This window comes from Nesterenkonia sp. CL21 (genome assembly GCF_031705515.1).
In the GTDB taxonomy this organism is placed as follows: Bacteria; Actinomycetota; Actinomycetes; order Actinomycetales; family Micrococcaceae; genus Nesterenkonia; species Nesterenkonia aethiopica.
In genome coordinates, this window is the sequence record NZ_JAUTWR010000002.1 from 282,338 (window position 1) to 337,705 (window position 55,368).

The window sequence follows — 55,368 nt, forward strand, 5'->3', positions numbered from 1 at the left end:
TCTGCCCGCGTGGGCACCAGGACGAACAGGTTCTCGTGGCCGGGCGGAGCGACGTCGTCGGTGGCGCTGGGGCGGCACACGTAGAGCGAACGCGGCGGCCCTCCCGCCGGTCGTGCACCGGAGATCTCGTCGAACCCCTTCTGCCAGTCCCGGGTGAAGAACAACGAGTGATGGGCCAGCTCGGGCAGGGCGCCCCGCACACCGAGCAGGGCCAGCACCGCTCCCGGCCCCGGATCCCGGTGTCGCCAGGACCTGGCCGACCGGGTGCGGTGCTCCGGAGACAGCAGGGCGGTCTCGGTGTGGTGCATGTCGGCCGTGGAGACCACGACGTCCGCGGGGAGGAATTCATGCCGCCCGTCGGATCGGCCGATGTGGACTCCCGTGACATGCCCCCGGGAGGCCGTGATGCTCCGCGCCCGGCAACCGGTCCGCAGCCGGGCCCCCTCGCCCTCGGCGAGACTCGCCACCGCTCGCACCACCGCGCTGAACCCGCCACGGGGGTGCAGCACCTGCTGGTTGATGTCGAGATGGCTCATCAGGTGGTACAGGCTCGGTGCGGAGCGCGGCGAGGTTCCGAGGAACACAGCCGGGTAGCCCAGGATCTGTCGCACCCGGGGGTCATCGGTATGACGGGCGATGAACGACTCGAGCGGCTCGGTGAGCATCCGCAGCAGAGTCGGCAGCCGGCCGAGCAGCGCCGGGTCCAGGAAGTCTGAGGGACGCTGGTAGCTGGAGTAGAGCAGGCGCTCCGTGGCCAGGCGACTGGTCCGCGCGGCCGAGCTCAGGTACTCGGGCAGACGTCCAGGAGTCGTTTCCAAGGCCTGCAGCGCCTGCAGCGAGTCATCGGCCGGCAGGTCGAAGGGATTCGGGTCCTCCTCGAAGAAGACCCTGTACGCGGGGTCCAACGGGAGCAGTTCGAGCTGCTCCGCGGTGGAGGTCCCCAGCTGCGCGAAGAATCTGTCGAAGATCTCGGGCATCAGAAACCACGAGGGTCCGGTCTCGAAGCGGAAGCCCTCGTGATGCCATTGTCCAGCTCGTCCTCCGAGCTCGGCATGCGCCTCGACCAGCGTCACGTCCAGACCGTCGCGCGCCAACAGGGCTGCGGTGGCCAGACCGGCGAATCCTCCGCCGATGACGACGGCGGTGCGCGTCCGCGAACCGCGCTGGCCGCGGGCCGGCCTCACCTGCGTCCTCCCCGCACCACCGGGAGCAGAACCTGCAGGAGCAGCTGCAGCCTGACCCGTCGGGGCACGGAGACCCGGCGCCGCTTCAGCTCAGCCACGGATGTGTGCCGCAGCCGGGCGGAGACCTCTTCGAAGAGCCGCGTGGCAAGATCGGTGGCACGACGCGCCCCTGGGGGCAGCAGGGGGATCGCGCGACGGGCCGCCCCGAGGTCGGCCTCGATGTCTGCCAGGATCTCGATCTTTCGGGCCTCGCTGAGCTCACCCGGCACGGCGCCGGGGAAGTAGGCCCTGCCGAGCTGTTCGGCGTCCTCGTGCAGATCTCGGAGGAAGTTGATCTTCTGGAAGGCGGCACCCAGCCGGGCCGCACCTGTCTCAAGCTGGGCCATCTGATCCGTGGTCGGGGCGGTGTCCTGCAGGAAGACCCGCAGGCACATGAGGCCGACCGCTTCCGCCGAGCCGTGGACATAGCGCCGGTACTGCTCCTCGCTGAGCGAGTGGACCGGCTCCAGGTCCCGGCGCATGGACCGGAAGAAGGCCTGCACCAGGGCCTTCTCGACGTCGGCGGCACGGGCCGCGGAGGCGAAGGCATGCACGATGAGGTTGCTGCTGAAGCCGGTGCCCATGGCGGAGATCGTCTCGGTTTCCAGGGTGTCGAGCACCTCGCGTCTGCTGTCGGCGTCGAGCCCGGCCTCTTCGGCGGTGCCGTCGACGATCTCATCAGCCACGCGGACCAGCGAGTAGATGCTGCGGATGGCGGCACGGGTGCCGGGCGGCAACAGGCGTGTCGCAGTGCCGAAAGACGTGGAGTACTCGTCGATGACACGCGAGGCCGCGCTCTGCGCCGCCTGCGTGTACAGGGTCAGTCCGCTCAGCCCGGAGTCTGCGCTCATGGAGAGCCCTCTGGGGTGTGCGGGGACTCGCCGGCACTCCCATAGAGCGCCATCGCAGGCACCTGCAGGACCAACCACGGGCTGAAGGCCCATGGCGCGGCGTCGACGGCGGCGCGCAGCCGATCGGTGGAGGTCCATCTCCAGTCGAGGACCTCGTCCGGATTCGGCACCGGGTCTCCGTCGAGGGCAGCTGTGACGACGGGGCAGATCTCGTGCTCCACCACACCGGAGGCGTCCACGGCACGATAGGAGAAGTCGGGCAGCACCGGCGTCACGTCCGTCACCTCGATGTTCAGCTCGTGACGGGCGTGGCGCATCACGGCCTCCTCCAGGCTCTCCCCCGGGGCGGGGTGGCCGCAGAAGGAGTTGGTCCACACTCCGGGCCAGGTACGTTTGGTCAGCGACCGTCGTGTGACCAGCACCTGACCGAGAGGATTCGTGAGATGGCAGGAGAACCCCCTGTGCAGCGGCGTGTGCGCCGTATGCACTGCGCTCTTCAGAGCCGTGCCCAGGGGCATCCCGTCAGGCGCGACAAGCACGACGTGATCCGATCGACGGTCATCCATACGTCACCCCAGTCATCTAGCCTGTCTAGTATCTAACTTGGCTAATAATAACCGAGGTATCTCCATGATGCACACCGCCGACCCCGCCGACCGCCCCAAGGACTCCTCCATGATCGACCCCCGCGTGATGGACCCCGCGGGTGAGATCGTTCCCCACGCGCACGTCGACGAGGAGGAGTTGGATCAGATCGTCGCGGTGCTGGACGCGATGCGCCGCTGGCGCACCGTGGAACGCAGGATGAGCGAAGCCTCGCGGAAGTACATGAAGCTCGGGGAGACCGACATGCGGGCACTGCGCTACCTCATCGCCGCCCAACGGCACGACCGGCTCGCCACGCCGAGCGACCTCGCCCGCCACCTGGGCGTCTCCACGGCGTCGGTGACGAAGATGCTGGACCGCCTGGCCGCCCACGATCACATCCGCCGCCTGCCCCACCCGGAGGATCGGCGCAGCACCGCCATCGAGGTCACCGAGCAGACGCAGCGCGTCGCCCGCGAATCTGTCGGACGCAGCCATGCCGGGCGGTTCCACGCTGCGGCGGCGCTCTCCCCTGACGAGCGAGAGGTCGTGATCAGGTTTCTCGACGCTCTGTGCGCGACCGAGCCTCCGCCTCAGCAGTGAGCCGCGCCGCCATGTTCCGGAAGATCACCGCATGGAACGGGGTCAGCGCCAACCAGTAGAGTCGTCCGGCCAACCCGGACGGGAAGAAGATCGCGCGCTGCGTGTACCGGGATCCGCCGTCGGCCTCCGGCTCGACCGTGAACTCCAGCCACGCCTGGCCGGGAACCTTCATCTCCGCACGCAGGCGCAGCAGACGCCCGGGGTCCAGCCGCTCCACTCGCCACCAGTCGACCACGTCGCCCAGCTGCAGAGTCTCTCTGCTGCGGCGCCCTCGACCCAGCCCCACGCCCCCGATGATCTTGTCGGCGTAGCCGCGCAGCCGCCAGGCCTTCGACAGCGAGAAGTACCCCTTCTCGCCGCCGATCCCCTGCACCACGGCGAAGACCGCCTGTGGTGGGGCTGTGGTCCGGACCGCCCGTTCATCACTGAGCACGGTGCGCCCGGACCACTCGGGATCGGACGGCAGCGGCTCGGAGGGCGCCTCCAACGGATGTGCGGCCGCCCACGTGGTCTCCACCCGGTCGGCGGTCATCTTCTCCAACGCGAGGTCCACAGCGACCCGGTAGCGGGTCAGCCCAGCCTCCGGGGGCGCGATGAGCTCGTCGATCCCCCGCTCCTGGACCACGCAGTCGTGTTGGAGCGACTGGACCAGCGGGACCGCCAGGGAGCGCGGGATAGGCGTGACGAGGTTGACCCACTGCGCCGCCAGCCAGGGGGTCAGCACCGGCAGGGGCAGCACGGTGGGCTCGCGGAGCCCGGCGGCGCGAGCATAGGTCTTCATCAGGTCGGCATAGGTGTGCACATCGGGACCTCCGATGTCGCACCGTCGGCTGGCCGACAGGTCGACGTCGGCGGCAAGGGTCAGATAGTGGAGCGCGTCACGGACTGCGATGGGTTGGATCCGGTTCATCACCCAGCGAGGCGAAGGCATGACGGGCAGCACGTCGGTCAGGTGCCGGATCATCTCGAAGCTGGCCGAGCCCGAACCGATGACCAGCCCCGCCTGCAGCGTGAGGGTCGGAACTCCGCTGGCTTCCAGGATCTCGCCGACCTCGACACGCGACCGCAGGTGGGGGCTGAGCTCACCGTCCGGGTGCAGCCCCGAGAGATAGACCACCAGGCGGACGCCCGCCTGGGCCGCGGCCTCCCCCACAGTGTCGGCGCACTGCTTGTCGGTGGCGGCGAAATCTCGCCCTCCTGTCATGGAATGGACCAGGAAGTAGACCACCTCGACATCGGCGCACAGTCTCCGGGCCGGCTCGGCGTCAGAGAGATCGCCCTGCACGACCTCCACCTCGTCACGCCAGGGCACGTCGCGCAATGATTCCGCTCGGCGGGTGAGCACCCGCACCGTATGGCCGGCCGCGAGCAGCTGGGGCACGAGTCGGCCACCGATGTATCCGGTCGCTCCGGTGACGGCGATCAGCGCCATGGACGTCCTCCTCCGGTCTCTGATCAGGTGATGGCTCACGGTAGCACCGGCCTCGGCCGCAGCTCACCGGCTCCGCCGTTGCCGGCTCGACGTCGGCGGTCTATCGTCGTCACGTGACGAATGCTGCCGCGCACCCCACACTGCGCTTCCGCGAGGCCACCCGGGAGGACCTGCCCCGGATCGTCGAGCTGATCCGGGACGACGCCGTGGCCGCCGACCGCACCGGCACATACTCTGGGGCGCATGAGCGAGGGTTCGACGCCGTTGTCGCCAGCCCGAACGACGAGCTGATCGTCGCCGAACTCGACGGAGAGGTCATCGGCGTCATGCAGCTGACGTTCATTCCGGGCATCGCCCGCCGAGGCGTCACCCGACTGCATGTGGAGGCCGTCCGAGTGGACCGGCGCCTCCGTGGCCGGGGATTCGGGGAGAGCATGATGCGCCATGCGGAGGAGCGCGGCAATGCCCGTGGCTGCGGGCTGGCCCAGCTGACCTCCGACGTCGTGCGTGAGGACGCCCATCGCTTCTATGAGCGCCTGGGGTACGCGCCCTCCCATGTGGGGTTCAAGAAGCAGCTCTCCCCGGTGGAGCTGCACGAGGTCGCCGTGGACGATCCGCTGGCGCGGCAGGCCCAACAGGCCTATGTGACCGAGCTGCACGAGCAGTTCGGCTTCGCCCCGGGCCCGCTGGACGTCCCGGAGCCCGGTTCCCGCTATCTGGTGGCGGTGTGTGAGGACCGACCGGTGGCCTACGGCGGGATCCGACCCGCCGTCGGCCGCGCCGGGGCGATCATCGACGGCGCCGCGGAGATCAAGCGCATGTGGGTCCACCCCGAGCGACGAGGCACCGGACTCGCCTCCCGGCTGGTCCGTCGACTTGAGGAGCTGGCTGGCGCCGCCGGGAACGCCAGAGTGTTGCTGGACACCCACAGCGCGCTCAGGGAGGCGATCGCCTTCTATGAGCGAGCCGGATACCGACGCGTCGACCGCTACAACGACAGCCCCGACGCCGAGCTGTTCTTCGCCAAGGACCTCAGCTGAGCCCCGACGGCGCCTGCTGCTGAGAGCACCTGCTCCAGAATTCTGCGAGCTCGGAGGCCAGCCGCTCCGGTCGCTCCTCCGGGATGAAGTGCCCGCAGTCCTCCACCGGCCTGGCCTCGAGCAGGTCCTCGCCCTGAGGACCTGTCCCGACGTAGGGGCGCCACAGCTCATCGACCGCCACCTGCGACGCAAGCCCCTGGGCACCCCACAGCGCCAGAGTCGGCACCTCGACCACGTGGCCGGCCTGCAGGTCCTGCTCGTCGTGTGCGACGTCCTCCCAGGTCGCGCGGTAGTCGTCGAAACCGGCACGCATGGCACCCGGCTGCCGGAAGGCCCGCACGTACTCCGGAATCTTGGGCTCGAGCAGGTCCCGCCGGAAGGTCCACCGCTGGAAGAAGTATCGGAGGTACTGCTCCTCCCGTCCGGAGGTCAGCAGCTCGGGGAGGTCGTCCTGCATGTGGAACAGCCAGTGGAAGTAGCCGGCTGCCGTCCGCGTGGTCCCACCGAACATGGCGTGGGTCGGTGCGATGTCCAGCACCGTCAGAGTGTGCAACCGCTCCGGGTGGTCCAGGGCGAACCGGTGCCCCACCCGCGCGCCGCGGTCGTGCCCCACCAGGTGCACCCGCTCCAGGCCGAGGTGGTCGAGCAGTTCGACGACGTCGGCGGCCATGCGCCGTTTGGTGTATCCCTCGGTGGGTTTGTCGGTGAGGTCGTAGCCACGCAGGTCCGGTGCGATGAGGCGCCTGCCGTCGGCCAGCAGCGGGGCCAGCTCATCCCAGCAGGCAGAGGTCTGCGGCCAGCCGTGGAGGAGGAGCGCCGCCGGCTCGTCGGACTGCCGACCATGCTCCCGCCAGTGCATCCGCAGCGAGGGAAGATCCATGAGGTGCGTCACACCATGATACTAACCTGTTGAACAGGTTAGTCAATAGGATGGCTCCATGACTCCTGATGCCGAGGCTCGCGACTGGCTGTTCTATGGCGGCTCGCCCGCCCTGAACTTCGTCAACACCCTGCGCGATCGGGCCACGGCCCCTCGCGAGACTGTTCCTGATGCGGCGAGCCTCGCCCGGTGGTTCACCGCGGCGGGCATCGAGGGTTGGTCGCGCACGACGGCGCAGGAGCCGACACCGGCCGAACACGTGGCGGCCCTGTCCCTGCGGGACGCGATCGACGCCGTGCTCGCCCCCGAGCGCACGCCCACGACCGAGCATGCGTCCCTGGTCAATGATCATGCGCGCCACGCCCCGATGCGCGAGCTGGACCTCGATGATCCGACCGCCGTGGTGGTGGAGGAGTCAGGGACGACGGCGGCACTGGGCACGCTGGCGCACGAAGCCATCGCGATCATCGCTGCAGGCGAGGGCCCTCTGGTCAAGGTCTGTGCCCACAGCCGCTGCGGCCTGCGCTACCTCGATCGCTCACGAGGGGGACGGCGACAGTGGTGCTCCATGGAACGCTGCGGCAACCGCGCGAAGGCCGCTCGGCACGTCCGCCGAGGCGTGAGCGCGGGCACCTGAGTTCGCCGACGCACGCCCCTTCTGCTGAAGCCCCCCTGCGGACCCAGCTCACCGCGGGCTCAGCCCACCACCACCTCGGCGGTGACCTCACCCGGAGCGTCGACATCGAGGAGCGCAGTCGCCCCTCCGACCGTGAGCTCATGCCGGCCGAGGAAGCCCTCAAACTGCAGGCGGCCGTCGTCGTCGGTGCGGAGCGTCGCCTCCGGCGTGCGCCAGTCCTCCGTGACGAGCCGCTTCAGCCGGTGGTAGGCGGGCTTGGGTGAGCCGTCGGGGCGCAGGAGTCCGCCCGGCGCGCCGAGCCACATGCCGCGGTCCGGCAGCCCCCAGTAGGTGATGGACTCCACCGAGGGGTGGGAGTAGAGGGTCCGGTAGTGCTGCTCCAGCTCCTCGGCCTGGCGCGCCTCGCCCTCCTCGGAGGTGGGCCAGTGGTCCACCTGCCAGTCGTTGAGGTCGCGGATGTGGCTCGGCATGAGGTCCCCGGAGAGGATCGTGTTCTCGGTGAAGTGGATCGGAATCCCGAAGCGGGAGAACCGATCCAGCACCTCGAGAGTCCTGTCCTCGCCCCAGGCCCCCTGGTGCATATGGGACTGCAGGCCCAGTCTGTCGATGCGGATGCCGGCCTCCAACGCGCCCTCGATGAGGCACTCGTAGGCGGTGGACATGTCGAAGTCGTTGAGCAGCAGGGTGGCGTCAGGATTGGCGGCCCGGGCCTCATCGAAGGCCAGGCGCATCATCTCGATCCGGCCCCTCTCATGCGCCAGGCGGGTGATGCCGTTGTCCTCCGCGGTGAACACCGGCATGATCACCACTTCGTTGATGGCGTCCCAGGTGTCGATGAGCCCGGCGAACTCGGAGACGTCACGGCGGATGCGGTCCCGCTGGACGCGCTCGATCTCGTCGACCTCCAGGTCCAGCAGCCACGGCGCGGTCACCGTGTGCCAGACCAGCGGATGCCCCTTGACCTCGATGCCGCGCTCGACGAACCACCGGGCCCCGGCCAGCAGCCGCTCGGTGCGGGGCCTGCCCCGCTCGGGCTCGAACATGCCCCAGTAGAAGGGCAGGGTGGCGCGGTTGAACACCCCCAGCCAGTGCTCGGCCAGGCCGGCGTCATAGTCAGGGTCCTGCGACTCGCCCGTGATGTGGTCCAGGAGCTCGAAGCCGATGCAGCCGAAGCCGAAGGACTGAGAGGTCTGACGGGCGGTGACGTCGCGGCCGGCCAGTGGGGCGCCGTCGTCGCGGGTCAGGGTGACTGTGACCTGGGCGCGGCGGTGGGCGAGGTTCGGGTCAGGGGTGCGCCCGGGCGCGGGCGGGGTGAACAGCGAGGTCATGCCGCCAGTCTTGCAGAAAACTGTGTGATCGGTCACACAAGTGACGGCGGGCGCCGTCGCCCATCACCCCGCCTGGCCGATCGGTCCCAGACCCTCGCCTCGGCCGGTCAGTCCACGGGGCGAACCGGCTGCTGCAGCTCGACGACGAACTCGTCACTCCGCCCCGACTCGTCGGCCCGCAGGTACAGCTCCCGGCACGGACCAGAAGGCGCGGCCCCACGGGCCACGGTCTCGGCATGCAGCGCCTGCCAACTGGACGCGATCCCGGAGATCTCCCCCAGATGCGTGCTGCAGAACGCCTTCTCCACCGCCGGCAGCGAGACGATCTCCACACCGTCCCGCGGCTCGCCGTCATAGGCGTAGCCGACGATGACGTGCAGCCCGCGCTCGTCCAGGCTGTAGCTGGCCACAGGGGTCTCCAGGGCTCCCGGGATGTGACCGATGACCGCGGCCACGGCGTCGAAGGCAGGGCCGACGAGGCCTGCCACCTCCGGCTGGTCCCGCACGGTGGCGGTGCGGGCGGCCAGCCTCAGGGCCGGCAGGGACTTGGTGACGATCTCCACAGCAGGCATGGCATTCTCCTCTTCGATCAGATGGAGCCGTCGCTCGACGTCGGCGAGCCGTTCAGACGCGATCCGGTGCTCCCGCTCCAGCTCGTGACGACGGCGGCCCAGCATCCGGGCCAGGTCTCCGGCATCCAGGCCGTCCTCCAACAGAGTGGAGATCTCCTCGATGCCGAAGCCGAGCTGGCGCAGCGCCACGATGCGATGGAGCCGGTCCAGCTGCTCCGGGTCATAGGACCGGTAGCCGGTGCCGGGATCCACATGGGCAGGCACCAGCAGGCCCACCTGATCCCAGTGCCGCAGCATGCGATGGGTGACCTGGCCGACCTGTGCGAAGGCTCCGATGGACAACATGGCTCCATCACAGCCCATGACACAGTGTCAGGGTCAACCTCGGCATAGACCGCCAGGGAGAGTTCGGCAGAGTTCGGCTCACCGGGCGGCTCAGTCCGCGGGCCTCACCGGCTGCTGCAGCTCCGTCACCCAGTCATGCTGGTCCTCGGACCCGGCGCGCAGGTAGAGCTCCCGGCTGGGGCCGCCGGGACGCAGCCCCCGGGCCTCCAGCTCGGCGTGCAGGGCCTGCCAGCTCTCCCCGATGCCGCTGACCGGGCCGTAGTGAGCGGTGCACAGCGCGTGGCTCTCCTCAGGAAGCTCCGCGATCTCCACACCGCCGCGCGCCTCCCCCTCGTAGACGTAGCCGACCACGATGCGCAGCCCGTCCGGCGTCCAGGAGTAGCTGGCCACCGGGGCGTGCAGAGTTCCGGGGGTGTCGCCGATGATGCCGGCGACATGGCCGAATGCGGCGCCGACCGCCTCCCCCACCTCCGACCAGTCGCGCACGGTGACGGTCCGGGCCGCCAGGCGCAGCGCCGGCAGAGGCTTCTGGAGGAACTCGGTGATCGGCATGACTCCATCACACCGCTGAGCAGGGTGTCCCCGTCAACAGCTGACCGCCCCGGCGCCAGGCACGAGCTGGTGGTTGCTGGCCGGAATACGGCCGACACGGCCCACCCTCCGGCGAAGACGCACCGGCTCAGCGGGCCCGACGCGAGGCGGGTCAGCCCTGCCAGACGGGGTAGTCGGTGTATCCGCGGGCGCCGCCGACGTAGAAGCTCTCCGGGCGAATCTCGTTCTCCCCGAGGTCCTCCTCCCAGCGGCGGAACAGGTCCGGGTTCGCGATGGCCGCGCGCCCGACGGCGACGGCGTCGGCGGTCCCCTCCGCGGCCAGCCGCAGCGCCTCCTCACGGGTGGTGACCACCCCGAATCCGCTGTTGCCGACCAGCGGGGCACCTGCGACGCGTCGGAGGGTCTGCACGAGGGCGCCCGCAAGATCGGCGCTGAGGACGTCGACGAAGGCCAGGCCCAGCGGCGCCAGCCCCTCGGCGAGCGCGGTGTAGGTGGTCAGCGCGTCGGCGTCGTCGGTCTCCAGCGCCCCCTGGATGTCATGCTGCGGGGACAGGCGGATGCTGGTGCGGTCCGCACCGATCGCCTCCGCGACGGCTCGGGTGACCTCCACAGAGAGCCGGGCGCGATTCTGCGGGCTGCCGCCGTAGTCGTCCTCGCGATGGTTGGAGGCCGGGGAGGTGAACTGGTGCAGCAGGTAGCCGTTGGCCCCGTGGATCTGGACGCCGTCGAATCCGGCGGCCATCGCGTGCTGCGCGCCCTGGACGAAGGCCTGCACGAGGACGGGGATCTCCTGCTCCTCCAGCGCGTGCGGCACCGGGTGCTCCCTCTTGCCCTCCGGGGTGCGGATCTCGCCTGGCGCGGCGATCGCACTGGGAGCGACGATCCGTCCGGTGCCGCTGAGCAGCGGGTGGGAGATGCGCCCGCCGTGCATGATCTGCAGCACGATGGTCCCGCCCGCCTCATGGACGGCGTCGGTGACCTTCCGCCAGCCGTCGATGTGCGCCTGGGTCTCGATGCCGGGCTGCCCCACCCAGGTGCGCCCCTCCCGCACTGGCCAGGTGCCCTCGGTGATGATCATCCCCAGGGAGGCGCGCTGTGCGTAGTACTCCACCTGCAGGTCGGTGGGGACGCCGTCCTCATCGGCCCGCAGGCGGGTCAGCGGCGCCATGACGAGGCGGTGGCGTAGCTCCAGGGCGCCGAGCGTGAGGGGCGAGAAGAGCTTCTCCTGGACTGCCGTGGTCATCTGCACGGTCCTTTCACGGGTGTGGGACGTTCCACCGGCGGACAACCACGACGACGGCGGGCTGATTCCTCCCCGTGCCGGGGCTCACAGCGGATCCTTCACCGGTGAGCTGGTGCGTTTCAGCCCGACAGCGTCCGCGGGTCCGCGCCTTTCGGCGGAGACGCACCAGCTCAACGAGAGTCTGACGCGGGGATCCAGACCCGCATGGCACCGTCGCCGCGGTTGCCCCACAGGCCGAAGGGCACCAATGCAGCAGTGAACCTCTCCCCCGGCTGACCCGCGTCGCCGTGAGGGGGATAGAGCGCGTCCTGCGCGTCGTCGTCCCGCGCCTCGCGGCGGACCCGAAGCGGCACGACGACGGCGGGCGCACCCAGGACCTCGCCATGCACCTCGGGGCCACCGGACGTCTCCAGCTCGACGTCCTCCAGCTCAGCTCCCTGCGCCAGGACCCGCTCCGGAAGATCGCCGGACTCCAGCGCGTAGACCACCGGTCCGCGCGTGATCACCCGCTGTCCGCGCAGTGCGTCGGCCCGGTGGTGCGCGCGCCGGACCACCACCGGCAGCTCGAACTCCACCTCCAGCGCCGTCAGACCCACCGGGAGGTGCAGCCAGCCGTCCCGCACCGCCGCCCCGTCCGGCAGCCCAGCACGGTCGGCCGGCCCCGTTCCGTCAGCTACCCGGGCGCCGTCGGGGATCCGGACCTGCACCGGCACCGGGCATCCGGCGTCGGCGTTCCTCTCCTCGCCCGCGCCCGAGTCCGCGTCAGTCTCCGCGGTGAAGCGCAATCGCAGCGTCCCGGACCAGGGCAGTCCAGCTTCCACGGTCAGCACCCCGGAGGAGCCGCCGGCGGACACGGGGATCTCGGCGGAGACCGGCATGAGCACCGCGAGGGCTCCGTCGTCGGTGCGGGCCGCGGCGGCATGACGCAGCGAGGCCAGCAGCCGGGCCAGGTTCGGCGGGCAGCACGCGCAGTCGTACCAGGCCGCACGCCCGCTGGGAGCCTGCTCGTGCACCCCGGTCCGATGCGTGCGCATCTGCAGCGGACAGGAGTAGAAGAACCGCGTGCCGTCCTCGTCCACGGCCGCGCGGATCGCGTTGTACAGGGCCCGGTCCATCGCCCGGCCGTACCGGGCCTCGCCGGTGGCCAGCAGCAGCCGCCAGCTGAGCATCCAGTCGGCGATCGCGGCGCAGGTCTCCGCATAGCCACGGTCCGGCGGGACCTCGTAGGGATCGCCGAAGGACTCGTCCCGGTGCCGGGACCCCATCCCGCCGGTCACATGCGCCTTGGCTCGATGGGCGGACTCCCAGAGCCGCACCACCGCGGCCAGCAGCTGGTCGTCCTGGGTCTCGACGGCGACGTCGGCCGCGCCTGCCAGCAGGTAGAGCTGGCGCACGGCGTGCCCCGCGGCCTCCGGCGCCTGACGGACCGGAACATGGTCCTGGAAGTAGGCGGCGCCGAACCCGTCGGGGCCGAGCGTGTCATGGCCTCGGGCCTCCACCATGGCTGCGGCGAGCTCCAGATGCTCGGGGCTCCCGAGGACACGGTGCAGATCCACCAGGGCTGACTCCACCTCGGCGTGCCCACAGACGATGGGTTCGCCCGCGCGCCAGCGCCGCACCACCAGGTCCACGAACCGCCTGGTCAGCGCGATCAGCTCGGTGCGGGCGGCGAGCAGCTCGGCATCGGCGGCGATCTCCGTGGCCTCCGGGTCCACCTGTGACCAGGCCACCGCCGCCTGGGCCAGATGACCCAGGCAGTAGAGCTCATGGTGCCAGCGCATGTTCTCCCACGGGACGCGCCCGTCGGTCTGGCAGAAGGAGTTCAGATAGCCGTCCTCCCGCTGCGCCCGGGACAGCAGGGCGACGGCCTCCACGGTGAAGGTCCGCAGCTCCGTGTCCAGCGGCCGGCCTCGCTCCGCCGCCCGCTGCGCCTCCCAGCCGACCGCCTCCAGCATCTTGTACACGTCCGAGTCGGAGAACAGGAAGCCGACCCGAGGCCCGTCATGCTCGCCGGTGACCCGGCGCAGATTGTTCAGCGCCCCGTGGACCTCCAGCTGATCGATGCAGTGCGGCATCGTCGCGGTCCGGTTGGTGCGCTCCCACCGGCCCAGCCAGCTCTCCGGCGTCAGGTGCACCCCGGGAGCCGGGCGTGCCCACGCCGTCGTCGTGCTGTCCATCTCGAATCTCCTCCATCCCTTCCGTTGAGCTGGTGCGTTTCCGCCGGAAAGAGGCCTCAGAAGGGCCCATTCCGGCCGAAACGCACCAGCTCAACGGAGTCAGTCCCAGCTCACTGCAGGCCGACCGCCGTCCAGGAGACCGGCTCCAGGCGGATGGTCAGCGCACCGTCGGCCAGCGAGGCCTGGGCGTCGCGCAGACCCACCCGGTCCGGCTGCTCCAACGTGTTCTTGGCATAGACGTCCTCGTCCCAGAGGGTGACGGCCTCCGCGATGGTGCCGCGCTCCAGGGCGGAGACGTCCACGGTGACCTCCACGGCCTCCCGGCTGCGGTTGAGCAGGAAGATCGCTGAGCCATCCTCGCCGTCGGTGGCCACGCAGTCCACCGCCGAGTTCTCCCCGTAGACCGTGGACTCCACCGACTGGGCGTGGACCTCGGGGCGCAGCACCCGGCCCTGCGCCAGGCGGGAGGTCACGGAGAAGGGGAAGAACGTGGTCTGCTTCCAGGCGGGGCCGCCCGGCTCGGTCATGATGGGGGCGATCACGTTGACCAGCTGCGCCAGCGAGGCGGAGCGGACGCGGTCATGGCGCTCCAGCAGGGTCATCAGCAGGGAGCCGAAGACGACGGCGTCGGCCACCGAGTAGACGTCCTCCAGCTGACGCGGGGCGATCCGCCACTCGTCGTTGACCTCGTCGGAGGCCTGGTGCTCGTCCAGGTACCAGATGTTCCACTCGTCGAAGGAGATCATGATGGTCTTGTCCGACTTGCGGCGGTGCTTCACATGGTCGGCGGTGGCCACCACGGTGTCGATGAAGTACCGCATGTCGGCCGCCGAGGCCAGGTAGGAGTCCAGGTCCCCGCCACGCTCCTGGTAGTAGGCGTGGGCAGAGATGAAGTCCACATGGTCGTAGGCGTGCTCCAGCACGGTGCGCTCCCACTCGCCGAAGGTCGGCATGGAGGAGCCGGAGGAGCCGCAGGCCACCAGCTGCAGGTCGCGCTGGGCGGCCTTCATGGCCTGACCCGTCCGGGCGGCGAGCTTGCCGTAGTCCTCGGCGGTCATGAACCCGGTCTGCCAGGGACCGTCCATCTCATTGCCCAGGCACCACATGGTCACGTTCCACGGGTCCGGATAGCCGTGCTCGGCGCGCAGGTCGCTCAGCGCAGTGCCGGAGGGGTGATTGGTGTACTCCAGCAGGTCCAGAGCCTCCTGGATGCCGCGGGTGCCGAGGTTGACCGCGAGCATGAGCTCGCTGTCCAGCTGCTGCAGCCACGTGGCGAACTCGTTGAGGCCCACCTGGTTGGTCTCCAGCGCGTGCCAGGCCAGGTCACGGCGGACCGGGCGCTGCTCACGGGGCCCGACGCCGTCCTCCCAGCGGTAGCCGGACACGAAGTTGCCGCCGGGATACCGGATGGTGCTGACCCCCAGCTCCTTGACCAGGGCGGTGACGTCCCTGCGGAAGCCGAGCTCGTCGGCCTCGGCGTGGCCCGGCTCGTAGATGCCGTCGTAGACGTGGCGTCCCAGGTGCTCCACGAATCCGCCGAAGATGCGGCGGTCCAAGGGGGCGACGACGGCGTCGGGGTCGATGCGGATGCTGGCGTGTGCCATGGTGTCCTCTCTGCAGGAGTCTCAGGTGGACGGGAGACCCCGTCATGGATTACATCGATGAAATAGTGACTCATGCCACCTTCTGATGTTTGCTGAATCGTGTCAAGGCCTACGCTCAGATAATCTGAGAAGCATCAGGACGCGACCACCTTCGTCCGCGGGACGCACTCGGAGATTCGGTCAGGCATGGGCTCGGCGAGCGCCGCGGACGTCACCGCCCTCAGCGGCGACCACCGCCAACGCTCAGACGGCGGTGGACTCCCGCGGGACGACGCGATAACTGGTGGTGTACTGACGCCTCGGTGCCGGCGCCTCCCCGGCCAGCCGCTCGTCGATCCGCTCCACCAGCACCCGCACCGCCGTGCGGGCGATCTCCATGCGCCCCGGGTCCACGGAGGACAGCGTGGGCGAGGTGTACCGGGTCTCCTCGAGGTCGTCGAATCCGATGACCTTCACCTCCTCCGGCACGGCGAGGCCCGCATCCTGCAGGGCACGCAGAGCCCCCAGCGCCAGCGTGTCGTTCATCCCGAAGACGCCGTCGACCTCGACTCCGGAGGCGAGCAGCTCACGCATGGCCTCCGCGCCGTCCTGCCGATGCCACAGGCCCACATAGCCCACCAGCCGATCATCGCGCGGCACACCGGCGGCGTCGAGCGCTTCCTGGTGGCCCCTCAGCCGCAGGGCGGCCGAACCCTGGCCCTCCCCCTCATGGGCGCCGATGACGGCGATCCGCCGACACCCGGCGTCGAGGAGATGCTCCGTGGCGGCGCGGGCGGCTGCGACGTTGTCCATCACCACGTGGTCGCACGGGCCGTCGAAGATCCGCTCCCCCAGCGTGACCAACGGGTAGTCCACCTGCAGCAGGCCCACGTCGGACTGGGAGAGGGCCAAGGGCGAGAAGATCAGGCCATCGGTCAGCTGCAGTCGCGGACTGCGCAGCAGCTCGCGCTCCGCCGCCGGCTCAGCTCCGGTCTGCTCGATCAGCACGGTGTGGCCGCGCTCCTTGGCCTCGGTGATCACCGAGTCCGCCAGCTCGGCGAAATAGGGCAGCCGCACCTCCGGCAGCGCCAGGCCGATGACTCCCGACCGGCCGCTGCGCAGGCTCCGCGCCGAGAGATTGGGCCGATACCCGAGCTCGTCGATGGCCGACTGGACGATCTCCCGAGTGGAGTCCTTCACGTACTCGCGCTTGTGCACCACGTTGGAGACCGTCTTGATCGAGACTCCGGCACGCTGGGCGACGTCGCGCAGTGTGACCGCCATGGGCTCCCTCCTCAGGCCGCTGTGAGACCACCGTACATCGCGGCGAGGACGCGTCAGACAGGGAGCCCCGGTGCCAGACGTCATGCGATCTGGAACTCGATGCGGTGATGCCCCGTCGCTGCGTTCGGTATCGGGTCACGCCGCACCCCGGTCTGGACCGTCCCGGATGCCGTGACCGCCCTGACGGTCACGGCATGCCGACCAGGTTCCAGCCCGTCGAGGGACAGCCGCCACTGCCTCCAGGTGTCCGCGGTGACTTCGGCGGCCAGCTGGGCCTCCTGCCAGTCCCCGTCATCGACCATGACCTCGACGGCGGCGATCCCGTCATGCTGGGCCCAGGCCGTGCCGGCGACGACGGCCCCGTCCCGGGGCACCGTCGCCAGGGGGCGCGGCACGTCGATGCGCGAGGCGACCAGGACCGGTCCCCTCTCGTCCCACCCACGGTCGGTCCAGTAGGCCGTGTCCTGGTCGAAGCGTGTCACGTGAAGCTCCACGACCCACTTGGTCGCCGAGACGTACCCATAGAGGCCCGGGACGACCAGCCGGGCCGGATACCCATGCTGTCGGGGCAGAGGCTCACCGTTCATGCCCACGGCCAGCAGCGAGGCACGCGCGTCCGTGAGCACCTCCAGCGGAGTCGAGGCGGTGAAGCCGTCCACAGACCGGGAGAGCACCATGTCCGCGTGGGGCAGGGGCCGCGCCCGAGCCAACAGCTCCCGCACCGGATATCCCAGCCACGTGGCCGTGCCGAGCAGATCTCCGCCGACAGGATTGGAGACACAGGTCAAGGTCACATGATGCTCCTCGAGCGGGAGTCCCAGCAGCTCGCTCATGTCGATGCTGGCCTCTTCCTCCACCATGCCGGTGATCCGCAGAGTCCATTCACCCGGCTCCAGCTCCGGAACCACCAAGGCGGTGTCGATGCGGTAGAAGTCCTCATTCGGTGTGATGAACGGAGGGACCCCCGCCACGTCGACCGAGGCCGCCGCAGGCACCGGTGACGCGCCACGAGCCGGTCGCGGCAGCACCAGTTCGACAAGCCGCTCCCCCGCCTGCCGGCCGAAGGCCCCGATCGAACGCCCGACGGTGAAGCAGGCGACCGCCAGAGCAGCGGTCCCGGAGGCCGCTGCCAGGAAGGCGCGTCGCGAAGCAGGGCGCCGGACGGGATCGCGCTCCGCCTCCCCCTCCCACTGTGCCTCGCTCTCAGCCCTCCGGTGCGCCGGCCCCTCCCCAGATCCTGCAGCGACCCCCACCCCCGCGAGCCGCCAGAGCCCGAACAGGACCGCCAGACCCGCGACGATCGCCAGGGCGGAGGGGATGAGATCCGCGGCGGCGGTCTCGGGCCGACGTGCCACCGCGGCAGACAGGAGCGCCGCCACCGCCAGGAAGATCGCGGAGGCGACTCTCGGGCGGCGCCGCCCGAGGGCACCGATGCCTGCGGCCATCACCACGCCGCCCAGCCCCATGGCCAGGAACAGCACAGGCTTGTTCCACGGCCCCAGCACCGTGATCGCCGTCTCCTGGAGCGCTGGGGGTGCGAACTCGATGACAGTGGATCCGAGGGCGACGAGTGGCGAGGCGGCCGGGCGAAAAGCTCGGGCGATCACGTCGGCGACGCCCAGGAGGACGGCGGCGGCGAGCACGCCTGCGGCCGCATGCCGCCTGTACGCGGCGATCCTTCTCCACTGGTGCGATGTCATGACCTGCGTTCGGAGCCGATCGCGGACCGGATGGGACACGCCGTCCTTCGACGACTCAGGCGGTCAGGCTGTCAGAGCTCCGCGACGACCAGCGGCTCTGAGGTCGGCTCCTCCGATCCTCCTTCGGGCTCGACGGTGATCCCGACGGCAGCGTCGGCGGAGAAGGACGGCCCCGTCACGACGGCAGGCCCTTCGGCGGTCATCAGCCCGGCATCGTGTGCTCCGTCCTGGTCGATGATCCACATCTGCAGATCCTGGCCTTCTTCGGGGCCCTCCATGTCGTGCGGGGTGACCAGTATCAGCTGCTCAGTGACGGAGTAGGACACGGTCACGCTGGAGCCGTCGCCCACCTCGACGTGCTGGGCCGCCAGGTCCGGAGCTCCCAGGAGTCGCTGGACCTCCTCCTGCTCCGCATCGAGGCCCGCGACGGTCTCGCGCAGCTGCTCGTTCTCCGCCTGGGCGCGCAGTGCCACCCCTCCCAGGACCGCACAGAGAAGCAGGAGGAACGAGGCCGCCAGGGCGAAATACAGCGCCGGACGGTTTCGCCGGACTTGGCGGCCGGGGCCTGTCACGGGCCCCCTCTCCGGCGCAGAGCCGCGGACGGGCTCGCCGGAGGCGGCGAGGATGTTCTGCCGGGGGATGGACAGGATGGCCTGGGCCGTCTCCTCGGAGGGCGCCATCGGCTCGTCATCGGCGGCGACCAACGCCATAGTCTCCTCGAAATCCGCCACCTCACGGGCGAACTCAGAGTCCTCGTGGAGGAGCCGCTCAGCCTCAGCCGCCTCGTCGGCACTCAGGCCGCCGATCACATATCCTGCGGCGAGATGCTCTCGATCAGTGCGCATCGGTCACCCCCAGTGAAGTCCTCAGCCGTCGCATGCCGTCTCTGATCCTCGTCTTCACCGTTCCCAGAGGGACACCGAGATGATCGGCGATCTCGACATGCGTCATGCCGTGATAGTAGGCGAGGGTGATCGCACGCGCCTGGTCCTCCGGCAGTCCCTGCACAGCCCGGGCCGCACGGGCCGACTCGATGTTCTCCAGCGCCTCGTACTGCACGTCCGGGGATTCCTGCCGCAGCTGCCGTTCCCCATGCGCGGTGTCACGCTCCCGCTGTGCGCTGACCGAGCGCACTCTGTCGATGGCCCGGCGGCGACTGACGGTGATGAGCCAGGCGCGGCCGCTGCCCCGGCCAGGGTCGAAGCGGGAGCAGTCCTCCCACACTTCGGCGAAGACGTCCTGAAGGATCTCCTCGGCCAGAGCTCGACTGCGCACGATCCGCAGGATGACGGCCAGGAGCACGGAGCCTTGGCCCCGGAAGAGCTCTTCGAACGCCTGAGCGTCTCCGCTCGCCGTGCGGACCAGCAGCTCCCCGCACGGGTCAGGACCGATCAGGGAAGCAGGCGGGTTCACGCCTTCTCCCCCGCGGGTCCGTTCAGGATCGGTCATGCCACCATCATGCCAGGTCACAGGAGGGACAGGAACTGCCGCACCGAACCCGGAGCGAGCGCCACCAGGATCCGGCCACCACGAGCCCCTGACGACGACGGCGCTCGGGCAGGCACCCCGCGGAGCCACCTGCCCGAGCGCCGCAACGACGTCGGAGCTGAGAAACCTCAGAGGATCTCTTGGTGATTCGCCCTCACTGCTCCGCCATCTCAGGCATGAGCACCCCGTCGATCATGTAGACCGTGGCGTTGGCAGTCTGCACTCCGCCGCAGACCAACCCGGCCTCGTCGAACATCAGCTCGTCGCCCTCTCCGGTGATCTCCACCGTGTCTCCGTTGACGGTCTCGTGCTCACCGGCGATCTCATCGGGGCTCAGTTGCCCGGGGATCACATGGTACGTGAGCACCGAGGTCAGCGCGTCGGCATCCTCAGCCAGCGCGTTCAGGTCGTCTTCCGGCACGTCGGCGAAGGCATCGTCGACAGGGGCCAGGACCGTGAACTCGTCACCGTTGAGGGTGTCGACCAGGTCGACGTCAGGGTTCAGCTCGCCGGAGACCGCCGCGGTCAGCGTGGTGAGCATCGGGTTGTTGGAGGCCGCGGTGGCCACAGGGTCCTGGGCCATGCCTTCGACCGAACCGTCCCCATCGGGCACCTGTTCGGCGTAGTCCCCACAGGCGGCACCGACCAGATCGGCAGCCGGGTCCATACCTTCCTCCATGTCCGCGTCATCCTGGGCCGCGGCGTCGTCGTCCATGTCCGCGTCTGTCTCCGTGGCGCCGTCGTCCTGGGTCGTCTCCTCCTGCCCTTCCGCCGGGGCTTCGTCCTCAGCCGTGTCATCGGCGCAGGCGGTGAGCCCGAGCAGGGAGATCACCCCGATCCCCAGGATGGCGGAGGCGGTGGACTTCGTCTGAGTCTTCATGACTGATCTCCTCGTCGTCGTGCGTCTCGCCGAGGGACATCCCCGACGTCGCGACCCGACCGTTCGGCACGGGCCGTCACGAAGGGGTTCGGCGCCACACACGATCCGGATTGGATCAGCTTGTCCCACCTCCACAGACCGTCCGGGCGCGAGTGCCTGCTGCGCGCCGCTGCTCGGGTCCGGCCCGCGGACATGTCACCGCAGGCGTCGGAAGCCCTCCGCCTCCTTCTTGGCGCCGGAGACGAGCAGCAGATCGCCCTCCTGCAGCACGGTGTCGGCCGCCGCCGGCGCCCAAGGCTCTCCCGCATGCTTGACCAGGGCCACCGTGACGCCGTGCCGACGGCGGATCTCCAGTTCCTTCAGGGGCCTGCCGAGGAGGGCCTTCGGCGGTGTGGTCTTGGCCAGCGCATAGTCCTCATCGATGAGGATGTAGTCCTGCAGGTTGCCGCGGACCATATGCGCCACCCGGCGGCCCATGTCCTGCTCGGGGAAGATGATGTGCTTGACCCCCAGCTGTTCGAGGATCGCCCGATGCGCGTCCGACGTGGCCTTCGCCCAGACCTCACGGACGCCGAAGCGCAGCACCAGCGAGGTCACCAGGATGCTGGCCTCCAGGTTCGAGGAGATTGCGACGACGACGTGGTCGAACTCGTCCACAGAGAGCTGGCGCAGCACCTCCTCCTTGGTCGCGTCGCCGGCCACCACGTGGGTCAGTGAGCCGTTGAGCGACTGGACCACGTCCTCTTGGCGGTCGATGCCGAGGACGTCGGTACCGTCGGCCATGAGCTCCTGTGCCAGGGCGGCGCCGAAGCGTCCCAGGCCGATGACGGCGACGGCGTCGGGGCTGGCGACGTCGGAGGGGTCGGTCCCGCCGAAGAGCCTGAGCTTAGCCAATGATGGGCCTTTCCTTGGGGAGTTCGTACTGTCGAGTGCGCTCGCGCAGCGCCAGCGCGGAGGCGAAGGTGATGGGGCCGATCCGGCCGATGAACATCAGCAGCACGAGGATCAGCTGTCCGAACTCGGGCAGCTCGTCGGTGATGCCGGTGGAGAGCCCCACGGTGGCGAAGGCGGAGACCGCTTCGAAGAGGACGCGGTCCAGCGGCATCCCGGAGACCAGGAGCAGGGCCCCGGTGCAGGCGATGATGAAGGCGATGGCCAGCAGCACCACGGAGATCGCCTGCCGATGCACTGAGCGGGAGAGCCGCTTGCCGAAGATGTTGACGGCAGTGTCACCGCGCAGCTCCGCGATGAGGATGAACAGCAGGACCGCGAACGTGGTGATCTTGATGCCGCCGGCCGTGCCGGCCGGACCGCCGCCGATGAACATCAGCACGTCCATGCCCAGCCAGGTGGCGGACTCCATCTCGCCGACATCCACGCTGTTGAATCCGGCCGTGCGGGTCTGCACGGACTGGAAGAACCCGGCCAACAGCTTCTCGGGGAGGCTCAGCGACCCCAGGGTGTCCTCGTTGTCCCACTCGAAGGCGGTGATCATCACGGTGCCCAGTGTGAGCAGCACCAGGGTCCCCCAGACCACGATGCGGGTGTGCATGGACCACAGCCGTGGGGTGCGCAGTCGCCGGCGCAGCTGGAGGATCACCGGGAAGCCGACTCCGCCCAGGATGATCGCCGCGGCCATGGACAGGCAGATCACCGGGTCACCCACGAAGCGCATCATGGAATCGCTGAACAGGGAGAACCCGGCATTGTTGAAGGCCGAGACGGAGTGGAAGACACCTTGCCACACCGCCTCCGCGAAGGGCTTGTCATAGGCGAGCGCGAAGCGTGCGGTGAGGATGACGGCCAGCACGGCTTCGATCAGCAGCGAGATCTTCACGATGCCGATGACCAGGGCGCGCAGATCCGCCAGCCCGAGGCTCTTGGCCTCTGTGGCGGCGATGAGCCTGCTCCGCAGGGAGAGCCGCCCCATCACGGCCAGGCCGATGACGGTCGCGAAGGTCATCACCCCGAAGCCGCCGACCTGGATCAGCACCAGGATGATCGCCTCGCCGAACCCGGACCAGTAGGTGGCGGTGTCGACGACGATCAGCCCCGTCACGCACAGGGCGGAGGTGGCGGTGAACAGGGCCTCCACGAAGGTGGCGCCTTCTACGCCTGAGGTGGAGGCCGGGAGCATCAGCAGTCCGGTCCCCACGGCGATCACGACGAGGAACCCCAGGAAGATGATCTGCACCGGCCGCAGATGCGGCCGGGACCTGGTCCCCTCACTCCCAGCGAGTGTTCGATTCACAGGCGGTCAGCGTAGACCTCTCGCTGACCGGGTGCAATACCGTGCCAGCGCCTCGTCCCCGCCCGCTCCCGCCCGCCCCGGCGCGGCTCCAGGCTCACCATCGGGGCGGGTAACACACGGTCAGACCTGCGGCCGCTCCTCCAGGTGGGCGAGCAGCGCATCCCGGACGAACCTGGCTCCGCGCTGGCCGCCGTAGGTGGCGGCGAAACGCTCGTCGTCCACGTACATGTGCGCCAGGCACTCCACGTACCGATGTCGGCCGGCAGTGTCCTCGGACTGCATGGGGGTGCCGGGCATCTGGCGCAGCCAGTCGATCTGCTCGGCGGCGAGCGCCCGGCCACGCTCCCCGCGGGGGTCGCCGTCCTCGGCGGCGGCCTGCTGCCAACGGGCGATGAGGTCATCGGCTTCGCGCCTGAGCTCCACCTGCTCCTGGTAGGTCTTGGAGGTCCACCAGTCGTTACTGCGGCGGTAGGACTCCTCGCCCCAGCGCTCGATGACCTCCTCCTTGTGCTGTTCGTTGAATCCGTCCATCATCGCCTCCATCGTCGGGGAACGCCCGTCCCTGCGGGCCTGAAGCGTGTGTCGCACGGCGCGGATCTGCGCGTCGAGCCTGTGCTGCTCAGCCTGGAGCCGCTCGACGAGCCGCTCGAGCCTGTGGGTCTCCGTGCCGGGCTGCGCCAGCACCTCCCGGATCTCCGGCAGCGGCATCCCCAGGTCCCGGAGGACGAGGATCTGCTGGAGGCGGGCGACGGCGTCGGCGTCATAGTGCCGTCGGCCATCGAGTCCGGTGCGGGTGGGCTTGAGGAGCCCGACGGCGTCGTAGTGCCGCAGCGTACGGCTGCTCACTCCGGCCCGTCGGCAGAGCTCCTGGATGTCCCATTCATGGGTGCTGCTGTCCATGGGCTCCACGCTAGAGGTTGACGTCGCGTCAACGTCAACACTGAGGTGACGAAGCAAACATTACATCTGTAATGTTTCGTGCTACGATGGTCGACGTCGGGTCGCGACGACCCGGAAGGACGGCCACGTTCCGAAGCCGCCGATCTGCCCCAGGCGGCCCGTCTTCCAGAAGAAGATTCCGCTGCGCCTCGCCGTCCCGCGCAGCGATCGAAAGGTACGTGGAACGATGCCCTCGCCTCAGACCGCGAGCATCCAGACTCCGCACTCCGCACCACACTCCCCACCGCGCGCCGGCGCACGCCAATGGCTGGGACTGGCCACGCTCGTGCTCCCCGTGGTGCTCATCGCCGTCGACATGACCGTGCTCGGCTTCGCCGTCCCCCACCTGAGCGAGGATCTGGCGCCCACCAGCGGCCAGCTCCTCTGGATCGTGGACATCTACGCGTTCGTGCTCGCCGGACTGCTCATCACCATGGGATCCGTGGGTGACCGGATCGGCCGACGCCGGCTGCTGATGATCGGGACCGCCGGATTCGGTGTGGCTTCAGCCATCGCCGCGTTCAGCGTCAGCGCCGAGATGCTGATCGCCGCCCGGGCCCTGTTGGGGCTGGCGGGAGCCACCCTGATGCCCTCGACGCTGTCCCTGATCCGGAACTTGTTCCCGAATCCTCGTCAGCGGACCCTGGCGATCGCCATCTGGGCCTCGGCGTTCTCCGCCGGGGCCGCCCTCGGCCCCATCATCGGCGGTGCCCTGCTGGAGCACTTCTTCTGGGGATCGGTGTTCCTGATCAACCTGCCGGTGGTCGTGGTGATCCTGATCGCCATGCCGTTCCTGGTCACCGAGTCCCGAGACCCCCATCCGGGCCGGCTCGACCTGTTCAGCGTGCTGCTCTCCCTGACAGGCATGATCACTGCCGTCTACGGCATCAAGAAGCTCGTCGAGGGTCGCCTCGAGGTGCTGCCCATGGCTGCGCTGCTGGTCGGCGTCGCCCTGCTGGTGCTCTTCGTCCGCCGCCAGCGCAGCCTGGACCACCCGCTGGTGGATCTGCGCCTGTTCGCGATGCCGCGCTTCCGCGCCGGGGTGAGTGCGAACTTCATGCTCGTGTTCGCCATGGTCGGCTCGATGTTCTTCCTGCCCCAGCTGCTGCAGCTGGGCTACGGGATGTCCCCGCTCCATGCCTCGCTGATGCTGGTCCCCGGGCTGGTCATCTCTGTGGCGGCCAGCTTCCTGGTGATCCCGATCACCCGCGCCACCTCGCTGCGGGCGGTGATCGTCGGCGGAATCCTGATCGCCGCCGCCGGCTACGCGGTGCTGATCCTGGCACCGGTGGAGGCCGGCTGGGCGTTCGTGATGGCCGCATTCTTCCTGATCGGCCTGGGTGTGGGCATGGCGGAGACCATGACCAATGACGCCGTGCTCACCTCCGCACCCGCGGACCGTGCCGGGGCGGCCTCAGCGGTCTCGGAGACCGCCTACGAGCTGGGCGGCGCGCTCGGCGTCGCGGTGCTGGGCAGCATCCTGGCCGCCGGCTACCGCAGCGGCATCGACGCCGTCGAGGGTGTGCCCGCCTCCGCGATGGAGCAGGCCTCCCAGACGCTGGGAGCAGCCCACGCCGCCTCGGACCGGCTCGGCGGTTCCGCCGGCGCGGCCCTGATGGACGCCGCCCGCGAGGCCTTCGTCTCGGGCGTGCATCTCACCAGCACGATCGCGGTGGCCATCGTGGTCTCCGCCGCCGTCATGGTGTTCCTGATGCTGCGCGGCGATGCCGCACGGAACCGCTGACCGGGCTGCACCGGGACATCGTGTCTGCCGCACCAGATCTGGTGAGGCAGACATGATGTCCCGGTGCACATCGACGGCACAGGTGAGAGCGCGTCGTGAGGGGCCGCGCATGCTCCTGCATCGCTGGGCGCGGGCTCAGTCCTTGAGCTCTGCGTAGACGATGAAGTTGTCCTCCAGGACTCCTGTGTCCCGATTGAGCCCGTCACACGTGATGAGGCGCAGTTCAGGTCCGACGGTGTTTCCGTAGACGTCGAGCGTGGGGAACTCCTCCTGGGGGAACCGGTCGGTCCGATACACGGCGAACTCCGCGAGAGTCCCATCGTCCCGGGTCACCGCGATGGTGTCGCCGACCTCCATGGTCGGAAGCTCAGCGAATATCCCGGGGCCTCCTTCCGACGCGTTGCGATGACCGAGGATCACGGCGGGGCCGATCTCGCCTGGCGTGGGTCCGTGCCGGTACCAGCCGGCCGGAGAGCCACCACCGTACGGAGGAACCTCGATGGCGCCGTCGTCCTGCAGCCCCAGGTGCACAAGCTCAGAGACGACGCCGATGGCAGGCACCTCTACCGAGGTCGGCTCAGCCGGTGCCATCTCCTCAGCGACACTCACCAGCGGTCCGCTCTCAGTACGCACTGGGTCCAGCCCGGATCCAGGTCCGTCGGAGGACGGTGCCTCGTCAGCAGGAGCCTCAGACGACGGGCGCTCAGCGCTGACCGGCAAGGCGTAGTCCGACTCCGGAGCGCCCGCACAGCCACAGAGGAACAGGGCAGCCCCCGTCGCGACGGCGAATACGCCTGCGCGACGGGGGTGGCATGCCGTCCACATGATCTCGTCAGCCCTGCTGGTCAGGCGCGGGCAGTGTGGCGTCGCACGGCCCACGCCCCACCGAGCGCTGCCAATGCGAGCGCTCCGCCGCCGAGTGCGAGGTTCATGCCGTTGTCCGCCTGCACCGGAGCACCTGTGTCGGCACCACCGTCAGGCATCTCCTCCATCTGCGAAGCGCTCAGCGTCCCGCAGGCGGCCGGAAGCGTCGCCGCCAGCGGAAGCTCGGGGTCAAGCTCGCTCTGCTTCTGGGCCGCCTCCTCCGGCATCAGGTCCGGGTCCACCCCATGGACCACGACGACGGCAGTGCCCTCTTCGAGGGCGGCGAGAGTGTCGTCAGAGAGTTCGAAGGTCCGCTCATAGGAGTACTCAGAGCCTCCGGGGAACCGGTCGATCGCCAGCCCTGAATCCGGGCTGGTGTCTCCCTCCATGGTCAGGGATGTCCCGATGTCTCCATAGAAGTGATGCCCTTCGGGAGTGCTCACCACCCCATCGCCGTCGGTGTCAGCCTCCGGGCCGGGGCAGAGGCCCTGGGCTCCGATATGGATGTGCTGCGCATGCGGGAAGGGTCCGTCCATGAACTCCTCGGCTGCTCCGGTGACGTTCATCGTGACCGTCGCCTCCTGGCCATGGATGTCGATCATGACCTCGCCGGTGGTGCCGCTGGAGTTCAGCTCATCCAATGATGTCTGGACGGACCACGAGTCGTCGTGACTGTCTGCCATGGCCGGTGACGCAGTCAGCGCCAGTCCGCCGAGGGCCAGTGCAGGAACAGCGAAGAAGGTGGAAGTGCGCATGGTCGTCTCCTCATTCGGGCGTCGAACACTCGGCAAGCCTCGAGGCTCGGCTCATCACGTCAAGATTTCGGCTTGCACGTGACGTTCGTCGCACTCCACGATTCGGATTGGAACCCTCTCGGACAATCTCGTGGGTCCAGCCCGCCGACAGGTCCCCGCCTCCACGACACCGGCCCCTCAGCGTCGCCAGAGGCGACGCTGAGGGGCCGGTGCTGTTCAGGTTCTGCTCACCGCCGACGCGCGAAGCGCATCACGGGCGGGAGAGAGCTGGGATCAGAGCGGGCGGATGTTCTCAGCCTGCAGGCCCTTGGGGCCGCGAGCCGTCTCGAACTCCACCTTCTGGTTCTCCTCGAGGGTGCGGAACCCGGAGCTCTGGATCGCGCTGAAGTGCGCGAAGACGTCGTCCGAGCCGTCGTCGGGTGCGATGAACCCGTAGCCCTTCTCAGCGTTGAACCATTTCACGGTGCCAGTGGCCATTGTGTTTCCCTTTACTTTCCTACGATGCACCGATGTCACGATGCTTTTCCCGCCCCCGCCCAGGCCGGGCAGGCGCGGAGTTCAATGAAGGCCACGGACTGTCTCAAGTCTTGCTGCACATCATCAGCGGGCGCCGGAAAGTCCGAATCCGGAGCCTCGTGGCACCCGCATGGTCCTCAGCCTACGCCATCACCACGTCTGAGTCGACGGCGGCGGCCATTTTCTCCAGATCCGCCTTCTCCTCGTGGGGCTCGAAACGCACCATCATCGCCTTGAATCCGGGCGTGTTGGACTCTCGGGCGACCAGCTCGCGGTGCACCAGCTCGTTGGCCTCCGGATAGTAGGCCGCCGCGCAGCCGCGCGCCGTGGGATAGGAGACCAGCCGGTAGCGTGCACTCCGCAGCTCCCGGCCGCGGAACACCGAGACCACGTCCACCAGCGCGCGGTCGGCGAAGCCCAGCGTGGCGAGGTCGTCGGGATGGATCAGGATCACCCGGCGCCCTTCGGAGATGCCGCGGTAACGGTCGTCGAGGCCGTAGATGGTGGTGTTGTACTGGTCGTGGGAGCGCATCGTCTGCAGCACCAGGTGCCCCTCGGGCGCCTGGAGGTACTCCAGATCCGAGACGGTGAACGCCGCCCGGCCGTCCGGCGTCGCGAAGGTCCTGCTGTCGCGGGGGGCGTTGGGGAGCACGAAGCCGTACTTGTCCCGGATGCGCCGGTTGAAGTCCTCTGTGCCGGTCACCACGCGTGAGGCGTGGTCGCGGATGACGTCGTAGTCCTCGGCCATGGCCTTCCAGTCGACGACGTGGTCGTCGCCGAGCATCGCCCGCGCCATCCGAGAGATGATGACCGGCTCTGCGAGCAGCTGGTCAGAGACGGGCTCCAGACGTCCCTGGGTGGAGCTGATGATCGACATCGAGTTCTCCACGGAGAGGAACTGGGCGCCACCCGGGTGCTTGTCGTCGCGGTCGGAGCGGCCCAGAGTCGGCAGGATCAGCGCCGTCTCGCCGTGCACCACGTGGGAGCGGTTCGGCTTGGTCGAGATCTGCACCGTCAGGCCCGTCCGGCGCATGCCGGCCTCCATCATCCGGGTGTCGGAGTTCGCGCGGGCCAGATTGCCGCCCAGCGAGACGAAGACGTCGATGTCGCCGTCGGCCATCGCCTGCATCGCATCGGTGGAGTCGTACCCGTGCTTCCGCGGCGAGGAGATGCCGAACTCGTCGTCGAGCCTCTGCAGGAAGTCCTCGGGCATCTTCTCCCAGATGCCGAAGGTCCGGTCCCCCTGCACATTGGAGTGCCCGCGGACCGGGCAGGCGCCGGCCCCCGGCTTGCCGAAGTTCCCCTGGAGGAGCAGCACGTTGATGATCTCGCGGATGGTGTCCACCGAATGCGGCTGCTGGGTCAGCCCCAGGGCCCAGCAGACCACCGTGGCCTTCGAGGCGATGAGCATCTCGGCGACCTTCTCGATCTCCGCACGGAGCAGACCGGTGGCCGTCTCGATCTCGTCCCAGTCCAGGGTGCCGCGGGCGGCCCGGTACTCCGCGAAGCCGCGGGTGCGGGAGTCCAGGAACTCCTGGTCCAGCACGGTGCCGGGGTTCTCCTCCTCGGCGGCGAGCAGCAGGTGGCCCAGCGCCTGGAACAGCGCCTGGTCACCGCCGACCTTGATCTGCAGGTACTCGTCGGAGACCCGGTCTCCGTGGCCCACCAGGCCCCGCGGCGTCTGCGGGTCCTTGAAGTTCAACAGGCCGGCCTCGGGCAGCGGATTGACCGCCACGACCTTCGCGCCGTTCTTGCGCGCCTCGGTCAGCGCGCCGAGCATGCGGGGGTGGTTGGACCCCGGGTTCTGCCCGACCACCAGGACCAGCTCGGAATGTTCGACGTCCTCGAGGGTGACGGTGCCCTTGCCGACGCCGATGGTCGGGGTCAGCGCCGTGCCGGAGGACTCGTGACACATGTTGGAGCAGTCCGGCAGGTTGTTGGTGCCCAGGGATCGGGCCATGAGCTGGTACATGAAGGCGGTCTCGTTGGCCGTGCGCCCGGAGGTGTAGAACGCGCACCGGTCCGGCGTGGTCGCCCGCACGTGCTCACCGATGGTCTCGAAGGCCTCGTCCCAGCTGATCGGGGTGTAGTGGGTGTCCCCCGGTCGGATGATCATCGGGTGGGTGATGCGGCCGGCCTGGCCGAGCCAGTAGTCCGAGCGCTGCTCCAGCTCCGCGATCGGGTGGTCCTCCCACCACTGCGGGGTGACCACGCGCTGGGTGTTCTCCTCCGCCAGCGCCTTCGCTCCGTTCTCACAGAACTCGAGCTTCTTCCGGTGCCCGGTGGTCGATTCCGGCCAGGCACAGCCCGGGCAGTCGACGCCGCCGGGCTGGTTGACGCGGAGATAGGAGCGCAGGGTCCGGCTCACGCCGCCCTGCCCGAAGCCGCGTTCGAAGGAGACGCCGACCGCCTTCAGTCCGGCCGCGGTCTTCTTCGGTGTGCCGACGGTGAGGTCATCCTCGTCGATGTCCTCGATCTCCACGGTGCGACCGTGGACCTTGGCCTCGGCGTCCTCGCCGGTGCGCTGCTCGGAGCCGCTGCGGCGTCCGTTGATGAGTCCCATGGCTCCATTCTGACAGACCTGAGCCGGCCTGTGACACCCCTCACAGGGGTGTCTTCGGCGGCAGGATCGCCTGGTCAGGCCGGCGTGGCGACGAGGTCGCTGAGACGTTCGGGATGGGTGTAGATGTTGATGGTCTCCCCCCGGGAGAACCCGGCCAGCGTGATGCCGGCACGCTCGGCCAGGTCCACCGCCATCGACGACGGCGCCCCGACGGCGGAGAGCAGCTCCACGCCCGCCAGCGCGGCCTTCTGGACGAGCTCGAAGGACGCCCGGCCCGAGACCTGCAGGGCGGTGCCCGTCAGCGGCAGACGCCCCTCGGTCAGCGCCCATCCGACCACTTTGTCCACCGCGTTGTGGCGCCCGACGTCCTCCCGGAGGCACAGCAGCTCGCCCTCGCCGTCGAAGAGCCCGGCGGCGTGGACGCCTCCGGTGCGGTCGAAGATCCTCTGCTGCTGCCGCAGGGAGTCAGGAAGAGAGAGCAGCGCCTCCACGGTGAGGCTCAGCTGGGGGCCCTCCGCAGCGGCGGCGGGCAGCGCCTTCTCGACGGCGTCGATGCTGGTGGTCCCACAGATCCCGCAGGCCGAGGTGGTCAGCACCTGCCGGTGCTGACCGATGGACAGCCGGGCGATGCGAGGGTCGAGGGTGACGTCGACGACGTTGTAGGTCTGCAGCCCGTCGGGGTCGGTGCCGGCGCAGTAGCGCATGCCCCGCACCTCCTCCGGAGCGGCCACCAGACCTTCGGAGACGAGGAATCCGGCGGCCAGCTCGAAGTCGTGCCCAGGGGTCCGCATGGTCACCGTGAACGACTCCCCGCCAAGGCGCAGCTCCAGCGGCTCCTCGACGGCCACGACGTCGCCGCGGCTGCGGACCGCGCCGTCGCGACCCACCCGCATGATGCGGTGTCTCTGGGTCAGCCGTCCCATGATGAGCTCCTTCGTCCGCGCGGGCCGCCTGTCGACCGTGTGCCTCCAGCGTGCCACGCCAGGGGCAGCACCTCCACCGTCTCCCCTGCGGCGACCCCCTCAGGAGGGACGAGCGCGAAGGCGGCGGCGACGGCGAATCCGCGCATCATGTGCGGGCTGTCGTGCCCCACAGGCGCGACGCCGGCGCTGCGCCTCTCCACCGGAAGCAGCCGCTGACCGCGGCGAGCGCCGGGCAGCGGCTCGACGGCGATGGTCTTCGTCATCCCCACCGCGTCCCGGGGGTCGGCGCCGGCGAGCACGTCGAGGATGACCTGCCCGATGCCGGCCAGGGCCGCGTGTCCGGCCAGTGGGTTGCCCGGCAGACCCAGAACCAGACTGCCCCCGACGCGGGCGAGGACCGTGGGGTGACCGGGGCGCATGTCCACTCCGTCCACCAGCAGCTCGGCCCCGAGGCTCCGCAGGGCAGGCAGCAGCGCATCGGCCTCGGATCGTGCGGTGCCACCGGTGGTCAGCAGCAGGTCGGCTCGGGACGCGAGCCCTTCCTGCAGGGAGGAGATCAGCGCCTCGACGGCGTCCCCCACCCGCTCCACGCCCTCCGTCGCGCCGCCCATGGCCTCCACGGCGGCAGGCACGGAGATCTCGAAGGCGTCGCGCACCTGGCCGGGCCCGGGCAGCCCGGAGGTGATGACCTCCTCCCCCGTGCAGATCAGACGCACCCGGGGCCTCGGGTGGATGCGGAGGGTGTCATGCCCCGCAACGGCGGCCATCGCGGCCACGGCGGGGGTCACGGTCGCACCGGCCCGCAGGAGGAGGTCTCCGGCAGCGGCCTCGGAGCCCGCGGGGCGCAGATGACGGCCCGGCTCCAGGTCGACGGTGTCCGAGCGGGCGTGCAGCAGCTCCCGGCCCGGCGCACCGGCGTCGGGGCGGAGGCTCCCGTGCTCGCTGCGCAGCACGGAGGTGGTGCCCCGAGGTATCGGCGACCCGGTCACCACCGCCACCGCTTCTCCCACCCGCAGCGCGGGCCGCTGATCGGCAGGGCTGAGCGCGGTGCGGCCCGTGCGCGGCTCCGGAGCCTCCGGGATGAGGAGCCACGGACCGGCGCCGCGGACGGCCCAGCCGTCCATGGCGGAGGTGGTGGCGTGCGGGATGGGCTGTGGTGCGTGGACGTCCTCGGCGAGCATCGCCCCGAGACATTCATGCATGGGCGCCTGGGCTGCGGGGCCGCGGAGCAGCGCGGCGGCGTCCGCGGCGCAGCGACGCGCCTCGGCCAACGTGGTGAGGCTCATCAGTCTCCGGCGCCGCCTCGTCCCTCCAGCAGCCGCTCCGCCACGCGGGTGGCGGCGCGCGAGGCCCGTTCGAAGTCGGCCTGCCCGGAGGCCTCCGCGAGGCCGGTGACGTAGCCGATGAGGAAGGTGGTCACCGGGGCGGCGGGGCGCACGACGGTGTGGGCGGCGACCCCCGCGAGGCGCAGGACCGCGTCGACGTCGATCGGGACGCCTTCGATCTCCAGCTCGCGGGACAGCTCCTGCACCCACTGGTCGATCGACTCCCGGGTGATCTCCTGCTCGGATCGCTCTGCCATGGCCCCAGCTTCTCACAGCCCCGTGTCGCGCGGATCCTGCTCCGGGGGAACCTCGACCCCGTGACGCAGGGCGTCGGCCGCGGTGTCGACGTCGACCCCCAACCCGTCAGGCAGCCTCGGGCCCGGCGCCCCCTCCTCCCCGGGAGCCGAGGCGCCGCCGTCGGGCGTCAGGTTCCCGGAGGAGATCCCGTCGAGCAGCCAGCGCACCGGGCGCCCCACCTCCTCCCCGGGCACCAGGGACAGCACACGACGCCGCAGGGCGCCCGCCTCCACCGCGGCGGTGAGCATCTGCGCCCTCCCCTCGGCATCGCGGGGGATGAGCGCCCCGTCATCCGGAAGCCGGGCGAGCAGCCAGTCCAGCACGGCATCGGGATCGAGCGTGTCGACGGCGAGCAGCAGCAGATGCCGAGGCCACGGGTCAGCCTCGAGCGCGCGGACCCCGGCGCACACCGCTGCGGCGGGACCGGAGTACGGCGTGTCCTCTCGGGTGAGCCGCACCCCGGGAGGCAGGTGAGGGCGCAGCCTCGGCGTGCCGACGACCACTGCGGAGATGTCCCGCCGCCCCAGCGCCTCCGCCCAGCCGGTGATCAGCGGGACGCCGTCGCGGGTCAGCAGGCCTTTCTCGACGCCGCCGAGGCGGCTTCCGCGTCCGCCCGCCAGCAGCACCGCCGCCACGGACGGGCCGGGCACCTCGTCCCCCGGCGCAGAGGAGTCCGGAGGCTCCGGCTCAGGCACTGGCTCTGACACGGACTCAGGCCGCATGGTCGAGGAAGGGGACCCACAGCTCATGAGGCGCATCCAGCTCATGAGGCATCCAGGCGTGGTGCGGCGGCGGCTGAGGGGTCGTGTCGAGCGTCCAGCCGAGCTCATCCAGCGTCTTGTCCCCCTTGCGGACGTTGCAGGGCCCGCAGCAGGCCACGAGGTTCTCCCAGGTGGAGTCGCCGCCGCGGGATCGTGGGATCACATGGTCGACCGTCGCCGCAGGACGTGAGCAGTAGGCGCAGCGGCGTTGGTCCCGGCGCAGCACGCCACGGCGCGAGGGCGAGCTGGGACGACGTCGGACCACCCGGACGTAGCGGTGCAGCAGGATCACGGCCGGCCGGGGCATCAGGGTGGAGGGCGACGAGATCGGTGTGCCGTCCTCCGCCAGGATGCTGGCCTTGCCGTGCATCACCAGCACGGCGGCACGTCGGGAGGACACGACGCTCAGCGGCTCGTAGCCGGCGTTGAGCACCAGTGTGCGCATCGCGAACCCTCCGTACCTCTCATGGCAGTACGGTTCGGCGCCGCGCGGCGCCGTTCCGCGCCTGTACAGCCCTCAATATAGACGCTGAAGCGCCGAGATGGCACCACATGACACAGATCACACCCGGTCAGCGCGCCATGGGCCTGCAGAGCCTGCCGTTCGACCTCGGAGGCCTCAGGAGACAGAACGAGCCGCGGCCGCGCTCCGAGAGGACTCGGGGCGCGGCCGCGGCTCGTGTGCGGATCGTCCGGGGATCAGCGCAGGGTCAGGTACCCCACGTGCGAGTTGCCCGGGCGGGTCTCGTAGCTGTAGAGCAGCGTGCCGGAGTTCGGGTTCTGGGCACCGATGAACTGGCCGTTGCCGACGTAGATGGCGATGTGGCCGCCGCCGTTCTGCACGACGATGTCACCCGGCTGCGGGTTGTCGGTCCAGCGGAACTGGCCGGAGCTGCGCACAGCCGCCGTGCTGGACGGAATGCTGTAGCCGGCCTGGGCGTAGGCCCATGCGGTGAAGCCCGAGCAGTCCCAGCCGCCCGGTCCCTTGCCACCCCACACGTAGGGGGTGCCGATGCCGGAGTAGGCGGCGGAGACGACGGCGCTGAGCGAACCGGAGGACTCCTCCTGCGGCGCCTCCTCCTGAGCGGACGCCAGCTCAACCTCGGCGCTCGCCTCCTGAGAGGACTCCTGCGACTCGGTCTGAGCCTGCTCCTGGCTCTCCTCCTGCTGGGGAGCCTCCTGCTGCGGGGCCTGCTCCTGAGTCTCCTGCTGCGCGGGCTCCTCAGCCTGCTGCGGGCTCAGCTCGGCGACGCGGGCCGCGAGGGCGCCGTGGTCCAGCACGCCGTTCTCGTCGACGAAGGTGCCGTCGGCGAAGAGCTGCTCGAAGAGACCTTCGGCGGAGACGCCCTCCAGCTCAGCGAGCTGCTCGACCAGGCCGCGGGTGCCCGGCAGGTAGTCGTGGAGCGTGTGGCTCAGCGCGACGGACTGGGTCTCGGTCTCGACCTCAGGCTCGGGCGTCGGCTCCGGAGCGCTCTCCGAGCCCACCGACGGGCGGTCGAACGTCAGGTCGACGCTCGGCGACGCGGTGACCGTGACGGCCGTGTTGTTGCTGGCGCGCTCCACGGTCAGGTCCGACTGGGACACCTGCAGCGTGGTGACCTCACGGCCGTCGTTCACCGAGGCGGAGCCCACACCTGCGTTGGCGGCGGCACCCGTGGAGACCACGAGGCCGGTGGCTGCGACGGCAACTGCTGCGCCACGGCCGAAGGTGCCGGCGTTGTGGACCACAGCACGCGCCAGAGACGCCTGATGGCGCCGGTCACGGCGCGAGACGATCGTCATGTTGTCAGTCACTTTGATGAAAACCTCTCCCTGTGTCGGCGGGGCCTGCCTGCGTGGAGCACGAAGCCCGGGAAGCTTCCAACTCCAGGTCCATGCATGACCGCGTACCCCGCCCTCTGCCATGCGGTAGTTGTCGAACGGCTCCGGTCGGCGGCAGAGAAGCAAGACCGACCTGAGGCGCACCGGGCATTCGGACAGTCGCCCGGGCACACCCCGACGCTATAACAGTTCGGCGCGAATGTCACGCTCAGGTCACGACGACCCCCGCGAAGATCACGACTCGACCACACGTCCACCCCCTCCTCCGCCCCCACGGCCGGAGGATCACTGCAGGTCAGATGGATGCCGAAGGGCTCCTGGGCCGGCGGCGACGAATGGTCACAGTCCGTGACATATTCGCCCCATGGCGCGTGACACTCTCGTGATGAGAGTCGTCGTCCGGGGGCTCAGAAGGCTTCAGCGGGCGACCACGAAGATGTGCTGAGCGACCTCGAGGGGTATCTCCACCTCGAGGGCGTCCACGTCGTCGTGAGACACCGTCAGCGTCACATAGGCCTGGTCCACCTCCCCCACATCGACCGCAGCTCCGGGGCGCAGCCCGGCCTCGAGCAGCTGCTCGAGGACCTCAGGCTCCACCTGGATGGACTCTGCCAGGCGTTGGACCCTCCAGGACGAGGGGGCCTCCCCGTCCGCCACACGGTCCTCCGCGGCACGCCTCAACGTCACCAGGCCCTGGGCGGACGCGGCCCGGCCCGCGACCCCCAGCTTCTCCAGCCCGGGGATCGGGTTCCCGTACGGGGACTCGACGGGGTCGTCGAGGATCTCCACCAGGCGCCGCTCCACACGCTCACTCATCACGTGCTCCCAGCGGCAGGCCTCCTCATGGATGTAGGGCCAGTCCAGGCCGATGACGTCGGAGAGGAGACGCTCGGCCAGACGGTGCTTGCGCATGACCTGCACGGCCAGCTCCCGGCCGGCCTCTGTCAGCTCCAGATGACGGTCCTCCGCGAGCACCAGGAGCCCGTCCCGCTCCAGCCGGGCCACCGTCTGCGAGACCGTGGGCCCTGAGTGCTCGAGCCGCTCGGCGATCCGTGCCCGCAGCGGAACGATGCCCTCCTCCTCCAGATCCAGGATGGTGCGAAGGTACATCTCAGTGGTGTCGATGAGATCCGTCAACGATGACTCTCTTTCCTCTGCCAGGCCGCAGGGGAGGCCTCCGCACTTGATAACGTGATGCTCGGCGTCCCCACACCACCCCAGCATAGTGGCTGCCCCTGTCACAGGTGTCGACGACATGGTCCTGTCCGCCCCTGTCGCAGTCGCCGCGTCGCAGCCGCCATGCGTCCGAGAAGTCGAGGAGATCCTCCATGTCCGCTGACCGCGTGACCATCCCCGCCGAGCTGCTCCCCGCCGACGGCCGCTTCGGCGCCGGACCCTCGAAGGTCCGGCCCGAGCAGATCGCGGCGCTCACCGCGGCTGGCCGCGACCTGCTGGGCACCTCCCACCGCCAGGCCCCGGTGAAGAACCTGGTGGGCCGGCTCCGGGAGGGCGTCTCCCAGCTCTTCCAGGTGCCTCAGGGGTACGAAGTGATCCTCGGCGTCGGCGGATCCACGGCCTTCTGGGACGTGGCGAGCTTCGGCCTCGTGGAGACCCGCGCCCAGCACCTGTCCTTCGGCGAGTTCGGCGCCAAGTTCGCCAAGGCCACCGACAAGGCCCCGCACCTGGGGGCCTCCTCGATCCTCACCGCGGAGCCGGGCACCCGCCCGGAGCCCTCCGCCGAGGCCGGCGTCGACGTCTACGCCTGGCCGCACAACGAGACCTCCACCGGCGTGGCCGCCCCGGTGCGTCGTGTCGCCGGCGCCGACGAGGGCGCGCTGGTCCTCGTCGACGGCACGTCGGCGGCCGGAGGGCTGGCCGTGGACGTCGCCCAGACGGACGCCTACTATTTCGGCCCGCAGAAGAACTTCGCCTCCGACGGAGGGCTCTGGCTGGCGATCATGTCCCCCGCAGCCCTGGAGCGGGCCGAGCGTATCGCCGCCGACCGCTGGATCCCGGACTTCCTGAGCCTGACCACCGCGATCGACAACTCGCGCAAGGACCAGACCTACAACACCCCCGCCCTGGCCACCCTGGTGACGCTGGCCGAGCAGATCGACTGGCTCAACGGCGCCGGCGGCCTGGACTTCGCCGCGACCCGCACCGCCGACTCGGCCCAGCGGGTCTACTCCTGGGCGGAAGCCCACAGCCTGGCGACCCCGTTCGTCCAGCGGCCTGAGGACCGCTCGAACGTCATCGTCACCGTGGACTTCGACGACTCGGTGGACGCCGCCGAGGTCGCGGCGACGCTGCGCGCCAACGGCGTGGTCGACGTCGAGCCCTACCGCAAGCTGGGGCGGAACCAGCTGCGCATCGCCACCTTCGTGGCTATCGAGCCCGACGACGTCTCTCAGCTGCTGCGCTCGATCGACCACGTGCTGGAGCATCTCACCGGCTGAGTCCACCGGATGGGCTCGCCCGCCCGATCCGGCTTTCCCCTGCAGGCCCCCGGGTCGCCGGGATCACTGGACGATCGGTCTGCCCACGCGTGAGGGGCCCGGACACCGTGTCGACACGGCGTCCGGGCCCCTCACGCGTCCGGGCCTGCGGGCATCAGCCTCCGGCGGATTCGGCGGCCGCCGCCTCCGCGGCGGCGAGCTCCTTCTTCTCCTGCTCGTCCATACGCTCCGCCCACGGGACCCACGCCGGCGCGAGCAGCGCATCATCACCGGGGAGCAGCCCCAGCTCGCAGACGGTGACCTTCTTCGCCCGCGGGGCGCGGGCCACGGTCACGTACCACTGCCAGCCGTGGTAGCCGGGGCGGTCGGCGGCGAAGCGATGGGTGTGCAGCCGGTCCTCCTCCGCGGTGACGGAGAGATGCTCACCGACCTGCTCATCCGGGGCGATCTCGCGCAGGGCCTCGCGGGCGAGGTCGACGGCCTCGCTGAGCACGGCATCCTTCTTCGGCATGATGACCTCCGGAATGGGGTAGACGGGCGGATCAGGCGTCGAAGTCGTCGGCCACGCGCCGGAGCAGCGCGGCGATCTTCTTCGACTGGGCGGACTGCGGGTAGCGCCCCTTGCGGAGGCCTCCGGTGGTGGAGTCCAGGAGGTTGACCAGATCCTGGACCACCGAGGCCATCTCCTCAGCAGGCTTGCGGGTGGCGCGCACCACCGAAGGACCTTCGTCCAGGATGCGCACCGACAGCGCCTGCTTGCCGCGGCGACCGTCGGCGATGCCGTACTCCATGCGGGTGCCGGTCTTCACGTTCGAGACGCCGGCGGGCAGCGCCGAGGAGTGCAGGAACACCTCCTGCCCGTCGTCGGAGGTCAGAAATCCGAAGCCCTTCTCGGCGTCGAACCACTTCACTTTCCCGGTTGGCACGTTCCTCTACCTCGTCCTCGAATAGGTCTGGATCACTGGGGTCGAGGCGCGGAAGCCCGTCAGCGTCCGGGCGTCCTGCCCGGTGCCGCCGAGCCGCTTCGGCACCGTCCGGCGCCCGCGACACCGGCTCACGCGTCATCTCGACTGCCTTCCAGAGTACCTGGGGCGCGCGGTCGGGATAGAATCGGCACCATGTCCACCACCTCCGCCCCTGCGGCCTCGCGGGCCGTCCTGCTCCTGGGCGTGATCATCACCGCCGCGTCCGCCGTGGCGCTGGCGCTGATCCTGGGACTGTACTTCGCCGACGTCGAGCCGCACCCCGGCCTGTACTTCACGGCCCTCTGGGGATTCCCCCTGGGCTTCACCCTGATGGTCGTCCACCTGCTCGAGTCGATGCGTCGGCGTCGACGCCGCGCCGCGACCTCCTGAGGATGCAGCCGACCCTCCTCGGACTCGCCGCCCTGGCCCGGCGCCTCTCCTCGCGCGACGACGACGCCGTCGCCGCCCTGCTGCGGTCCCGCCCCGACCTGGTGCATCCCTCCCCCGGAGACTTCACCGGGCTGGCGGTGCGCGCCCAGTCGGACATGAGCCTGCGGCACTGCCTGCAGCGACTCGACGCCGGCGCCCTCGCCGTCCTCGCCGCCGCCACCGCCGGCCGGCCGCTGACGGGCCTGACCGAGGACGCCCTGGACCCGGTGCTGAGCCGCCTGGCACGGCTCGGCCTGATCTTCGCCCCCGACGACCGCCCCGCGGCGTCCTCCGCGCCCACGGCCGCCGACGCCGCCGCGGGACGACTGGCGGTCCCGGGAAGCCTGCCGGCGGTCTTGGCCGGGCTGAACCTCGAGCTCGCCTCCGCTGACACCGACGCCGCCCTGACTCCACCCGGCGCCTCCCCGGCGCGCGGCCCGGCCTCCCTGGTGCGCAACGCCGCGCTGGCGGCCGTGGCGGAGCTGCTCGCCGACGTCGGTGACCTGCTCACGGTGCTCGAAGAGACCCCGGCGGCCGTGCTGCGCACCGGCGGGGTCGGCATGCGGGAGCTGCGGCGCCTGACCGGCGAGCGCAGCGGGGCCTCCCGGCCCTCCGACGCGGACGTCGGAGAGACCGGCTGGCTCCTGGAGCTCGCCGCGGCGGCGGGCCTGGTGGCGCTCGACGTGGACTCCGACCGGTGGCGGACCACCCCTGCGGCACGACGCTGGCGGCGGGCCCCACGGCATCGTCAGCATCAGCTGCTGGTCTCGGGGTGGCTGCTGGCCCCGCGGTCGCCCCTGCTGCTGCGCGGCCCGCATCCCACGGCCCGGCTGGCGCCCGCCCTCACGCCGGATCGTCAGCGCGGCGACGCCCCCGCGCTGCGCGCCCGCCTGCTGGGCACCGCCGCCGCGCTGGGGGCGGAGCTGGCCGAGCACCTGGGCCGCTCCGCCGCGCCGGCCCTGTACCACCTGCAGCTTCCCGACGACCAGGAGCCGGGCCCTGAGGCGCTGACCGGGACGCTGCCGGATCGCATGACGTGGGACCGCCCCGTCCTGCTGGCCCGGGTGGGTCAGGTGCTGCCACCGATGGTCCGTGAGGCCGAGCGCCTGGGACTGCTGGCCATGGGGACCCTCACCGAGGTGGGGCGGCTGCTCGCGCCCGAGACGCCCGCCGTGCCCGGCCGCGGGGAAGACCACCGCCCGGACGCCGGCTCAGCCTCCACCGGACTGGCCGAACGGCTGGCGCGCACTGCCGACCATCTTGCCGAGGCGCTGCCGCCGCAGGTCGACCAGATCCACGTGCAGTCCGACCTCACCGCCGTCGCGGTGGGCGCCCTGGCTCCGGAGGTCTCCGCCGGGCTGGAGGCGATCGCACAGAAGGAGACCCGCGGCGGTGTGCCGACCTTCCGCTTCACGGCCGCCTCGCTGCGCCGCGGCATCTCGGCCGGCTGGACCGCCGAGAGGATCCGCGAGTTCCTCGCCGCGCACAGTCTGGCCGAGATCCCGTCGTCGTTGGCCACGCTGATCGACGACGCCGCCCGCACCTGGCAGGGGGTGACGATCGGCGCGGCCTCCAGCTGGCTGATCGAGCGGGATCCTGCGCGTCGTGCCACGCTGCTGCAGCACCCGATCCTGCGGAGCCTGGGCCTGCGGGAGCTCACCACCGAGGTCCTGGTCTGCGACGTCGACGCCGAGCGTCTGGTCCGCGCCCTGGCGGAGGCCGGGGTGGAGTCGCGCCGGGCCGAGGAGCCGGGCCGCGACGCCGCCCGTGCGACGACACCGACCGGTTCCCGTCGGGAGGCGGAGCTGGCCGAGACCGCCGAAGCCTGGACCCTGCCGCAGTCGCCCTGGCAGCAGTCGCCGGTGCGGACGCTCTCCGCGCAGCAGGCCGATCCGCAGCTGGTCTCCCGCACCCTCGCCGGCCTGCGGGCCGGGGCCGGAGCCCGCGCCGGGGCCTCGATCGCCGGCGACGCAGACCCCGACCAGGACGCCGTCGCCGCCGAGGCCACGAGCCCCGTGGGCGGCACGGACGTGATGGGGCTGCTGCGCACCGCGGTGAGGTCACGGCAGCCGGTGTGGCTGCGCCGGGTCGACGCCGAGGGTCGCGAGCACACGCTCTCCGGACTGCCGACGGCGCTCAACGCCGGACGGGTGCGGATCCGCCAGCTCGCCGGGGAGGGCGAATCGGTGCTGCTGGTCCACCGGATCACCGCGGTCCGGCTGCTGGATGAGACCGGGGACGAGACGCCCGAGAAGCCTGGGGAGGGAGCCGCGCCATGACCGGACCGCTGATCGTGCAGTCGGACAAGACGGTCCTGCTGGAGGTGGACCACGAGCAGGCCGACGCCGCACGCCGAGGCGTGGCCGCGTTCGCCGACCTGGAGCGCGCCCCCGAGCACGTCCACACGTACCGGATCACCCCTCTGGGCCTGTGGAACGCCCGCGCGGCCGGGATCGACGCGGAGACCGTGGTGGACACCCTCCTGGAGTTCTCCCGCTTCCCGGTCCCCCACTCGCTGCTGGTGGACATCGCCGAGACCATGGACCGCTACGGCCGGATCCGCCTGGAGAAGGACCCGCAGCATGGTCTGGTGCTGCGCGGTGAGGAGCCGGCGATCGTCGAGGAGGTCTGCGGCGCGCGGACGGTCGCCCCGCTGCTCGGGCCGCAGATCGACGACGCCACGGTGGCCGTGCACGGGCAGGCCCGCGGGGAGCTCAAGCAGGAGCTGGTGCGACTGGGCTGGCCGGCCGAGGACCTGGCCGGGTTCGTCGACGGCACCGCCCACCCCATCGCGCTGCGGCAGGAGGACTGGGCGCTGCGTCCCTATCAGAAGGAGGCGGTGGACAGCTTCTGGGCGGCGGGCTCCGGCGTCGTCGTGCTGCCCTGCGGGGCGGGCAAGACTCTGGTGGGCGCCGGGGTGATGGCCACTTCTGCGACTATCACGCTGATCCTGGTCAACTCCACGCTCTCGGCCCGGCAGTGGAAGGACGAGCTGCTGCGCCGTACCTCGCTGCAGGAGGACGAGATCGGCGAGTACTCCGGGGACCGCAAAGAGGTCCGCCCGGTCACGATCGCCACCTACCAGGTGCTGGCGGTGCGCCGCGGCGAGCTCTATCCGCATCTGGAGCTGCTGGATCAGCACGACTGGGGGTTGATCATCTATGACGAGGTCCATCTGCTGCCCGCCCCGATCTTCCGCCGGACGGCGGACCTGCAGGCCCGCCGTCGGCTGGGGCTGACCGCCACTCTGATCCGGGAGGACGGCCGGGAGCGGGAGGTGTTCTCGCTGATCGGGCCGAAACGCTACGACACCCCGTGGAAGCAGATGGAGGCCCAAGGGTGGATCGCTCCGGCCCAGTGCGTGGAGATCCGGGTGGACCTGCCGCGCGGGGAGCGGATGGACTATGCCTCCGCCACCGATCGCGAGAGGCATCGGCTGGCCGCGGGCACCGCGGCCAAGGACGACGTCGTCGCCCGCCTGGTGGCCCGCCATCGGCACCGCGGCGAGCGGATCCTGGTGATCGGACAGTTCGTGGAGCAGCTGGAGTCCCTCGGGGAGCGGCTGGGTGCGCCTGTGCTGACGGGATCGACGTCGACGGCGCAGCGGCAGCGCCGGTTCGACCAGTTCCGCTCCGGGGAGCTGGATGTGCTGGTCGTCTCCAAGATCGCGAACTTCTCCATCGATCTGCCGCAGGCTTCGGTGGCGATCCAGGTCTCCGGGACGTTCGGCTCGCGGCAGGAGGAGGCCCAGCGGCTGGGCCGGCTGCTCCGCCCGGGCGGGGGCGATGAGACGAAGCGGGCGCATTTCTACTCGATCGTCGCCCGGGACACCGTGGACATGGACTTTGCGGCCAAGCGGCAGCGGTTCCTGTCCGAGCAGGGCTACGGGTACACCATCCTGGACGGCTCCGATGTGGTCTGAGCGTGGCACTGTCTCCGGCCCGCTGCGCAGGCGGAGCCCGGCAGACCCTTACTGGGCGCACAGGACACGTCCAGCTGACTCCCAGACAACGGAGGGACACTGGCGCCGTGACTGAGAAGACTGCCGAAGCCAAGCTGCTCGTCGTCGACGACGAGCCCAACATCCGCGAGCTGCTCGCCACCTCCCTGCGTTTCGCCGGGTTCGAGGTCGCCGCGGCCTCGAACGGGCGCGAGGCGCTGGACACGGCCGAGGAGTTCCAACCCGATCTGGCCGTGCTGGACGTCATGCTCCCCGACATGGACGGCTTCACGGTGACCCGGCGGCTGCGCGCGGCCGGCAAGCACTTCCCGGTGCTGTTCCTCACCGCCCGCGACGACACGGACGACAAGATCACCGGCCTGACCGTCGGCGGCGACGACTACGTCACCAAGCCCTTCTCCCTGGACGAGGTCGTCGCCCGCATCCGGGCCGTGCTGCGTCGCACCGCGCCGTACCAGGACGAGGACGCCGTCATCGTGATCGACAACCTGGAGCTCGACGACGACGCCCACGAGGTGCGCCGCGACGGCGAGATGGTGGACCTCTCCCCCACCGAGTTCAAGCTGCTGCGGTACCTGATGATGAATCCGAACCGGGTGCTCTCCAAGCAGCAGATCCTGGACCACGTCTGGGAGTACAACTTCAACGGGGACGCCTCGATCGTGGAGTCCTACATCTCCTATCTGCGTCGCAAGATCGACTCCGGGGCCGAGGGCGCCCCGATGATCCAGACGAAGCGCGGCGTGGGCTACGTGCTGCAGACCTGGGAGCGGAGGCAGCGCTCCCAGGGGATGTCGCACTGAGCCCCCAGGCATGGCCTTCACACCGGTCCGTTCCGCCGCGCGCCGATGGCGCAGCGCCTCGCTGCGCACTCAGCTGGTCTTCATCATCTCGGGCCTGTTGCTCCTCACCCTGGCGGTGACGACCTTCGTCTCGGCGTCGCTGTTCCGTCAGGAGCTGCTGCGCAGCCTGGACGAGGACCTGTACACGAACCGGAACAACATCTCGATGTACCTCACCGAGATGGGCTCGGACCCGGAGGATCGGGCGAACGCCTTGGCGATCCTGCGCTTCTACGGGGTGCTGCTCACCAATGACGGCCAGCCGATGGAGTACAGCGCCACCCACCGGCGTGTGGAGGGCCAGGACCTGCCGGAGATCCCGCCGCTGACGGCCGAGGACGTGCTCGCGCAGGCGGGCCAGTCCTTCGAGGTGCCCGGCACCGAGGAGGGTTCGCGCGGCTGGCGCGTGCAGGTCTACCGCCTCGAGTCCGGGGAAGCCTCGCTGGCGATCGCGCTGCCGCTGGAGGACGTGGACACCTCCGTGGAGCGCGCCACCTTCCTGGTGGCCACGATCGGCCTGCTGGCCACGCTCGGGGCCTCCACGATCGCCTATGCGGTGGTGACCCGCGCCTTCCGGCCGCTGTTCCGGGTGGAGAAGACCGCCGCGGCGATCGCCGGCGGGGACTTCTCCCAGCGCGTGGAGACCACCGCGCCGCCGGAGACCGAGATCGGCCGCCTGTCGAGCTCGTTGAACGTGATGCTGGAGCACATCGAGGAGGCCTTCCAGGCCAAGACCGCCTCGGAGCAGAAGATGCGCCAGTTCATCCAGGACGCCTCCCATGAGCTGCGCACCCCGCTGGTGACCATCCGCGGCTTCTCCGAGCTGTACCGGCAGGGCGGGGTCAGCGACAATCCGGAGGCCGTGGGCGCGGCGATGAGTCGCATCGAGTCCGAGGCCAAGCGGATGGGCCAGCTGGTGGAGGACATGCTCACCCTGGCCCGGCTGGACGAGCAGCGTCCGCTGCAGCTGGCCCCGGTGGACCTGAACCTGATCGCCCACGACACGGCCATGGACATGGGCGTCAACGCCCCGGACCGCACGGTGCAGGTGGTGGGGCTGCACGGCGGCTCGCCGGCGGCCGCCCCGGTGCTGGGGGACGAGGGTAAGATCCGCCAGATCGTCACCAACCTGGTGACCAACGCCCTGCGCTACACCCCTGAGGGATCCCCCATCGAGCTGGTGGTGGGCACGGAGTCCCTGGTGGCCGGGCGCACCGATTCCGTACTGCAGGTCCGGGACCATGGGGAGGGGATCTCCGAGGAGGACGCCGCACGGATCTTCGAGCGCTTCTACCGAGCCGACAACTCCCGGGACCGGGGCACCGGCGGCACGGGCCTGGGACTGGCCATCGTCGCGGCCATCGCCGCCCAGCACGGCGGCACGGTCCGGCACCAGCAGACTCCGGGCGGCGGGGCCACGATGACCCTGCGGCTGCCGATGGTGGAGCCCAGCGACCAGTCCGACCACGAATCCGATGTGGAGGATCATGAGCTGGCGGAGCTGCAGGACGGTCCCGTTCCTCCACAGGGACGGTCCGACGGCGACGACACGCCCGGTTCCTCCACAGGCCGCTGATCCTCCGCGACGGCGACGGTCCGCTCCTCCTACTGTGGGGAGCGTCCCGCACATCGACGGAAGGAAGAGCCGATCATGGCAGTGCTGCAGATCGACACCGCGGACCTGATGGCCAAGTCCCAGACCGTGGAGTCCACCCTGACCCGCATCCAGACCGACGTGAACTCCATGGAGTCCCAGCTGCGCCAGCTGCAGGAGTCCTGGAAGGGCTCGGCCTCCACCGCGTTCCAGGAGGTGCTGACCCAGTGGCGCAGCACCCAGGTGCAGGTGGAGCAGTCGCTGGCCAGCGTCCGGCAGGCGATGGCCGCGGCCTCCTCGCAGTATGAGGAGACGGAGTCCGCGAACACCCGCATGTTCGGCCGCTGACGGGCGCGCCCCGGGCGGGCGCTGCGATTGCCCTGAGCATGACGAGAGCCCCGCAGGCTGATGCCTGCGGGGCTCTCGTGCTGCTCAGCGCGACGGGCCGGGCATGATCACATCATGCCGCCCATGCCGCCCATCGGGTCCATGCCCTCGGCGCCGGCGCCGCCGGCGTTCTTCTCGGGCTTGTCGGCCACGACGGCCTCAGTGGTGAGGAAGAGGCTGGCGATGGAGGCCGCGTTCTGCAGTGCCGAACGGGTCACCTTCACCGGGTCGTTGACGCCGGCGGCCAGCAGGTCCTCGTACACGCCGGTGGCGGCGTTGAGACCGGTGCCGTCGGCCAGACCCTTGACCTTCTCGGCCACCACGCCGGGCTCGAGGCCGGCGTTGATGGCGATCTGCTTCAGCGGGGCCTCCACGGCGAACTTCACGATGTTCGCACCGGTGGCCTCGTCGCCCTCCAGGGACAGGGACTGGAACGCCCGGGCGCCGGCCTGGATGAGAGCGGCGCCACCGCCGGCGACGATGCCCTCGTCCACGGCGGCCTTCGCGTTGCGCACGGCGTCCTCGATGCGGTGCTTGCGCTCCTTGAGCTCCACCTCGGTGGCAGCACCGGCCTTGATGACGGCCACGCCGCCGGCCAGCTTCGCCAGGCGCTCCTGCAGCTTCTCGCGGTCGTAGTCCGAGTCGCTGTTCTCGATCTCGGCCTTGATCTGGGAGACGCGGCCGGCGATCTCGTCGGCGTCGCCGGCGCCCTCGACGATGGTGGTCTCGTCCTTGGTGACCACGACCTTGCGGGCGGTGCCCAGCAGGTCCAGGGTGGCGTTCTCCAGCTTGAGTCCGACCTCCTCGGCGATGACCTGGCCACCGGTGAGGATGGCGATGTCGGCCAGCATGGCCTTGCGGCGGTCGCCGAAGCCGGGGGCCTTGACGGCCACGGACTTGAAGGTGCCCTTGAGCTTGTTGACCACCAGAGCGGCCAGGGCCTCACCCTCGACGTCCTCCGCGATGACCAGCAGCGGCTTGCCGGACTGCATGACCTGCTCCAGGACGCCGATGACGTCCTTGACCGAGGAGATCTTGGAGTTCGCGATCAGGATGTACGGGTCCTCGAGGACCGCTTCCTGACGCTCGGCGTCGGTGACGAAGTAGCCGGAGAGGTAGCCCTTGTCGAAGCGCATGCCCTCGGTGAGCTCGAGCTCCAGACCGAAGGTGTTGGACTCCTCGACGGTGATGACGCCTTCCTTGCCCACCTTGTCGAGCGCCTCGGCGATCAGCTCACCGATCTGGTTGTCGGCGGCGGAGATCGATGCGGTGGCGGCGATCTGCTCCTTGGTCTCGATCTCCTTGGCGGACTTGAAGAGCTCCTCGGTGACCGCCTCGACGGCCTTGTCGATGCCGCGCTTCAGGCCCATCGGGTCGGCACCGGCGGCCACGTTGCGCAGGCCCTCCTTGACGAGCGCCTGGGCCAGCACGGTGGCGGTGGTGGTGCCGTCACCGGCGACGTCGTCGGTCTTCTTGGCGACCTCCTTGACCAGCTCGGCGCCGATCTTCTCGTAGGGGTCCTCCAGCTCGATCTCCTTGGCGATCGAGACGCCGTCGTTGGTGATGGTGGGGGCGCCCCACTGCTTCTCCAGCACGACGTTGCGGCCGCGGGGGCCCAAGGTGACCTTGACGGCGTCGGCGAGGCTGTTCAGGCCCCGCTCGAGGCCCCGGCGGGCCTCTTCGTCGAATGCAATGGTCTTAGCCATATCGGCACGTGTCCTTCCTGGACTGCGGGTGATGATGATTCAGACGTGTTCGCGTCAATCGGGTCGAACCTTGAGAGGTGCCCGCGACGGACGGCCGCACCCCCGCGTCACCGGGGGCGCATGGTTTCGGTGGCCTCACCTGTTCAGGTTCATCCCACTCGCCGCCGCAGGAGGCTGCACCCGTCACCGGGCTGGCAGTCTCCGGGGGAGAGTGCTAGCTCAATTTTTAGCACTCTGTGCAGGCGAGTGCAAACCCCTGAGGTGAGCTCCCGCCTGCTGCTGCGCGGCTGATCTCACTCGGCGAAATCGCCGTCGACCACGACGGCCACCGAACTCCACGCGCTGTTCTCCTCCACCCGCTCGATGCCGAGATTCTGCCCCACGTCCTCGGCGTGCTCCTCGGAGCCCGCCGGGTAGAAGACCACGGGGGTCTCGACGTCGTCGTAGGTCCACTCGGCCACGTAGGTGACGTTGTAGCCCATCTCCTCCAGCGTGGCCGCAGCCTCGGATTCGGCGCCCTCGTAGCCCAGGACCTGCACGGCCGCCTCGGTGTCCGCGGCGGTGCCGGTGGGCTCCTCCTCGGCACCCTCCTCGCCGTCCTCGGCGGCGCCGCCCTCGGAACCCTCGTCCTCGCCGTCGGACTCCTCCTGGGCCTGGTCCTGATCGGAGGCCTCGGTGTCGCCCTCGCGCAGGGTGGGCAGCACGAAGTAACTGACGACGCCGACCGCCAGGGCCAGCACCGCGAGCAGCCCGATCCACTTCAGGCCCCCGCCCCGGGAGCCCGTGGAGGCCTCGGCCGGAGCACGGTGCTTGCCGGCCTCGCCCTGCTGATAGGGAGGGACGTCGTCGAACTCGTCGTGCGGGAACTTGCTCATGGTGTGGCGATCCTCAGGCTGTGCGCGGACTGCGGACGGACGGTGAGGCGGACCGGAGAGCCCGGCCCGCTCGTGGCATCGGAGCTCAACATCTCAGGGCTCGTCATCTCAGGGCTCGTCATCTCAGGGCTCGTGATCGCGGGACTCCTCATCTCGACGGTCACCGGCGGGAGGCCCGAGCCCGCTGCCGCGCGTCGCGTTGGCGGCGCAGGCGCTTGACGAGCATGGGGTCGTGGGCGAGGGCCGCCTCGGAGTCGATGAGCCGGTTGAGCAGCTGGTAGTAGGACACCGCTGAGATGCCCAGCTGATCGCTGATCGCCTGGTCCTTGGCCCCGGCGTACTTCCACCATTGGCGCTCCAGGGCCAGGATCTGCTGCTCCTGCTCGGTCAGCTCCCCGGCGTCAGACGGCGCGTCCGCGACCTCGTCACGGGTGACGGCTTCGGCCGAGCTGGCAGAGCTCATCGATGCCTCCTGATCTCGATTCGGGCCGATGCGCGACCGGCCCGCTGGTTCTGCGCCCATCCTACGGCCCGGAGCAGGCACGACGGCGCATATCACCCGCTGTGTGTTCGCTGCCACAGGGACGCCCGGCGCACGGCGGACTCTCTCCAGTCCGGCCGCGCCCCGCACGTCGAGGAGTCATTTCCCCGCGCATCACCCCCTGAGCAACGCGCGCAAGCTTTCTGAGATGCACCGGAAATCGCCTCCTGGATCCTCCGCGGACCACCTCCGGGCGCATGACGAGCGACCACGTACCTCCCAGGCACCCTCTAAGGTGGTGGCCCATGGAGCTCTCCGAGAACCTCGTCGCACCTCTGGAGTCCGGCTGGGAGCGGGCCCTGGCCGCGCAGGAGCCGCAGTTCGCCCGCGTCCGCGAGGAGCTGACCCGCCGCCGGGCCTCCGGCGAGCACGTGCTGCCCGCCCCGGAGGCCGTGCTGCGCGCCTTCCGGCAGCCCTTCGACGACGTCCGGGTCCTGATCCTCGGCCAGGATCCCTACCCCACCCCGGGGCATCCGATCGGCATGTCCTTCGCCGTAGCCCCGGATGTGCGGCCGCTGCCCCGCAGCCTGCAGAACATCTTCCGAGAGCTGCATCAGGACCTCGGCATCGAGCCCGCTCCGCACGGCGATCTCACGGCGTGGAGCCGGCAGGGGGTGCTGATGCTCAACAGGGTCCTCACCGTCACCGCAGGCAGCCCGGGCTCGCACCGGGGCATCGGATGGGAGCAGATCACCGAGGCCGCCGTCCGGTCGCTGGTGGCCCGGGACACCCCGCTGGTCTCCATCCTGTGGGGCGCCGATGCGCGGCGCCTGCAGCCGCTGCTGAATGCGGGAGACCACACGGCAGTGATCACCAGCCCGCACCCCTCGCCGCTGTCCGCCCATCGAGGCTTCTTCGGCTCGCGGCCGTTCTCCCGGACCAACGACGCTCTGCAGCACCTGGGCGCGGCTCCGGTGGACTGGCGCCTGACCGCACCCGCCTGACCGCACCCGTATGACTGCTCAGCGGCGTCGGCCGCGGGACCGCTCGTTGGACTGCAGCCCCGAGGTGAACGGACGCATCAGCACATCGCCGAGCACGATGCCGGCGGCGATGCCCAGGATGATGATCAGGGCGCTGAACAGCTCGGTCAGCCCGCCCATCATCGAGTCCACCAGGGTGACCTCGGGGTTGTCGAGAGCGATCTGATACATGCCCCGGAAGACCATGAGACCCGGGAGCATGAACATCATGCCCGGCACGGCGACCACCAGCTGCGGGGCGCCCATGCGCAGCGCCACCACACGGCCAAGCGCGCCGACCACCGTCGCGCCCAGGATCGGGGTCATCCGCTCCCCCAGCCCGATCAGCTCACCGGCATAGAACAGCAGGAAGCCCAGGGCCGAGACGGCACCGGTGGGCAGCAGCATCTTCCAGCGCGCCTGCTCCACGACGGCGGCGGCCATCGCGGCGACGAACACCAGCGCCACCAGCACGGTCGGATGGTAGATGCGGGTCAGCCCCACCGCCACCTCGATGTGCGGGGCACCCAGCAGGTCGGCCAGCACGACGCCGGCCATGATGCCCGCTGTCATCCCCGCGAAGGCGATCATCGCGGAGACCAGACGTCCGGCAGACGTGATGGGGAAGCCGTTGATCGCGTCCTGGATGGCGGAGACCACCCGGGCCGAGGGCAGCAGGATCATCAGCCCGCCGGCCACCACCATGGACGGAGTGATGGGCGCGTCCAGCATGAAGGCGCCCATGGCGATGAAGGTGGCCATGAAACCGCCGGCGGCCAGGGTGAAGAACTCCGGGACCCTCCAGACCGCCAGCTGACGGGTGATGCCCAGCACCACCAGGGTCGCGGCGAAGCCGAGGGCGGCGTCCAGAAGCGGGGCTCCGAGGAAGCTCGCGAACAGGCTGGCGAACAGAGCTCCGGCCAGGTTCACCATCCAGCGCGGATACGGCTTGGGCTCCCGGGTGATCTCCTGGAGCCGCTCGGCCGACTCGCCGCGGGTGAGCCGCCCGGAGATGATGTCGGTGACCAGCTCATGCACCGCGGCCAGGGCCTTGTAGTTCCGGGACCAGGAACGCACCACGCGCACCCGGGAGTAGGGGATCTTGCCGTCCGGTGCCCAGTTGAGGCTGATCGACTGGTTGGTGATGTCGACGTCGGTGTTCTTCATCCCGAAGGCCGCGGTGACCGCGATGATCGAGGTCTCAACCTCCAGGGCGCCGGCCCCGTACCGGAACAGCGCCTCCCCCAGGTCGAGGACGAAGGCGATCGTGGCCAGTTCGTCCGAGTCCACCGGCTGCTCGGCCTGACGGGGGTTCGCGTAGGGGGTGCCCACGAGCCGGTCCACCAACGGCACGGCCTGGGTGTGGGTCGTCTCGGCCCGCATGATGCGGCGCAGCACGTTCTGCGGCCGCACCTTCTGCTCGAACACGGAGCGGTCGAACAGCGGGGGCAGCTTCAGCTGGTCCGCCAGTTTCGTCCCTGCGGGGCGGAGCACGGAGCGACGACGGATCGGTTCGCTGGCGGGCGCGGCGGAGACCTCGTGCGGGTCCGCCGCCAGGGCGCGGTCGCCGGGGATCTGAGGCCCCAGCGCCTCGGTCTGGGCCCAGTCTCCGACGGGGGTCCACTCGCCGGTGGACACCCGGTCCGCAGGGCGCTCCGGGTGCCCCAGCTCCTGACGGGCTTCATCGAAGGTGTGCGTGTGGGGCCGCGGCAGCGGTGAGGTGGGAGGACCGGACTGGACGTGCTGACCGGGATGCCCAGGATGCCCGTGCTGGCCGAGGTCAGGGCTGTCGGCCGGGGAGTCATAGAAGGCGTCGGGGGCGTACTCGTGGCGGACCGCCTCCACTTCGGCCTGGGCGGCTTCCTCCTGGGCACGCTCGGCAGCCTCGGCGTCGTATTCCTCCCATTCCAAGGTGGCCTCGGCCTCTCGGGAGGCCTGCCAGGAGGAGGCGATGCTGCCGGTCAGGGCCCGGACGAATCCGGTGGAGGTGTCCTCCTCCTCGTCCTCGCCGGCGGAGGCTGGCCGCACCACCGGGATGAGGGTGACCTCGGCGTCGGGCTCGGAGATGACGGGGTCGATGGCCTCGACGGCGTCCGTGCTGGCATGGTGCTCCCCCAGCCCGTGCTGGTCGCCCGACGTCCCCGGCCCGCCCGACTCGTCCGGACCGGCCACGCCATCCGCCCCGCAGCGGGCCTCGTCCTCGTGCGGCTGGACGTCGCGGGTGCCCCTGCGGCCCTGCTGAGCTGCCACTGCCCCTCCCTTCAGGATGTCTCGGATCGTCTCCCAATCTACGCGGTGGGGCTCGCGGCGGGGTCGAGCGCCCGAGGCGTCGTGGGGGTCCTGGGCCCGCCGATCGCCGATCGGGACGATCTGGAAGCGGGCGACGGTACAGAACCGCCCCGCCGGTCGCCGGCCAGAGTGGCGGCGGCCCGACAGGGCGGTGTGCTGCGAAATGGTGGATCCGAATGGACTCGAACCATCGACCTCTCGCGTGTGAAGCGAGCGCTCTAACCATCTGAGCTACGGATCCGTGCGTGATCTCGCCGGCATTCAGCCTGCCTGCGAGCGCCAGAAAAGATTAGCACCTCGGGCCCCGATTCGGAAAACCGGGGCCCGGGGCGCCCGAGGCGATGCCGCCGAATCAGGCGAGCGCCTCCTCCAGCGGGGTTTCGCCGTCGTAGAAGTTCACGGTCCGGCGCACCGCGGCGCCGGCGGTGAGCACATGGGTGATCGCCTCGGCCACGTTCTCCCGGGAGGCCCCGACCTCCGCGGCGTCGGGCCTGCGGCCGTCGATCAGCCCGGCGCCGTCGACCACCTGCAGTCGGCGCGTGGCCGGCTGCTGGGTCAGCGAGCCGGGGCCGAGGATGGTCCAGTCCAGAGCGGTGCCGCGCAGGTGGGAGTCGGCGTGGTGCTTGGCCTCCGCGTAGGGGTAGAAGGAGCTCTCCTTGTCCAGGGTGTCCACGTCGGTCTCGGCCCGGACATAGGAGACCATCACGTAGCGGGTGACCCCGGCCTGCTCCGCGGCTTCCATGGACCGGACGGCGGCCTCCAGGTCCACCGCGCGGGTGCGGGCAGGATTGCCGCCCCCGGCGCCGGCGGAGAAGACGACGGCGTCTGCGCCGTCGAAGGCCTCGGCGAGCTGGTCGACGTCGGCGTTCTCGATGTCCAGGACCACCGGAGTGGCCCCGGTGGCCGCGACGTCGTCTCGGTGATCCGGGTTGCGGATGAGCGAATCCACGCTCCATCCGGCGGAGACGAGCTTGGGGGCGGCGAGCATCGCCACCTTCCCGTGGCCGCCCAGGATGACGACGCGCTTGTCCTGTGCCATGGAATTCTCCTTCGGTCGATCTCGGGATCGGGCAGGCGCCCTGCTGAACAGGTTCGCCTTCTGGCACAACATCTGCACGGTCCAGCTATTCCTCCCACCAGGCCCGCTGCGACGCCCCTCCGGCTGGTTCGCCATGCCGAACGCATGGCATGATGTACCGAACGAAGGAGGTTTCATGGCTGAGCAGGATCATCACGCACTGCGGGCGCACATCGCCGCGGCGGTGCGCGCCGAACGACAGCAGGCCGGGCTCTCGATCAGCGAGCTTGCCCGCCGCGTCGGCATCGCGAAGTCCACCGTCTCCCAGTTGGAGTCCGGACAGGCGAACCCGAGCGTGGAGACCCTGTGGTCCATCGCCTCCACCCTGGGCATCCCCTTCGCCCGCCTGGTGGAGGCCCCTCCCCGCGGACCGCGGATCATCCGCGCCGCGGACCGCACCCCGGTGCCCTCCGCCGAGTCCGACTACCTGGCCACTCTGCTGCACACCGGCCGGAGCTCCGCCCAGAGGGACCTCTACGTGGTGAGCCTGGAGCCTGGGGAGCCGCGCAGCGCCGCACCACATACGCCGGGCTCCGTCGAGCACGTGGTGATCGGCTCCGGCAGGATCCGCCTCGGTCCGGAGGATGCACCCATCATCCTGGAACCCGGCGACTACGCCACCTTCGCCGGCGACGTCCCGCACACCTACGAGGCCCTCACCGCGGGCGCGTGGTTCGCCCTGCTCATGGAGCACCCCGCCGCCGGCACCCCGGGAGGCCCGCGATGACGCCGGCCACCCGGATGGGGCTCTCCATCGCCGCCGCCGTCTCCCTGTACGGGCTCTCCTTCGGTGCACTGTCCGTGGCCTCGGGACTGACGCTGTGGCAGACGGTGGCACTTTCGGCCCTGCTGTTCTCGGGCGGGTCCCAGTTCGCCTTCATCGGAATCCTGGCCGCCGGCGGCTCCGGGGGCGCCGCACTGGGCGCCTCGACGCTGCTCAGCGCACGGAACACCATCTACGCGGTGCAGATGAAGGCCATGTTCGACCCCTCGGGCTGGCGGCGCTGGGTCAGCGCGCAGCTCACCATCGACGAGTCGGCGGCCAACGCCATGAGCCAGACCGACCCCGAGGAGCGGCGCCGCGGATTCTGGGTGACCGGTCTGGGCGTCTATGTCGGGTGGAACCTCGCCACCGTGGTCGGCGCCCTGCTGGGCGACTTCGTGGCGGAGCCGGAGGCGCTGGGGCTCGACGGGGCGGTGGTCGCCGCCTTCCTGGGCCTGCTGTGGCCGCGGCTGAGGTCTCGGGAGCCCTGGGCGCTGGCCGTAGTGGCCGCCCTGGTCACGGTGCTGACCATGCCGATGCTGCCGGCCGGCGTGCCGGTGCTGCTGGCAGCTGTCGTCGCGGCGGCCTGGGGCCTGGTCACCCGCGGCCGGAGCGGAGGCGCCGAGTCGACGAGGACGCGCAAGGAGCACGAGGAGGTCCGCCCATGACACAGTGGCTCTGGGTCCTGCTGGCCTGTGCGGCGGTGTACGCCACCAAGCTCCTCGGCTACCTGGTGCCGGGCTCCTGGCTGGAGCACCCGCTGGTCGGCCGGCTCTCCACCCTGATGACGGTGGCGCTGCTGGCCTCCCTGGTGGCCATGAATACCGCTTCAGGCGATGGCGGCGTGGTGCTCGACGCGCGGGTCGGCGCCCTGCTCGCCGCCGCCGTCGCTCTGCTGCTGCGGGCCCCGTTCCTCGTGGTGGTGATCGCCGGAGCCGGAGCCGCCGCGGGCCTGCGGGCCCTCGGCATCGGCTGACCCGTGACTCACGCGCTCAGGGCCTGACCACCCACCGCTGGACTGCTGTGGGCTGGTCGCCGTCGTCACCCGTGTCGATCCCCACGGGCAGGGTGAACTCCCAGCCGTCGGCGAGCTTCTCGGTGACCACGGTCTCCACCGCGGAGATGGTGCCCCACCGGTCCCCGCCGCCGTCGTGGACGAGCACCAGCTCGCCGGGCACGATGGCCTCCCGCAGGTTCTCCGTGAGGATCTGTTCGTCCTGGGTCTCCCAGTCGGCGATCGTGTTGACCACCGCGAGTGGCTGCATCCCCAGTTCGACGGCGACCTCCGGCGTCTGTCCCCAGCTGCCGTTGGGCGCCCGGAAGAACGGCACGGGCGCCTGGGGGTCGTCGAGGGCATC

General features: G+C 70.2%; 53 protein-coding genes and 1 tRNA gene (2 of these 54 only partly in view). 15 read left to right on the top strand and 39 right to left on the bottom strand.

Translation table 11 applies throughout. From position 1 onward, the window contains the following. The 3 genes in view from crtI to idi are tightly spaced (each overlapping or abutting the next) and all read right to left on the bottom strand, a layout consistent with a single transcriptional unit that may run on beyond the window. Positions 1-1,184, bottom strand: partial view of a phytoene desaturase family protein gene (gene crtI, locus Q7C18_RS06250; RefSeq protein WP_311024641.1) — the 5' portion only. The gene continues 397 nt to the left of window position 1, outside the view; the window shows 1,184 of its 1,581 coding nt (coding positions 1-1,184); the start codon lies at positions 1,182-1,184; its stop codon lies off the left edge, out of view. Next, a complete protein-coding gene (locus Q7C18_RS06255; RefSeq protein ID WP_311024642.1) occupies positions 1,181-2,074 on the bottom strand; it encodes a squalene/phytoene synthase family protein in 894 nt (297 codons plus the stop codon). Before Q7C18_RS06255 ends, crtI begins: the two co-directional genes overlap by 4 nt. Continuing rightward, positions 2,071-2,640: an isopentenyl-diphosphate Delta-isomerase gene (idi, locus tag Q7C18_RS06260; RefSeq protein ID WP_311024643.1), complete on the bottom strand. Its 570-nt coding sequence runs from the start codon at positions 2,638-2,640 to the stop codon at positions 2,071-2,073. Before idi ends, Q7C18_RS06255 begins: the two co-directional genes overlap by 4 nt. A gap of 64 nt (positions 2,641-2,704) precedes the next feature. On the opposite strand from idi, the gene Q7C18_RS06265 reads away from it, so the two are divergent. Next, positions 2,705-3,262: a MarR family transcriptional regulator gene (locus tag Q7C18_RS06265; protein ID WP_311024644.1), complete on the top strand. Its 558-nt coding sequence runs from the start codon at positions 2,705-2,707 to the stop codon at positions 3,260-3,262. Here Q7C18_RS06265 and Q7C18_RS06270 read toward each other — a convergent pair. After that, the gene (locus tag Q7C18_RS06270; RefSeq protein WP_311024645.1) at positions 3,213-4,694 is read right to left on the bottom strand and encodes an SDR family oxidoreductase; all 1,482 of its coding nucleotides are present in this window, start codon (positions 4,692-4,694) and stop codon (positions 3,213-3,215) included. The two genes, Q7C18_RS06265 and Q7C18_RS06270, sit on opposite strands and share 50 nt — an antisense overlap. Before the next feature lie 113 nt (positions 4,695-4,807). Here Q7C18_RS06270 and Q7C18_RS06275 point away from each other — a divergent pair, with 113 nt between their 5' ends. Continuing rightward, entirely contained in the window at positions 4,808-5,734 is a 927-nt protein-coding gene (locus tag Q7C18_RS06275; protein ID WP_311024646.1) for a GNAT family N-acetyltransferase, read from the top strand. Here the strand turns inward: Q7C18_RS06275 and Q7C18_RS06280 are convergent. Continuing rightward, positions 5,727-6,626, bottom strand: coding sequence for an alpha/beta hydrolase (locus Q7C18_RS06280; RefSeq protein ID WP_311024647.1), 900 nt, complete (start codon positions 6,624-6,626; stop codon positions 5,727-5,729). The genes Q7C18_RS06275 and Q7C18_RS06280 overlap by 8 nt on opposite strands. 46 nt (positions 6,627-6,672) lie before the next feature. On the opposite strand from Q7C18_RS06280, the gene Q7C18_RS06285 reads away from it, so the two are divergent. Next, on the top strand, positions 6,673-7,251 hold the full coding sequence (locus tag Q7C18_RS06285; RefSeq protein ID WP_311024648.1) for a CGNR zinc finger domain-containing protein: 579 nt from the start codon (positions 6,673-6,675) through the stop codon (positions 7,249-7,251). 59 nt (positions 7,252-7,310) lie between these two features. Here Q7C18_RS06285 and Q7C18_RS06290 read toward each other — a convergent pair whose 3' ends face one another. From Q7C18_RS06290 to Q7C18_RS06355, 14 genes are all read right to left on the bottom strand, one after another. After that, entirely contained in the window at positions 7,311-8,579 is a 1,269-nt protein-coding gene (locus Q7C18_RS06290; protein ID WP_311024649.1) for an endo-1,4-beta-xylanase, read from the bottom strand. 107 nt (positions 8,580-8,686) lie between these two features. Further along, on the bottom strand, positions 8,687-9,496 hold the full coding sequence (locus Q7C18_RS06295; RefSeq protein WP_311024650.1) for a MerR family transcriptional regulator: 810 nt from the start codon (positions 9,494-9,496) through the stop codon (positions 8,687-8,689). A 90-nt stretch (positions 9,497-9,586) separates the two neighbouring features. After that, on the bottom strand, positions 9,587-10,048 hold the full coding sequence (locus Q7C18_RS06300) for a GyrI-like domain-containing protein (protein WP_311024651.1): 462 nt from the start codon (positions 10,046-10,048) through the stop codon (positions 9,587-9,589). Between the two features lie 151 nt (positions 10,049-10,199). Then, the gene (locus Q7C18_RS06305; RefSeq protein WP_311024652.1) at positions 10,200-11,291 is read right to left on the bottom strand and encodes an alkene reductase; all 1,092 of its coding nucleotides are present in this window, start codon (positions 11,289-11,291) and stop codon (positions 10,200-10,202) included. A gap of 170 nt (positions 11,292-11,461) precedes the next feature. Next, positions 11,462-13,468, bottom strand: a complete 2,007-nt coding sequence (locus Q7C18_RS06310; protein WP_311024653.1) for a beta-L-arabinofuranosidase domain-containing protein — start codon at positions 13,466-13,468, stop codon at positions 11,462-11,464. 110 nt (positions 13,469-13,578) lie between these two features. Next, positions 13,579-15,072 (bottom strand): alpha-L-arabinofuranosidase C-terminal domain-containing protein, encoded by a 1,494-nt coding sequence (locus tag Q7C18_RS06315; protein ID WP_311024654.1) that lies wholly within the window; start codon positions 15,070-15,072, stop codon positions 13,579-13,581. A gap of 243 nt (positions 15,073-15,315) precedes the next feature. Beyond that, complete coding sequence (locus Q7C18_RS06320) at positions 15,316-16,335, bottom strand: LacI family DNA-binding transcriptional regulator (protein ID WP_311024655.1); 1,020 nt, start codon at positions 16,333-16,335, stop codon at positions 15,316-15,318. 80 nt (positions 16,336-16,415) lie between these two features. Next, the gene (locus Q7C18_RS06325) at positions 16,416-18,035 is read right to left on the bottom strand and encodes a molybdopterin-dependent oxidoreductase (RefSeq protein ID WP_311024656.1); all 1,620 of its coding nucleotides are present in this window, start codon (positions 18,033-18,035) and stop codon (positions 16,416-16,418) included. Between the two features lie 71 nt (positions 18,036-18,106). Then, the gene (locus Q7C18_RS06330; RefSeq protein ID WP_311024657.1) at positions 18,107-18,880 is read right to left on the bottom strand and encodes an anti-sigma factor domain-containing protein; all 774 of its coding nucleotides are present in this window, start codon (positions 18,878-18,880) and stop codon (positions 18,107-18,109) included. Beyond that, complete coding sequence (locus Q7C18_RS06335) at positions 18,870-19,484, bottom strand: sigma-70 family RNA polymerase sigma factor (protein ID WP_311024658.1); 615 nt, start codon at positions 19,482-19,484, stop codon at positions 18,870-18,872. Before Q7C18_RS06335 ends, Q7C18_RS06330 begins: the two co-directional genes overlap by 11 nt. Positions 19,485-19,677: 193 nt before the next feature. Next, a complete protein-coding gene (locus Q7C18_RS06340) occupies positions 19,678-20,403 on the bottom strand; it encodes a fasciclin domain-containing protein (RefSeq protein ID WP_311024659.1) in 726 nt (241 codons plus the stop codon). Between the two features lie 195 nt (positions 20,404-20,598). Then, positions 20,599-21,297 carry a TrkA family potassium uptake protein gene (locus Q7C18_RS06345; protein ID WP_311024660.1) on the bottom strand — a complete coding sequence of 233 codons (699 nt, stop codon included), beginning with the start codon at positions 21,295-21,297 and terminating at the stop codon, positions 20,599-20,601. After that, positions 21,290-22,597, bottom strand: a complete 1,308-nt coding sequence (locus Q7C18_RS06350) for a potassium transporter TrkG (protein WP_311024661.1) — start codon at positions 22,595-22,597, stop codon at positions 21,290-21,292. Before Q7C18_RS06350 ends, Q7C18_RS06345 begins: the two co-directional genes overlap by 8 nt. Before the next feature lie 177 nt (positions 22,598-22,774). Beyond that, a complete protein-coding gene (locus Q7C18_RS06355; protein WP_311024662.1) occupies positions 22,775-23,554 on the bottom strand; it encodes a MerR family transcriptional regulator in 780 nt (259 codons plus the stop codon). 226 nt (positions 23,555-23,780) lie between these two features. Here Q7C18_RS06355 and Q7C18_RS06360 point away from each other — a divergent pair, with 226 nt between their 5' ends. After that, positions 23,781-25,337, top strand: coding sequence for an MFS transporter (locus Q7C18_RS06360; protein ID WP_311024663.1), 1,557 nt, complete (start codon positions 23,781-23,783; stop codon positions 25,335-25,337). A 135-nt stretch (positions 25,338-25,472) separates the two neighbouring features. Here the strand turns inward: Q7C18_RS06360 and Q7C18_RS06365 are convergent, their stop codons facing one another. The 11 genes from Q7C18_RS06365 to Q7C18_RS06415 all read right to left on the bottom strand — a co-directional run bounded on the left by Q7C18_RS06365 (position 25,473) and on the right by Q7C18_RS06415 (position 36,299). Beyond that, a complete protein-coding gene (locus Q7C18_RS06365) occupies positions 25,473-25,928 on the bottom strand; it encodes a class F sortase (protein ID WP_311024664.1) in 456 nt (151 codons plus the stop codon). 254 nt (positions 25,929-26,182) lie between these two features. Further along, a complete protein-coding gene (locus Q7C18_RS06370) occupies positions 26,183-26,956 on the bottom strand; it encodes a hypothetical protein (protein ID WP_311024665.1) in 774 nt (257 codons plus the stop codon). Between the two features lie 273 nt (positions 26,957-27,229). Next, positions 27,230-27,433 (bottom strand): cold-shock protein, encoded by a 204-nt coding sequence (locus Q7C18_RS06375; protein WP_070160828.1) that lies wholly within the window; start codon positions 27,431-27,433, stop codon positions 27,230-27,232. Between the two features lie 181 nt (positions 27,434-27,614). After that, positions 27,615-30,035, bottom strand: a complete 2,421-nt coding sequence (locus tag Q7C18_RS06380) for an FdhF/YdeP family oxidoreductase (RefSeq protein ID WP_311024666.1) — start codon at positions 30,033-30,035, stop codon at positions 27,615-27,617. Positions 30,036-30,109: 74 nt separating this feature from the next. Beyond that, entirely contained in the window at positions 30,110-30,958 is an 849-nt protein-coding gene (gene fdhD / locus Q7C18_RS06385; RefSeq protein ID WP_311024667.1) for a formate dehydrogenase accessory sulfurtransferase FdhD, read from the bottom strand. Beyond that, on the bottom strand, positions 30,946-32,244 hold the full coding sequence (locus Q7C18_RS06390; RefSeq protein ID WP_070160832.1) for a molybdopterin molybdotransferase MoeA: 1,299 nt from the start codon (positions 32,242-32,244) through the stop codon (positions 30,946-30,948). The genes fdhD and Q7C18_RS06390 overlap by 13 nt, the downstream gene beginning before the upstream one ends. Continuing rightward, the gene (locus Q7C18_RS06395) at positions 32,244-32,540 is read right to left on the bottom strand and encodes a DUF6457 domain-containing protein (RefSeq protein ID WP_070160833.1); all 297 of its coding nucleotides are present in this window, start codon (positions 32,538-32,540) and stop codon (positions 32,244-32,246) included. The genes Q7C18_RS06390 and Q7C18_RS06395 overlap by 1 nt, the downstream gene beginning before the upstream one ends. Before the next feature lie 12 nt (positions 32,541-32,552). Further along, the gene (locus tag Q7C18_RS06400; protein ID WP_311024668.1) at positions 32,553-33,287 is read right to left on the bottom strand and encodes an NTP transferase domain-containing protein; all 735 of its coding nucleotides are present in this window, start codon (positions 33,285-33,287) and stop codon (positions 32,553-32,555) included. Between the two features lie 4 nt (positions 33,288-33,291). After that, a complete protein-coding gene (locus Q7C18_RS06405; RefSeq protein ID WP_311024669.1) occupies positions 33,292-33,786 on the bottom strand; it encodes an HNH endonuclease in 495 nt (164 codons plus the stop codon). Positions 33,787-34,040: 254 nt separating this feature from the next. Continuing rightward, positions 34,041-35,123: a C40 family peptidase gene (locus Q7C18_RS06410; protein ID WP_311024670.1), complete on the bottom strand. Its 1,083-nt coding sequence runs from the start codon at positions 35,121-35,123 to the stop codon at positions 34,041-34,043. Between the two features lie 456 nt (positions 35,124-35,579). After that, positions 35,580-36,299 carry a metal-dependent transcriptional regulator gene (locus Q7C18_RS06415; protein ID WP_070160838.1) on the bottom strand — a complete coding sequence of 240 codons (720 nt, stop codon included), beginning with the start codon at positions 36,297-36,299 and terminating at the stop codon, positions 35,580-35,582. 191 nt (positions 36,300-36,490) lie between these two features. Here Q7C18_RS06415 and serC point away from each other — a divergent pair, with 191 nt between their 5' ends. Then, on the top strand, positions 36,491-37,618 hold the full coding sequence (gene serC / locus Q7C18_RS06420; RefSeq protein ID WP_311024671.1) for a phosphoserine transaminase: 1,128 nt from the start codon (positions 36,491-36,493) through the stop codon (positions 37,616-37,618). Between the two features lie 154 nt (positions 37,619-37,772). Here serC and Q7C18_RS06425 read toward each other — a convergent pair whose 3' ends face one another. Continuing rightward, positions 37,773-38,129 carry a DUF3027 domain-containing protein gene (locus Q7C18_RS06425; protein WP_070160840.1) on the bottom strand — a complete coding sequence of 119 codons (357 nt, stop codon included), beginning with the start codon at positions 38,127-38,129 and terminating at the stop codon, positions 37,773-37,775. Positions 38,130-38,160: 31 nt separating this feature from the next. Then, on the bottom strand, positions 38,161-38,544 hold the full coding sequence (locus Q7C18_RS06430; protein ID WP_070160842.1) for a cold-shock protein: 384 nt from the start codon (positions 38,542-38,544) through the stop codon (positions 38,161-38,163). A gap of 192 nt (positions 38,545-38,736) precedes the next feature. Here Q7C18_RS06430 and Q7C18_RS06435 point away from each other — a divergent pair, with 192 nt between their 5' ends. The 6 genes from Q7C18_RS06435 (at position 38,737) to Q7C18_RS06460 (ending at position 45,757) form a co-directional block, all read left to right on the top strand. Then, positions 38,737-38,973 (top strand): hypothetical protein, encoded by a 237-nt coding sequence (locus Q7C18_RS06435; RefSeq protein WP_070160844.1) that lies wholly within the window; start codon positions 38,737-38,739, stop codon positions 38,971-38,973. Positions 38,974-38,975: 2 nt separating this feature from the next. Then, positions 38,976-41,291, top strand: a complete 2,316-nt coding sequence (locus tag Q7C18_RS06440) for a helicase-associated domain-containing protein (protein WP_311024672.1) — start codon at positions 38,976-38,978, stop codon at positions 41,289-41,291. Then, positions 41,288-42,934, top strand: a complete 1,647-nt coding sequence (locus tag Q7C18_RS06445) for a DNA repair helicase XPB (protein ID WP_311024673.1) — start codon at positions 41,288-41,290, stop codon at positions 42,932-42,934. Before Q7C18_RS06440 ends, Q7C18_RS06445 begins: the two co-directional genes overlap by 4 nt. A gap of 107 nt (positions 42,935-43,041) precedes the next feature. Beyond that, the gene (locus tag Q7C18_RS06450) at positions 43,042-43,776 is read left to right on the top strand and encodes a response regulator transcription factor (protein ID WP_070162346.1); all 735 of its coding nucleotides are present in this window, start codon (positions 43,042-43,044) and stop codon (positions 43,774-43,776) included. A gap of 10 nt (positions 43,777-43,786) precedes the next feature. Continuing rightward, positions 43,787-45,391 (top strand): cell wall metabolism sensor histidine kinase WalK, encoded by a 1,605-nt coding sequence (locus Q7C18_RS06455; RefSeq protein ID WP_083277777.1) that lies wholly within the window; start codon positions 43,787-43,789, stop codon positions 45,389-45,391. 75 nt (positions 45,392-45,466) lie between these two features. Beyond that, a complete protein-coding gene (locus Q7C18_RS06460) occupies positions 45,467-45,757 on the top strand; it encodes a WXG100 family type VII secretion target (protein ID WP_070162348.1) in 291 nt (96 codons plus the stop codon). A gap of 107 nt (positions 45,758-45,864) precedes the next feature. Here the strand turns inward: Q7C18_RS06460 and groL are convergent, their stop codons facing one another. From groL to Q7C18_RS06475, 3 genes are all read right to left on the bottom strand, one after another. Continuing rightward, on the bottom strand, positions 45,865-47,502 hold the full coding sequence (gene groL / locus Q7C18_RS06465; RefSeq protein WP_070162350.1) for a chaperonin GroEL: 1,638 nt from the start codon (positions 47,500-47,502) through the stop codon (positions 45,865-45,867). Between the two features lie 293 nt (positions 47,503-47,795). After that, positions 47,796-48,377: a LytR C-terminal domain-containing protein gene (locus tag Q7C18_RS06470; RefSeq protein ID WP_311024674.1), complete on the bottom strand. Its 582-nt coding sequence runs from the start codon at positions 48,375-48,377 to the stop codon at positions 47,796-47,798. A gap of 160 nt (positions 48,378-48,537) precedes the next feature. Further along, positions 48,538-48,840, bottom strand: a complete 303-nt coding sequence (locus tag Q7C18_RS06475; protein ID WP_070162354.1) for a DUF3263 domain-containing protein — start codon at positions 48,838-48,840, stop codon at positions 48,538-48,540. Between the two features lie 323 nt (positions 48,841-49,163). Between Q7C18_RS06475 and Q7C18_RS06480 the strand changes: the two genes are divergently transcribed. After that, positions 49,164-49,862: a uracil-DNA glycosylase gene (locus tag Q7C18_RS06480; protein ID WP_311024675.1), complete on the top strand. Its 699-nt coding sequence runs from the start codon at positions 49,164-49,166 to the stop codon at positions 49,860-49,862. Positions 49,863-49,880: 18 nt separating this feature from the next. On the opposite strand, the gene Q7C18_RS06485 is transcribed toward Q7C18_RS06480, so the two are convergent. The 3 genes from Q7C18_RS06485 to Q7C18_RS06495 form a co-directional block, all read right to left on the bottom strand. Continuing rightward, positions 49,881-52,130: a threonine/serine exporter family protein gene (locus Q7C18_RS06485; RefSeq protein ID WP_311024676.1), complete on the bottom strand. Its 2,250-nt coding sequence runs from the start codon at positions 52,128-52,130 to the stop codon at positions 49,881-49,883. A gap of 203 nt (positions 52,131-52,333) precedes the next feature. After that, a tRNA-Val gene (locus Q7C18_RS06490) sits at positions 52,334-52,410 on the bottom strand. Between the two features lie 111 nt (positions 52,411-52,521). After that, positions 52,522-53,208 carry an SDR family oxidoreductase gene (locus Q7C18_RS06495; protein WP_070162363.1) on the bottom strand — a complete coding sequence of 229 codons (687 nt, stop codon included), beginning with the start codon at positions 53,206-53,208 and terminating at the stop codon, positions 52,522-52,524. A gap of 175 nt (positions 53,209-53,383) precedes the next feature. On the opposite strand from Q7C18_RS06495, the gene Q7C18_RS06500 reads away from it, so the two are divergent. Genes Q7C18_RS06500 through Q7C18_RS06510 form a run of 3 tightly spaced genes read left to right on the top strand, consistent with a single transcriptional unit; the run spans position 53,384 to position 54,986 of the window. Then, the gene (locus Q7C18_RS06500) at positions 53,384-53,974 is read left to right on the top strand and encodes an XRE family transcriptional regulator (RefSeq protein ID WP_311024677.1); all 591 of its coding nucleotides are present in this window, start codon (positions 53,384-53,386) and stop codon (positions 53,972-53,974) included. After that, on the top strand, positions 53,971-54,678 hold the full coding sequence (locus Q7C18_RS06505) for an AzlC family ABC transporter permease (protein ID WP_311024678.1): 708 nt from the start codon (positions 53,971-53,973) through the stop codon (positions 54,676-54,678). The genes Q7C18_RS06500 and Q7C18_RS06505 overlap by 4 nt, the downstream gene beginning before the upstream one ends. Continuing rightward, positions 54,675-54,986: an AzlD domain-containing protein gene (locus Q7C18_RS06510; protein ID WP_311024679.1), complete on the top strand. Its 312-nt coding sequence runs from the start codon at positions 54,675-54,677 to the stop codon at positions 54,984-54,986. The genes Q7C18_RS06505 and Q7C18_RS06510 overlap by 4 nt, the downstream gene beginning before the upstream one ends. A gap of 16 nt (positions 54,987-55,002) precedes the next feature. Here Q7C18_RS06510 and Q7C18_RS06515 read toward each other — a convergent pair whose 3' ends face one another. After that, on the bottom strand, positions 55,003-55,368 hold the 3' portion of the coding sequence (locus tag Q7C18_RS06515) for a polysaccharide deacetylase family protein (protein WP_311024680.1). The gene runs 435 nt beyond the window's last position; 366 of the gene's 801 nt are visible here — the last part of the coding sequence; its start codon lies beyond the right edge, outside the window; it ends in the stop codon at positions 55,003-55,005.

What these genes read in the sequence shown, in the direction of transcription:
- Q7C18_RS06255 (WP_311024642.1), bottom strand. Translation starts at nt 2,074, where the DNA reads ATGAGCGCAGACTCCGGGCTGAGCGGACTGACCCTGTACACGCAGGCG.
- idi (WP_311024643.1), bottom strand. Translation starts at nt 2,640, where the DNA reads ATGGATGACCGTCGATCGGATCACGTCGTGCTTGTCGCGCCTGACGGG.
- Q7C18_RS06265 (WP_311024644.1), top strand. Translation starts at nt 2,705, where the DNA reads ATGATGCACACCGCCGACCCCGCCGACCGCCCCAAGGACTCCTCCATG.
- Q7C18_RS06270 (WP_311024645.1), bottom strand. Translation starts at nt 4,694, where the DNA reads ATGGCGCTGATCGCCGTCACCGGAGCGACCGGATACATCGGTGGCCGA.
- Q7C18_RS06285 (WP_311024648.1), top strand. Translation starts at nt 6,673, where the DNA reads ATGACTCCTGATGCCGAGGCTCGCGACTGGCTGTTCTATGGCGGCTCG.
- Q7C18_RS06290 (WP_311024649.1), bottom strand. Translation starts at nt 8,579, where the DNA reads ATGACCTCGCTGTTCACCCCGCCCGCGCCCGGGCGCACCCCTGACCCG.
- Q7C18_RS06295 (WP_311024650.1), bottom strand. Translation starts at nt 9,496, where the DNA reads ATGTTGTCCATCGGAGCCTTCGCACAGGTCGGCCAGGTCACCCATCGC.
- Q7C18_RS06300 (WP_311024651.1), bottom strand. Translation starts at nt 10,048, where the DNA reads ATGCCGATCACCGAGTTCCTCCAGAAGCCTCTGCCGGCGCTGCGCCTG.
- Q7C18_RS06305 (WP_311024652.1), bottom strand. Translation starts at nt 11,291, where the DNA reads ATGACCACGGCAGTCCAGGAGAAGCTCTTCTCGCCCCTCACGCTCGGC.
- Q7C18_RS06310 (WP_311024653.1), bottom strand. Translation starts at nt 13,468, where the DNA reads ATGGACAGCACGACGACGGCGTGGGCACGCCCGGCTCCCGGGGTGCAC.
- Q7C18_RS06315 (WP_311024654.1), bottom strand. Translation starts at nt 15,072, where the DNA reads ATGGCACACGCCAGCATCCGCATCGACCCCGACGCCGTCGTCGCCCCC.
- Q7C18_RS06320 (WP_311024655.1), bottom strand. Translation starts at nt 16,335, where the DNA reads ATGGCGGTCACACTGCGCGACGTCGCCCAGCGTGCCGGAGTCTCGATC.
- Q7C18_RS06325 (WP_311024656.1), bottom strand. Translation starts at nt 18,035, where the DNA reads ATGACATCGCACCAGTGGAGAAGGATCGCCGCGTACAGGCGGCATGCG.
- Q7C18_RS06330 (WP_311024657.1), bottom strand. Translation starts at nt 18,880, where the DNA reads ATGCGCACTGATCGAGAGCATCTCGCCGCAGGATATGTGATCGGCGGC.
- Q7C18_RS06335 (WP_311024658.1), bottom strand. Translation starts at nt 19,484, where the DNA reads ATGACCGATCCTGAACGGACCCGCGGGGGAGAAGGCGTGAACCCGCCT.
- Q7C18_RS06340 (WP_311024659.1), bottom strand. Translation starts at nt 20,403, where the DNA reads ATGAAGACTCAGACGAAGTCCACCGCCTCCGCCATCCTGGGGATCGGG.
- Q7C18_RS06355 (WP_311024662.1), bottom strand. Translation starts at nt 23,554, where the DNA reads ATGGACAGCAGCACCCATGAATGGGACATCCAGGAGCTCTGCCGACGG.
- Q7C18_RS06360 (WP_311024663.1), top strand. Translation starts at nt 23,781, where the DNA reads ATGCCCTCGCCTCAGACCGCGAGCATCCAGACTCCGCACTCCGCACCA.
- Q7C18_RS06365 (WP_311024664.1), bottom strand. Translation starts at nt 25,928, where the DNA reads ATGGCACCGGCTGAGCCGACCTCGGTAGAGGTGCCTGCCATCGGCGTC.
- Q7C18_RS06370 (WP_311024665.1), bottom strand. Translation starts at nt 26,956, where the DNA reads ATGCGCACTTCCACCTTCTTCGCTGTTCCTGCACTGGCCCTCGGCGGA.
- Q7C18_RS06375 (WP_070160828.1), bottom strand. Translation starts at nt 27,433, where the DNA reads ATGGCCACTGGCACCGTGAAATGGTTCAACGCTGAGAAGGGCTACGGG.
- Q7C18_RS06380 (WP_311024666.1), bottom strand. Translation starts at nt 30,035, where the DNA reads ATGGGACTCATCAACGGACGCCGCAGCGGCTCCGAGCAGCGCACCGGC.
- fdhD (WP_311024667.1), bottom strand. Translation starts at nt 30,958, where the DNA reads ATGGGACGGCTGACCCAGAGACACCGCATCATGCGGGTGGGTCGCGAC.
- Q7C18_RS06390 (WP_070160832.1), bottom strand. Translation starts at nt 32,244, where the DNA reads ATGAGCCTCACCACGTTGGCCGAGGCGCGTCGCTGCGCCGCGGACGCC.
- Q7C18_RS06395 (WP_070160833.1), bottom strand. Translation starts at nt 32,540, where the DNA reads ATGGCAGAGCGATCCGAGCAGGAGATCACCCGGGAGTCGATCGACCAG.
- Q7C18_RS06405 (WP_311024669.1), bottom strand. Translation starts at nt 33,786, where the DNA reads ATGCGCACACTGGTGCTCAACGCCGGCTACGAGCCGCTGAGCGTCGTG.
- Q7C18_RS06410 (WP_311024670.1), bottom strand. Translation starts at nt 35,123, where the DNA reads ATGACGATCGTCTCGCGCCGTGACCGGCGCCATCAGGCGTCTCTGGCG.
- serC (WP_311024671.1), top strand. Translation starts at nt 36,491, where the DNA reads ATGTCCGCTGACCGCGTGACCATCCCCGCCGAGCTGCTCCCCGCCGAC.
- Q7C18_RS06425 (WP_070160840.1), bottom strand. Translation starts at nt 38,129, where the DNA reads ATGCCGAAGAAGGATGCCGTGCTCAGCGAGGCCGTCGACCTCGCCCGC.
- Q7C18_RS06435 (WP_070160844.1), top strand. Translation starts at nt 38,737, where the DNA reads ATGTCCACCACCTCCGCCCCTGCGGCCTCGCGGGCCGTCCTGCTCCTG.
- Q7C18_RS06440 (WP_311024672.1), top strand. Translation starts at nt 38,976, where the DNA reads ATGCAGCCGACCCTCCTCGGACTCGCCGCCCTGGCCCGGCGCCTCTCC.
- Q7C18_RS06445 (WP_311024673.1), top strand. Translation starts at nt 41,288, where the DNA reads ATGACCGGACCGCTGATCGTGCAGTCGGACAAGACGGTCCTGCTGGAG.
- Q7C18_RS06455 (WP_083277777.1), top strand. Translation starts at nt 43,787, where the DNA reads ATGGCCTTCACACCGGTCCGTTCCGCCGCGCGCCGATGGCGCAGCGCC.
- Q7C18_RS06460 (WP_070162348.1), top strand. Translation starts at nt 45,467, where the DNA reads ATGGCAGTGCTGCAGATCGACACCGCGGACCTGATGGCCAAGTCCCAG.
- groL (WP_070162350.1), bottom strand. Translation starts at nt 47,502, where the DNA reads ATGGCTAAGACCATTGCATTCGACGAAGAGGCCCGCCGGGGCCTCGAG.
- Q7C18_RS06470 (WP_311024674.1), bottom strand. Translation starts at nt 48,377, where the DNA reads ATGAGCAAGTTCCCGCACGACGAGTTCGACGACGTCCCTCCCTATCAG.
- Q7C18_RS06475 (WP_070162354.1), bottom strand. Translation starts at nt 48,840, where the DNA reads ATGAGCTCTGCCAGCTCGGCCGAAGCCGTCACCCGTGACGAGGTCGCG.
- Q7C18_RS06480 (WP_311024675.1), top strand. Translation starts at nt 49,164, where the DNA reads ATGGAGCTCTCCGAGAACCTCGTCGCACCTCTGGAGTCCGGCTGGGAG.
- Q7C18_RS06495 (WP_070162363.1), bottom strand. Translation starts at nt 53,208, where the DNA reads ATGGCACAGGACAAGCGCGTCGTCATCCTGGGCGGCCACGGGAAGGTG.
- Q7C18_RS06500 (WP_311024677.1), top strand. Translation starts at nt 53,384, where the DNA reads ATGGCTGAGCAGGATCATCACGCACTGCGGGCGCACATCGCCGCGGCG.
- Q7C18_RS06505 (WP_311024678.1), top strand. Translation starts at nt 53,971, where the DNA reads ATGACGCCGGCCACCCGGATGGGGCTCTCCATCGCCGCCGCCGTCTCC.
- Q7C18_RS06510 (WP_311024679.1), top strand. Translation starts at nt 54,675, where the DNA reads ATGACACAGTGGCTCTGGGTCCTGCTGGCCTGTGCGGCGGTGTACGCC.